Here is a 52,224-nt window from a genome sequence, read left to right on the forward strand (position 1 = left end):
ATTGGCTCCGTACACGACAGGAAGTCTGTGATTGGAAGCATCGCCCGTTACCCCTGCCTACATCCCGACGCTACTTAACGTGCAAAGCTGAGTATCTGGTTGGATCGGTCGTCGGCCCGGACCCGTTCCCCAGACTGGTGCGGGAGTTCCAGTCGGTCATCGGCCGCGAGGCACGTGACCAGTTCCGCGAGCGAACGGGCGAACTGCCGGATGCGGCGGTCGCCTGCGTCGGCGGCGGATCGAACGCGATGGGGCTGTTCGACGCCTTCCGCGACGATCCCGTGCAGTTCTACGGTGCGGAGGGCGGTGGCGAGGGCGGTGACTCGACCCGTCACGCCGCACCGCTGGCCGCGGGTACCGACGGTTCGCTCCACGGGATGCGTACGAGAATACTCGACGACGAGACCGAGGTCCACTCGATCTCTGCCGGACTCGACTACCCCGGCGTCGGCCCCGAACACGCGATGTTCCGCGCGGTCGGACGCTGCGAGTATCGCGCGATCCCCGACGAGGACGCGCTCGCTGCCTTTCGCGAGCTGAGCGAGACTGAAGGAATCATCCCGGCGCTCGAAACCGCTCACGCGCTCGCGCTGACGAGGGAGATCGCCGACGATCACGACTCGATCCTGGTGAACCTGAGCGGGCGCGGCGACAAGGACATGCGAACGGCGGCCGAGCAGTTCGACCTCGGCTGACGCCGGACGGCTGCGAAAGGTTTAGAAGCCGTATCGACCTACCGCGGCCAATGAAGATGGGTGGTGTCCGGTGGAGCTGTTGATAACCGAGAAGGAGACCGCCGCGAGCAACATCGCCGAGATCCTGAGCGAGGGCAGCGCCGACGTCGAGCGACGAAACGGCGTCAACGTCTACAAGTGGGGTGGACGACGCTGTGTCGGCCTCTCGGGCCACGTCGTCGAGAACGACTTCCCGCCCGAATACGCGAACTGGCGCGACGTCGAGCCGGTCGAACTGCTCGATGCCGATGTCGTGGTCGAACCCCACGAGAGCCGCGAGAACATCGTCCGCACGCTCAGGCTGCTCGCGAGGGATGCCAACGGCGTCATCATCGCCACCGACTACGACCGCGAGGGCGAACTGATCGGCAAGGAGGCCGCCGACATCGTTCGCGAGGTCTCCGACGCGCCGATCAAGCGTGCACGGTTTTCGTCCTTTGCCGAGCGCGAGGTGCGCGAGGCGTTCCACAATCTCGACGACCTGGATTACGACCTCGCGGCGGCGGGCGAAGCCCGCCAGGAGATCGACCTCGTGTGGGGCGCGGCGCTGACCCGATTCCTCTCGTTGACCGCCAAACAGCGCGGCAACGACTTCATCAGCGTCGGTCGCGTCCAGTCGCCGACCCTCAAACTCATCGTCGATCGCGAGCGGAAGATCCAGAAATTCGATCCCGAGACCTACTGGGAACTGTTCAGCGACCTTCTCAAGGACGAAACCACCTTCGAGGTCCAGTATTTCGACCGCGAGGACGGTCGCGGCACCGACCGCCTCTGGGACGAATCGGTCGCGGCGGAGGTTTACGACGCTCTCGGTGAGACGAGCGCGGCGACGGTCCAGGACGTCAGTCGTCGCACCCGCACCGACGACCCGCCCCATCCGTTCAACACTACCCAGTACATCCGCGCAGCGGGCTCGCTCGGCTACTCGGCCCAGCGCGCGATGAGCCTCGCCGAGGAGCTCTACACGGCGGGCTACATCACCTATCCACGAACCGACAACACTGTCTACCCCGACGATCTCGACATTGAGGAGCTCTTGGAGGGGTTCACGAACCACCGCGAGTTCGGCGACGATGCAGAGGCCCTGCTGGAAGCCGAGGAGCTTTCGGCCACCGAAGGCGACGAGGAGACGACCGACCACCCGCCGATCCATCCCACGGGGGAACTCCCGTCGGCGTCCGAACTCGGCGACGACGAACGCGAGATTTACGAACTGGTCGTCAGGCGCTTCTTCGCCACCGTCGCCGACCCCGCCAAGTGGGAGCATCTCCGCGTGACCGCCGCCATCGACGAGCACCACCTGAAGGCCAACGGCAAGCGACTCGTCGAACCGGGCTACCACGCCGTCTATCCGTATTTCAATACCTCGGAGAACCACGTGCCGGAGCTCGATGAGGGCGAGGAGCTCCCGATCGAGGACGTGCGCTCCGAGGAGAAGGAGACCCAGCCACCGCGTCGGCGCGGCCAGTCCAGACTCATCGAGCGCATGGAGACGATGGGCATCGGCACGAAAGCGACCCGCCACAACACGATCGAGAAGCTCTACGATCGGGGCTACATCGAGAGCGACCCGCCCCGCCCGACGAAGCTCGCCGAGGCGGTCGTCGAGGCGGCCGAGCAGTACGCCGACCGCGTGGTGAGCGAGGAGATGACGAGCCAGCTCGAAACCGACATGGCGGCCATCGCCGACGGCGAGACGGCTCTCGACGACGTCACCCAGGAATCGCGCGAGATGCTCGAAACCGTGTTCGACACGCTCCGCGACTCGCGCGAGGAGGTCGGCGAACATCTCCGCAAGTCGCTCAAAGCCGACAAAACGCTGGGGCCGTGTCCCGACTGTGGCGCGGACCTGCTCGTGCGAAAGAGCCGTCACGGATCGTCGTTCGTGGGCTGTGACGGCTATCCCGACTGTGAGTTCACGCTGCCGCTCCCCTCGGCTGGCGAGCCGCTTATCCTCGACGAAACCTGCGACGAGCACGACCTGCGGAAAGTGAAGATGCTCGACGGTCGGAGCACGTTCGTGCATGGATGTGCACTCTGTGCCGCCGAGGAGGCCGACGCCGAGGCTGACCGGATCATCGGGGACTGCCCCGAGTGCGGCTCGGAGCACGGTGGGGAACTCGCCATCAAAACCCTCCGAACCGGTTCGCGGCTCGTCGGCTGCACGCGCTACCCCGACTGCGAGTATTCGCTCCCGCTCCCGCGCCGGGGCGAGATCGAGGTCACCGACGAGTTCTGTGACGAGCACGACCTGCCCGAACTCGTCGTCCACAGCGGCGACGAGCCCTGGGAGCTCGGCTGTCCGATCTGCAATTACCACGAGTATCAGGCCCGGCAGTCGGTCGGCGACCTCGTGGATCTCGATGGGGTCGGCGAGAAGACCGTCGAGAAACTGGCGGCGGTCGGCGTCGAGAGCCTCGACGATCTGCGCGAAAGCGAGGCCGATTCGATCGCCGAATCGGTCCAGGGCGTGAGCGCCGAGAACGTGCGCAGCTGGCAAGCGAAGGCCGACTGACGGAAATCGACCGATTACGGAAGACGTTTAGGCGGCGCTCGGATTCCTGTTGCTATGAGCGCGCCGTGGACCGAGTGGGATCACATCGTGAAAATCGACCCGGACAAAAGCCTCGTCGACGGCGAGAGCTACGAGGACGTCTGCCGGACGGGCACGGACGCCATCGAGGTCGGCGGGACGACCGGGATGACCGAGGAGAAGATGCAAGCGGTCGTCGAGGCGTGCAGCGAGCACGACGTCCCCCTCTACATCGAGCCCGGTGTCGACGCGACCGTCGTCCATACGGACTCGCTCGACGGCTATCTCATCCCGATCGTGTTCAACGCTGGCGACGTCTCCTGGATGACCGGCGCACACAAGGAGTGGGTGCGCATCGACGACGGCATCGACTGGGCGCGCACCAACACCGAGGCGTACATCGTTCTCAATCCCGACTCGTCGGTGGCGACGTACACGCAGGCGAACTGCGATCTCGACGCCGAGGACGTCGCGGCCTACGCCACGATCGCCGAGCGGATGTTCGGCCAGGAGATCGTCTACGTCGAATACTCGGGCACGTTCGGCGATCCCGAGATCGTGGCCGCCGCCGGCGACGCGCTCGACGAGGCGACCCTCTTCTACGGTGGCGGCATCCACGACTACGACTCCGCCCACGAGATGGGTGAACGGGCAGACACGGTCGTCGTCGGCGATCTCGTCCACGACGAGGGCGTCGATGCAGTCCGGGAGACCGTTCGCGGCGCGACGGACGCGTCGTAAGGTCCGGACGAGGCGGCCGGTGGATGCGAACCCTTTCTATAACGCGGGATGCGATACTGACACATGCCCGAGGAGGTACTCTTCGAGACCGAACGGTCGATGGACCGCGGCGACGTCGCGGCCTACCTGCGGACGGTGGCGGACAGACTCGACGCCGGCGAGGAGATCGTGCTCGAGGCCGGCGACCAGCGCGTGACGCTCACCCCGCCCGATCGACCGACCTTCGAGGTCAAGGTCGAACGCGAAACGAACGGGAGCACCGAGACGAGCGTCGAGTTCGAACTCGAATGGGACGAGAGCGCGGACGGCGGCGGGGACGGACCGCTCACCATCGGCTGAGCAGGAGAAACGACGGCGTTTAAGACCGCCGCTCTGCATCGTCGTGTATGAACGACCGAACGACTACTGCGAGCGCCGAACCGGGAGACGACGTCACGGTCGCCGGCTGGGCACACGAGATCCGCGATCTGGGTGGAATCGCCTTCCTCATCGTCCGCGACAAGACTGGGAAGATCCAAGTCAAGTTCGAGAAGGACGCGATGGATGACGAACTCGTCGAAACCGGCACCGAAGTGGCTCGCGAGAGCGTCGTATCGGTCACCGGCGCGGTCGAGGAAGAGGAGCGCGCGCCAACCGGCGTCGAGATCGTTCCCGATAGTGTGGAAGTGATCGCACCCGCCGATCCCGAACTCCCACTCGATCCCTCCGGCAAGGTCGACGCCGAGCTTCCGACCCGGCTCGACAACCGCACGCTCGATCTCCGGCGCGAGGAGGCGAAGGCGATCTTCGAGATCCGTGCCGAGGTCCTCCGGAGCGCGCGCGAGGCGTTCCGCGAGCTCGGTTCGACGGAGATCACGACGCCGAAGATCGTCGCCACCGGTACCGAGGGTGGGACCGAGCTGTTCCCGATCACCTACTTCGGTCAGGAGGCGTTCATGAACCAGTCACCGCAGCTGTTCAAACAGTTGATGGTCGGCAGCGGGCTCGAACGCGTCTTCGAGATCGGGCCGATCTTCCGTGCCGAGGAGCACAACACGCCCCGCCACCTGAACGAGGCGACCTCGATCGACTTCGAGAGCGCGTTCATCGACCACGAGGAAGCGATGGACGCCTGCGAGCAGGTCGTCCGAGCGGCCTACGAGGGCGTCGCCGCAAACTGCGCCGACCAGCTCGACACTCTTGGCTACGACGACTTCGAGGTGCCCGACGAGGCGTTCCCGCGACTCACCTACGAGGAGGCGATCGAGCGCATCAACGCCACCGGCGAGCTAGACACCCAGCTCGTCTGGGGTGACGACCTGCCGACCGAGGGCGAGAAAGCGCTCGGGACCGACGTCGGCGGCCACTACTTCGTCACCGACTGGCCGAGCGAGATCAAGCCGTTCTACATCAAGGACTACGACGACGAGACGGAGCTCTCGACGGGCTTCGACCTGATGGCCCCCAACATGGAGCTCGTCTCGGGCGGCCAGCGTGAACACCGCTACGACCAGCTCGTCGAGGGGTTCGAAGCGCAGGGACTCGATCCCGAGGCGTTCGACTACTACACGAAGATGTTCAGATACGGGATGCCGCCCCACGCCGGCTGGGCGATCGGCGGCGAGCGCCTCGTGATGACGATGCTCGACCTGCCGAACATCCGTGAGGCCGTTCTGTTCCCGCGGGATCGCCAACGTCTGAGCCCGTAACACAACCGTCGTCGATTTCTCAATTCTCCGCGGCGTCTTCGACGAGTTCGATGGCGCGCTGACGGAGTTCGCCAGTCATGTGAAGGCCACGCTCATCGAGCCGCTCGACGAGTTGTTTTCCTTCCGTGCCCGTCAGTTCGTCATCGGAAACCGCTCGCACGACGACGCCGATGGTACCGGTGACGGTCGCGCCGAGTCCTTCTGCAACGCGTCGCACACGTCGGTCGTCGGAGAGCACCGCTACGGCACCGTCCTTTTGCTGCTGTCGGAGCACTTCGCCGATAATCGCCACGTCACCGTTCGTCGTCTCCTCGCCCAGCAGCTCCTTCGCAGTTGTGCTCGCCTCTGGTGCTTTGCCCGATGCGTTCGGGAGATCCGAACGCTCGATTGTTCCCGTATCGAGCGACGTACGCAGGCCACTCGCCGCCGGTTCGGTCGTCACCTCCGACTGGACGGGTTCGACGACCACGACGGACCCATTGAACACCGACAGGAGATCGAGCCTGCTGGCGTTCCCGAGTGCGATCAGCACGGTCGCATCGGCGAAAATCATCGTCACAGCTCGCGTGCGGCGTCGGCGTCGCGTTCGATATCCGCTGGCGAGAGCTGAGTCGTCAGGTTTCGCTCGTGGGCGATGTCGAGCCACTCGCCGAGCGGGACATCGGCGAGCCGTGCGGCCTGATTCACCGATATCTCACCGGTCTGATAGCGCTCGACGGCGATTCGGATCCGGAGATCGTGGAGTCCCTCCTGGAGCGCCTTTCGGATCGTCGTACTCCGATCCTCGTCCAGCAGCTCGGCGACCTCCTCAAGCGCTTCGCGTTCGTCGTCGGGAATCCGTGCGCTGATCGATGGCATGTATACATCGTACTACATCGTATTCATACATCAGTCTGTGGGTCACGCTTCGCTGCCGTCGAGCCAACAGCTGTTCGTGCGTCACGATCGAGAGCAGGCGTGTGCCGGACGCAACCGTTTATCCGATGGGGTCGTGGAGGGATGGTATGATCACCATGTACGCCGGCGGAAAACGGTTGCATCGACGGAAGACAGCGCCTCGCAGGCGGTGGGCGATCGACTGATGGTGGCGTTCGGAACGCTCGCGATCCTCATCGTCGCGACGCTCGCGAGCCTGTTCATGGCGTGGACCATCGGTGCCGGCTCGTCGGGCTCGACGCCGTTCGCGCCCGCAGTCGGTGCGCGCGCGATCTCGGTGATGCGTGCGGGCTTTCTCGTCGGCATTCTCGGGCTGCTCGGGGCGATCCTCCAGGGCGCGAACGTCGCCGACGCGGTGGGGACGGGACTCGTGGGCGGGCTCACGCTCTCGCCGACCGCGGCCACGGTACTGCTGCTGCTCGCGGCCGGACTGGTCGCGGTCGGCATCTTTACTGGCTATCCGATCGCCACGGCGTTCACGGTGACGGGCGCGGTCGTCGGCGTCGGACTCGGACTCGGCGGCAGCCCGGTCTGGCCGAAATACGCCGAAATCGGTACGCTGTGGCTGCTCGTCCCGTTCGTCGGCGGCGGCATCGCGTACACCACCGCGCGCGTGCTTCGCCACGAGTCGATCCCCGAGCGATACACGATCCCGGCGCTCGGGGCCATCATCGGCCTCATCGTCGCCAACATCCCGTTCACGCTGCTCGGGTCGGGTTCGAGTGGCGCGTCGGTCGCCGCGGCCGCGACGGCGGAGCTGCCCCTTCCGTCGGCGATCGGCCAGGCGCTCGTCTCGCTGCTCGTCGCCGTGGCGGCCGCGGGCGCGCTCGTCTGGGATCTCGATTCGGACGTCGAGAGGGCCGAGCGCCACTTTCTGCTCGCGCTCGGCGGTCTGGTGGCGTTCTCGGCCGGCGGGAGTCAGGTCGGGCTGGCCGTCGGACCGCTGCTCGCGGCGGTCAACGGGATCGCGCTTCCGATCTCGATATCGCTGTTCGCACTGCTCGTCTTCGGCGGGATCGGCCTGCTCGCGGGTTCTTGGATGGGCGCGCCGCGGATGATCAAGGCGATCGCCCAGGACTACTCCTCGCTCGGCCCGCGGCGATCGATCGCGGCGCTCATCCCCTCCTTCGCCATCGCCCAGACCGCCGTCGTCTTCGGCATTCCCGTCTCGTTCAACGAGATCATCGTCAGTGCAGTCGTCGGCAGCGGGTTCGCGGCCGGCGGGGCCGGCGTCAGCACGCGCAAGATGGCGAACACGGTGCTCGCGTGGATCGGCTCGCTCGCGCTGGCACTCGCGCTCGGCTACGGACTGATAACCGTCATTCAACTGTTCTGATCGATCGTTCGCCGGGGCAGCCGGACAGTCGGGCGAACACGCCGTTCTGGGGTGGGGATGGATGGTTCGGCACGACGGCGCTGGCGGTTTTTTCTCACCGACGCGGACTCCGAACGGCCGGGTTTATGTTGTCGGTCGCCGAGAAACCCGTATGGCGGCTCCTGAACGCCGACGGGGATCGAACGCCGAGCCGCAGGCATTCGTTCCGGGGCACGTCACGGGGCTGTTCAGCGTCCATCCAGCCGACGATCCCCGAAAGGCGGGATCGCGGGGTGCGGGTCTCGCACTGTCGGCCGGGGTGACGGTGACGGTCGTGCCGGCCGACGAGACGACCGTCGAACTCGACGGCGAGACAGTCGGAATGGAGGCCGTGACGGGCACGCTCGATCGGCTCGGCGTGAGTGCTGCGGTTCGCGTGGAGAGCGACCTCCCGGTGAGCGCCGGCTTCGGCGTCTCGGGCGGGGCGGCGCTCGGCACGGCACTCGTAGCGAACGAGCGGTTCGATCTCGGCCACACGGAAAACGAACTCGTCAGCGTCGCCCACGCCGCGGAGGTCGAAGCGGGGACCGGTCTCGGCGACGTGGTTGCCCAGGCCCGTGGCGGCGTGGCGCTCAGATACGAGCCGGGTGCACCCGGCTACGGGGAACTCGACGGGATTTCTACACCACCGACACGCATCGAGTACGTCTCTTTCGGCGGGCGCTCGACGGGCGAGATCATCGGCGGCGACGTCGAGACGCTCACGCAGGCCGGCGAGCGGGCACTCGCGGAGCTGTGCGACGCACCGACGTTCCCGCAGCTGTTCGTCTGCTCACGGGCGTTCGCCGCGGATGCCGATCTACTTACCCCTCCCGTCGAGCAGGCCATCGACGCCGTCCGAGAGGCAGGCGGTGAGGCGGCGATGGCGATGCTTGGCGAGACGGTGATCGCCCTCGGCGACGGGCTGACGCGGGCCGGCTATGAGCCCGCGATCTGCGAGATCGACCGCGCGGGCGCGAGACTGGTGTAAGGTTTTTCCCGGATGGCCGCACAGTGGTGGCCATGACGATCGAGGTGCCAGACGATCACCCTCGCAGCGAGTCCCTCCACACGCGCCACCGGATCGAGGACGGCGTCGATGCCGGCCTCACCCACAAGCAGGGACTCATCGCCGAGGGTCGCGGCGAGGCCTTCGACTATCTGCTGGGCGAACGGACGATCCCGAGCGCCGACCGTGCCGAACGCGCCGCCGCCGCCCACCTCCTCCGCGCCGACCACCCCGTGCTCTCGATCAACGGCAACGCCGCGGCGCTCGTTCCCGACGAGATCGTCGCGCTCGCCGACGCCACCGGGGCGGCGATCGAGGTCAACCTGTTCAATCGGACCGACGAGCGTATCGCCGCCATCGCCGATCATCTCCAGGACCACGGGGCCACGGACGTCAAGGGCCGGACGGCCGACGCCCGGATCCCGGGTCTCACGAGCGAGCGCGCGAAGGTCGCTGCCGACGGCATCCACGCCGCCGACGTCGTGCTCGTCCCGCTGGAGGACGGCGACCGTGCCGAGGCGCTCGGCGCAATGGGAAAGACGGAGATCGTCGTCGACCTCAACCCGCTCTCGCGCTCGCCGCAAGTCGCCGCCGTCCCGGTCGTCGACAACCTCGTCCGCGCGATCCCGAACATCGCCGCCCACGCCCACGATCTCGCCGACCGCTCCGACGACGAACGCGAGCGGGCCATCGATGCGTTCGATCGCGAGGCGGCGCTCGACGCGGCCGAAGCGGCGATCCGCTCCGGCGAACTCGACTGAGCGAGGACGGCGTTTCAGTTTTGATATCTTGCATACGAAAGCAACAGCTTCAGGGGCGGTCAACTGAATAATATCACATAGATAACTTACGAGGCGTGGTGGGTCGGTTCTTTCCCACTCGACACGAGCCGGCACGGATGCCGGCGACGGCGTATCGGGGCGCGAACGACGACGATGAATCATGAATCGGAACCAACAACGACGACGACCAGAGGCATCGACGACCAGCTCTCGGCGGCGGTTCCTCGGGACGGCGGCCATCGGTACCACCGGGCTGCTGGCCGGCTGTCTCGGTTCGGCCAGCGGCACCACGACGACGCTGACGATGGGCTATCAGCCGTTCTCGGCGCACGCCTGGGAGGCGCTGGTGATGAAACACAGCGACATCCCCGAGAACTACCTCCCGGACGGCTACTCGCTGGAGTGGCAGTCGGCGCTTCAGGGAGCGGTCATCGGCAACCGCATCAGCGTCGGCAAGAACCAGGCCGGCTGGATGGGCGACATGCCGGCGCTGACGACGATCGCCCAGACGGAGACCCCCGCGAGTCTCGTCGGACTGGCAAACTGGTCGCACGGCCAGCAGTGCAACCTCCTCATCGTGCCGAAGGATTCGGATATTCAGCAGATTTCCGACATCGCCGGCAAATCCGTCGGCGTCACCAAGGGGTCGTGCACACATCGCTATCTCCTCCGGCTGCTCGACGCCGAGGGGATCGACACGAACACGGTCGAGATGGTCGATACGGGGATCTCGACCATCCTCGCGAACCTCCGGGAAGGTCGCATCGCGGCGGGGCTCGGCTGGGAACCCTCGATCGCGAAGTCGGTCTTCGAGGACGATCTCACCAAGTACGTCTCGACCGGCGCGGAGTACGACATCATCGACGCCGGCGGCCTTCCGATGACCGATACCCTCATCGAGAACCACCGCGAGGCGGCGAAGGCGATCCTGAAGGCCGAGCTCGAAGCGACGCGCGTCTTCGAGCGCGACCGCGAGCGAACGCTCGATCTGGTCGAACAGGAACAGGACCTGCGCTACTTCGACCGCTCGACGCTGCGCTGGGGTGCCTACCGCGATCCGCCGATCGGCGAGGACGTCCAGCGACTCGAGTTCGCGACCGACTACGAGCGAGCCAAAGAGCCGGGCAAGCTGATGAAGGAGACCGGACCGAAGTTCCTCACGCGTCAGGGCGCGCTCGAATCGCCGCCGTCGGCGGATCGCTACAAACCCGAGATCCTCGACGAGGCGGCGGCCGAACTCGGTGACAGCGTCGGATGGGCACCGCGCTCGGCCGGCGGCTCCGGTAACGGCTCCGCGAACGGTTCCGGCGGAAACGCATCGGCTGCGAACGCCTCGACCGGAAATGGCTCGGCCGGCAACGGTTCGGGAGGCACACGATGAGCACCGGCTCGATGAGCGACCGGCTCGTCGAGGGGTTCACCGGGAGCCTGCCGTCGCCGACGCGCGGCGTTCGAAAGCTCGTCTCGCTGGTCGGCTTCGTCGCGGTCTGGTGGCTGTTCTACGAGTTCGGCGTGCTCAACTTCGAGCACTTCGTCAGCCCCGTGACGACGATCGTCGAGTTCGCCGGCGCGCTCGCCGGCCAGCCGCTGACCGAGGGTGGCGACACGATCTATCTCCATGCCATCTACTCTGGCGCGCGGGTCGCGGTCGGAGTCGTCGCGGCGGCGCTGCTGGCCATCCCGCTCGGGCTCGTCGTCGGGACGAGCGATCGCTGGGAGAACCTGCTCTATCCGGCGCTCGAAGCGCTGCGCCCGATTCCGCCGATCGCGTGGCTGCCGATCGCCATCATCGTCTTCCCGGCGCTCGCGCTCGGCTCGGTGTCGGTACCGCTGCCCGCGCTGTTCGTCGTGTTCATCGGGTCGTTCTTCCCGATCTTCACGAACACGATCGAGGGCGCACGCACCATCGAGACGGAGTACGGTCAGGCCGCCCGCTCGCTCGGGGCCGGTTCGGGCGACGTCTTCCGACACGTCGTGCTGCCGGCGACGCTCCCCTCGATCATCACCGGGCTGTCGCTCGGCGTCGGCCTCGGCTGGATCACGGTCGTCGCCGCCGAACTGCTCACCGGCGGCCCCGGACTCGGCTACATCATCATCCAGGGGTCGCGACTGCTACAGAACCAGGTCGTCGTCATCGGCATGCTCGCCGTCGGCGCGCTCGGCTACGCCACCTCGGCGCTCGTCGAGGCGCTCGGCAACTGGCTGATGCCCTGGTCCACGGAGTAATCCATGAGTGAACCCAACACAGACACCACGACGCGTTCCGACATCGACGAACAGTCCGACGAACAGTTCCGCTCGTGGACCGAATCGAGCGGCACCGGTACGGTCAACATCCAGGATCTGAGGAAGGTCTACGGCGACGACGGGGACGAACTGGTCGCCGTCGACGGGATGGATCTCCACATCGAGGCCGAGGAGTTCGTCACCGTGCTCGGCCCCTCGGGCTGTGGGAAGTCCACCGTGATGGAGTGCATCGCGGGCTATCTCGATCCCACCGAGGGCGAGGTGCTGGTCAACGACGAACCGGTCGAGGGGCCCGATCCCTCGCGCGGCGTCGTCTTCCAGGAGAACCGACTGTTCCCCTGGAAGACGATCAGCGAGAACGTCCGGTTCGGCCCGCAGATGCGCGACGACGTCGACGAGAGCCGCGTCGCGTCGCTGTTCGATCAGATGGGGCTCGAAGGGTTTGAAGACGCGTACCCGAACGAGCTCTCCGGCGGGATGCAACAGCGCGCCGAGCTCGCCAGGCTGCTCGCGAACGATCCGGACATCATGCTGATGGACGAACCGTTCAGCGGGCTCGATGCGATGACCAAGGAGCTGATGCAGGAGAAGCTGCTCGACGTCTGGGAGGACGACGACAGGACTGTGCTCTTCATCACCCACGACGTCGAGGAGGCCATCCTGCTCGCCGACCGCGTCGTCGTGATGACCGCCCGCCCGGGCCAGGTCAAGGACGTCATCGACGTCGACCTGGAGCGCCCGCGAAGCACCGACATGGTCACGACCGATCGGTTCAACGAGCTCCAGCGCCGCGCCAGCGAGAGCATCCACGACGAAGCCGAGCGAGCGATGGAGCAGGCGGAGGGTCGTGCCTGATGGCGTACGCACGGCGACTCGAACAGTCGGCGTCGCTGCTGGCGGTGCTCGCCATCTGGGCGGTCGCGACGATGTTCGTCGGGGCGGTCCCGAGTCTCCCCTCGCCGGTCGAAGTGGCGGTCGCGTTCGTCGACGCGGCCGCGAGCAGTTCCTTCTGGCAGGAGGTCGGCCGGAGCACGTTCCGGGTGTATCTCTCCTTCGCCATCGCGACGGTCGTCGCGATCCCGCTCGGGCTGCTCATCGGCCGGAGCGAGGTCTTCTCGGATCTGACCTTCCCGGCGCTCGAAGTGCTGCGCCCGATCCCGCCGATCGCGTGGTATCCCGCGCTGACGATCATCCTGCTGACGCCCGCGAACATCGTCCGGTTCATCATCTTCCTGGCGGCGTTCTTCCCAATCTTGCTCAACACCATCGAGGGCGTTCGCGGCGTCGAGGAGGAGTATCCGCAGGCGGCGCGCTCGCTCGGTGCCAGCCCATTCCAGACGATGCGACACGTGGTGTTGCCCGGCGCGCTACCGTCGATCTACACCGGGCTCGTCAACGCGATGGGGCTCGCGTGGGTGAGCCTCGTCGCCGCCGAACTGCTGTCGAGCAGCGGGCTCGGCTACTTCATCTGGAACGCCTTCACCGCTGGCGAGTACCCCAACATCGTCGTCGGGATGATCGCGGTCGGCGTGCTGGGTTACGGCTCCTCGGCACTGCTCCGCCGTCTCGGCGCGCGTGCCATCCCGTGGCTGTCGGCCGCCAACGCCTGAACCGACTCACGTCTCTTCCGGGGGCGCTTCCAACCGTTCCTGATCGACCGCGTAGATCGTCACGTTGTCGGCGGCGAACGCCACAGTAACGCCCTGCAGTTCGGAGAACGGGCGGATGTCGCCGTATCGATCGCGCTCTGTCGGCCCCACGTAGACGTACTTCGCATCGTATCGTTCGAGCAGCGCGGCGCGGCGCTCGGCCGAGCCGAGATAGATGGTGTTGACGGCGTACACCCGATCGAGATACGTCTGCCGGCCGCGATACTGCGCCTCGTGAGAGACGCCGACGACCGTCGGGACGCCCGTGAGGCTGGCGGCCGGGCTCGCGCTCCAGCGATAGACGTAGCGGCTGGGTGCCGAGACGATCGCCGGCCGGCCGGAGCGATTGTCGAGCCAGCGGATCGCTGCGACCTGGCCCGGAACGTTCTCCTCGGCGGCGGCCAGCCCATCGAGCGTTGGCTCCTCGACGTTCGGGTCAGCGAAATGGCGCTGGACGGCGACGCCGCCGAACGCGGCCGTCGAGAGCACGAGCACGGCGGCGAGAACGCTGGCGACCTGCTGGCGGCGCGTCCAGTTCCACGGGCCGCGACCGCGGACGAGTCGCGGGAGGACGACGCCGGTGGCGCTCGCCCAGAGGATCCACGTCGGCATGTACGTCTTCACGACGGTGTTGAACCGCCCGTCGCCGCCCTCGGCGAGAAAGCCGAGTTCGGGCAGCACGAGCAGTCCGAACCCGGCGACGACGAGGACACCCACGAAACCGATGCGGTCGGTCGCGAGGAGATACCAGCAGAGCACGAGTGGCACCGCGAACAGCGCGATCGGCGCGAGCGCGCTCGGGACGAGCGCGACGAGGGCGACGAGGGCGACGAACCCGAGCCCGCCGGCGACGGCGACGGTCGACGACCAGCGCCGGCGACTGCGGGCGAGCAGGAGAGTGAGGAAGATCGCGAGGAACGCGCCGTGGACGAGCAGCAACGAGTCGATCGAACTGCGCGCGGCCGCAGCGAGAACCATCAGCGACGTGCTCGGTCCGGCCTGCACCGGTCCGAGGAAGAAGGGGAGCGCGGCGAGAACGCCGATCACGCCCACGACCGCCGAGAGTCCGGCCGCGCCGGCCGTCCGCACGAGCGCACCCCGCGGCCTGTCGGTCGTTGGGTGGCCCACGATGCGATCGATGCGGGTGGCGAGACGGGTCGGGACGAGCGAGCGCAGGTCGGTGGGGGCGAACGTCAGCGTCAGCCACGTCACGCCGAGGACGATGGCCAGGCTCCAGGTGTTGACGAGCGCCATGAACCCGCCGACGACTGGCACGGCACCGAAGACGAGCGCGCGCCGGCGACGGACCGACGCGGCGGGCGTGCGGTAGTAGGCGTAACACAGCCCGACCACGCAGAGCAGGAACGGCGTGCTCGTGAAGTACGGGCGGATGTCGCCCCGGATCGCGCCGAACAGCGGGAACGGGTCGTACGTTTCGGGGATGATGCGCCCGGCGACCTTGTACTGGTAGTCCGTCGGGATCGGCCGGAGCACCTGATAGTCCGGAAGCTTGGAGTGTGCCGCCGCGAACGCGTCGGCGGCTCCCTCGCGGATCGATGCCGGCAGCCGCCTGATCAACAGTCGAACGGCCGTCGAGGGGTTGCTCGCAAAGATCGTGAAGAAGACCGCTGTCGCGCCGGCGATCCGGCGTGTTCGACTGCTGTACGAGAGGACCGTCCGGCGGGCCCGTCGCCCGACCGCGACCGCGCCGGCGAGTTCGTACGCACCGGCCGCGAGCGATCCGAACAATCCCGCCATCGCGAGGTTGAACGCCGTCCACGGAACCGTATCGGTCAGACGGGCCAGCAGCGTGACGACGAAGTGGCCACCGTAGTAGTAGATCATCGACTCGCCGGCGAACCAGAAGTCCTCGATCGGCAGGCTCCCGGCACGATGCAGCGATGCCACGAGGCCGAAATCGAGGAACTTCTCGCCGCCCGGCGTGATGCCCGGTTCGACCGATCGCAGCGCGATGACGAACAGGTAGACGAGCGTGAACACCGCCACCGCCTCGACGGTCGCCCGGCGATCGATCTCGACGCCCGACCGGGCCGCGAGCACCGCACAGATCGCGAGCGCGACGAGCCCCGCGAACAGGGCGACCCAGCCGAGCGAGAGGAAGCCCACCCAGAAGGCGACGAGGGTCATGATCGTCAGCGAGATGGCGAACGAAAAGCCCGCACCGCGGCCCGGCAGCGACGAGCACAGCCACGCGGCCACCGGCAGGCCGAACAGCGCGAGACCGACGAACGTCAGCCACCACAGCGCGACGAGACCGTACTCCATCCGTTGATTTTTCCGAGAACATCCGTTATACACCTTTGGATGTCCGATCGCACGACTCGACCGCCATCGCACCGCTTTTGCCGCCGGTCGCCGATCCCGTCCCATGAGATCGCCGTCCGTCCCGCTCGTCGATCGCCGGGTTCGCTACGCGCTCGTCGTACTGGTCACCGGGATCGTCCTCGTCGCCTCGGTCGTCGAGACGAGCGGGACGCCGACCGTCGGGCCGTTCGGACTCGTCGGGATGGATAAGTGGACGCACGCGCTCGCCTACGCAGGGGTGACGGCAACGCTCGCGTACGCCTCGATCGAGAACGGTCACGCCCGGCTGGCGCTCGCGGTCGGGCTGGCCATCGCCTTCGGCATCGGTATCGAGACCGTGCAGGAACCGATCGCCTACCGGACCGCGAGCGTCGCCGACGTGCTCGCCGACGCGATCGGGGCCTGCCTGCTCGCGCTCGGCTGGCGCACGTTCTCGCGCTACGTGCGATTCGTTCCGAGCGACGAGTCGAGAACTCTACGCTAAATCCGATCGAACCGGGACGAACCTGCACGCGAATTGGAGGGGTGTGGAATATCAGGGAACACGACCGCTCGCCAGACGGACGAAGCCGAGCGCGAACTCCGTACTGTGGTACTCGTCGGTGTGTTCTTCGAGCGGCCGGCGAGCAGCAGTGACGCGCTCGTCGAGCGGTTTCCACGGCGGGGTCGGGTAGCGCAACTGTCGGGTCGGCGGCGCGCTCGCGGCGACGAAAAACCGAAAGGCGGCGTCGAGCGGTTTCGCGCTCGTCCGGGTGCTGCGCGTGGCGTCGAGCAGCGCGACGCGTCCGTCCGAGCGCACGAGGGCGAGCCAGTCCTCGACGACCGCGGCCGGGTCGGCGAGCATGCCGACGACGAAGCTCGCGAGCACCGCGTCGGCGCGCTCGATCGGCGGTGCGGTGGCGTCACCGTGGACGAGATGCACGTTCGTCCAGCCGGCGGCCGCGACGTGTCGGCGAGCACGATCGAGCATCCCGCGCGTGAAGTCGACGCCGACGACCGTTCCCTCGGAGCCGACCGCTTCGCGCAGATACGGGAGGTTCGCGCCCGTGCCACAGCCCATCTCGATGACCGTATCCCCGGGCGAGAGATCCAAACTCTCGACGGCGCGTTCGCGCCACGATCCGACTCCTGGCAGGGTGGCAATGGTGTCGTAGAGGCGCGCCCAGCGGCCGTAGAAATTCTGTGCTTCGCTCGCGCCATCTCCTTCCTCCCCGCTTGCGCGCTCATCGGTCATCGTCAGAGGAGATCGCGGACGCGTGCGGCGGCGTCGGCGGCGCTCGGCGCGAGCAGGTAGACGTTGGCCTCGACACCGAACCCGCCGGTGTGATAGAGTGCGTCGGCATCCGCGGCGTCGACGGCGGCGATCGCCTCGTCGGTGTCGCGTTCGCCGTCGAACGCCACCGTCGAGAAATCGAGCGATTCGAGCCGATCGACGAGATCGGCGTCGTAGGCGAGGTTGAGTGCGGCGAGCGCGTCGTTGCCGTTGTCGCGCGCGGCGAGCAGGACGCCGGCGACGTGGCCCGAGACGCCGAATTCGGGGTCGCCCGGGACCGTCGTGCGTCCCTTGACGTCGAAGATGCGACCGGGGACGCCCGCCACGTCGTCGATATCGGTGGCGTCGGGAACGCACTCGACGAGGTTCGAGCCGACGTTCGGAATCAGTCCGGCGAAACCGCTCGTGGCTTCGAGCGTGCCGATCCCGCGGCGCACGGACGAGCGGGCGCGCTCGGCCGCCCGGAGGCTGCTGTCCGGATCGTGGACGTCGAAGCCGTCGTATTCGTTGAGGCCGGGCATCGCCGCGGCGTGGAGCTCCGAGAGCAGGTCGTCGCGTTCGAGCTGACGGATCAGGATCTCGCTCTCGACGAGCGCGCCGACGCTCGTCAGTTCGTCGTTGGCGAGCCCCTCGGCGAGATCCTCGGCGAGCCCGGCGACGCGCTCGTCGTCGAGCACGCGCTCGTTGCGCGCGACCTCGCCGTGGGCGTATTTCGACACCGCCGACTGGCTGATGCCGAGGATGTCGGCGACCTCGCTCTGGGTGAGATCGCGCTCGCGCAGGCGCTCGGCCAACAGCGAGCGGAACGTGGGCAGGAACTCGTCGACGACGATCTCCTCGATGAATCTCATCGCTCGTCCTCCTTCTCGTTTGCCTGATCCGCCCCGCTCGCTCGCCGATCAGGGTTCCCCCGTTCGGGCCGCTGGCTGCCGCCGAACTCGTCGTCGCTGCCGATCTTCGAGGCCTGCGGGCCGACCTGGCCCTGATATTTCGAGCCGCGCTCGTCGCCGTAGGGCACTTCGGCGGCGTTTTTGAGCTCCGTGAAGATGACCTGCGAGATGCGCATTCCCGGCGTGAGTGCGACGGGCGCGGTGCCGAGATTCGAGAGTTCGAGCGTGACCTGGCCCTGATAGCCGGGATCGACGATGCCCGCCGTCGCGTGGATGACGATCGCGAGCCGCCCGAGCGACGACCGGCCCTCGACGCGCGCGATGAGATCGTCGGGCACCCCGACGTGCTCGACGGTCGTCCCGAGCACGAAATCACCGGGATGTAGAATGAACTCCCCGCCCTCGTCGACGACCGTCTCGGTGACGTACTCGTCGACTTCGTTTTCCGAATTGGGATGGATGCAGGGGATGTTCGTCCGCTGGAACTCCAGGAACTCGCGGCCGAGCCGGAGATCGACGCTCGCTGGCTGGATCTGGAGCTCGGGGTCGGCGAGCGGCTCGATGACCAACTCGCCCGCATCGAGCCGCCGCCGGATGTCCCCATCGGCGAGTATCATACCCGTTCGTGCCGGCGATTCGCCTAAAACCCACGGTTCCACACCGACGGTGGTCAGCGACCGCCCGCGGGCACTTCCTCGTCGAGTTTGGTGTCGCCGCGACGATAGCGCTCCAGTCGCCGATAGCCGGTGATGTGTCCTGCGTCGTCGAGTTCGAGCGCGTAGCGCCCGAGGATGTCCTGAGTGTCGGGCACCGAGCGCCGCTCGATGATCTCGGTCAGCGCGCGCCAGCCGTCGTCGTTGCGCTCGATCTCGACGATGCCGTCGAGCGGGCGACCGATGAGATCGCTGGCGTTCTGCCGAACGTGATCGCGGATCTCGACGATACCGACCGTGTCGCCGTCCTGACTGCTTCCCGCACTCTCGTCGCCATCGCTCTCCTCGTCGTCACCGTTGCCGTCGTCGGTGACGGTATCGAGACGCTCGTCGATGGCTTCTTTCGCACCGGTGCGGTCCTCGCCGTCGGTTTCGGCCTCGCGAAGCGCTTCGAGCGTCTCGCGGTCGTCGATATCGTCGAGTTCGTCGCGCAGTTCGTCTATCGTGTGCTCGTTTGGGTCGAGATCGGCCATGATGTCCTACGTATTCGGCGTCGTGAATAAATTACCGCTCGGTGCCCCGGCCGCGGCTACTGCTCGGCATTCTCTTCGATGCGGACCTCCGGCTCGTCGGGCTCGGGCTGAGTCATCGGCGACGTGCCGAAATCGAGGTCCTGAAGCTCCTCCAGGTCGCCCGTCTCGGACGCCATCTCCAACTTCGATATCTCCTTTGCGTAGTGGAGGAACGTGTCGACGGACGCGACAACGATTCGTGCCTCGACGGTGAGGATCTCGATCCCGACGACGGACACCCGTGCCCAGATGTCGATGACGATCCCCTTGTCGAGGATGCGATCGAGCACTTCGGCCAAACTGTCGCTTGAGGGTCGTGCGCTCATCGTGTTTTCCCACACTCCGCCCGGTATAATATCCTTTGGGCCAGCAGAGGCAGGCAACCCAGGTGTGAGCCGAAGAGCGCGGTGGTCGGGGAGGGGTTGGCTGCGTGTGCCGGCGACACGCCTATTAGCGCGACCACCGAACCCGGGCCACGACGCGCAGTACGTCCATACTCAGATCATGAGCGATCATCTCTACGCCTACGGCGTCGTCAAGGACGCCGATATCGAACTCGCTGTCGAGGGTGTTGATGGAGCGACGCAAGCATACACGGTGAGTCACGGGCCGTTCGCGGCCGTCGTGACCGATATCGACACGCTCGAACCCGAACTCACCGACGAGAACGCCCGCGCGCACGACGACGTGCTCCAGGACGTGCTGCTCGATGCGGGCGGCCGAACCGTGGTCCCGATGCAGTTCGGGTCGGTGTTCAAGAACGCGCGCACGCTCAAGAACGTCCTCCGGGGCGGGCGGCGCGCGTTCACGAAATCGTTGCGCGAGATCGAAGGACTGGCCGAGTTCGGCGTCAAACTCGTCGTCGACGAGGACGCGACGGTCGACGCCGACGAGATCCGCGAAACGGCAGGCGAACGTCTCGCCGCTGCGAGCGTTCAGGAAGAAGAGAACGATCGCTTCAGCGACCGACTCGTGATGAACCGCTCGTATCTCATCGACCGCGACGAACGGGCCGCCTTCGACGAGGCGGTCGATGCCGTCACCGACGACTACGGCGATGTCCTCACGGTCCAGTATACGGGACCGTGGCCGCCGNCCGGCCGATCGTCGCGGTCGGCAACGTCATCCACTCGATGGCCGTCGAGGAGCTGTACGACGTCGGGGCGATCCGCGACGAGATCAAGGAGAACCGACTGCTGTTCGAGATCGGCGACCGCTCGGAAGAGGAGTACGAGCGTCGCCGCGAGGAACTGCGGACGCAACTGGACGTGGCGCGCGAGGCGCGCGAGACGCTGACGAACAAAGTGGAGGTCAAACAATGACAGACAAGAAGGACACCGGCGTCGTTCGGACGATCCTCTCGGGGCTGTTCGAGACCCTCGCCGAGATGGACGAGAACGACCGACGCCAGCGATCGAGAACCGGGAGCGCACGCAGCGGGCGGAAACGACTCGACTACGGTCTCAGCGTCGGCATCGGTCCGCAGTCCGGGATCGACGGGCGCGACGGAACCGAGGTCGGGAACGACGACAGCGTCGAGCCCATCACGGGAACCGATCACGCTGCGACCGTCAGCCCGACCGAGGAGGGGCAGGTCGTGACGATCGATCTGTCCGATGTCGATCCACGCGAGCTCTCGGCGGGCGTCGGCGGGGACGGACGAACGCTCCTGGTCGCCGACGACGAGGGCGTCGTCGAGCGCGTCCCGCTCCCGCAGACGGGGCTCGCCGTCGCCGACGCGTCGTTCAACAACGGAATTTTGGACGTGTGGCTGCAGGGAGAACGGGATGAGTGACGATAGCGAACCGATGGCCGAGGCCGCCGACAAGCTCGATTCGGCGCTCGAAAGCTCACAGTCCACGGATGAGGGCGAGAACGGTAGCGACGGCAGCAACGGGAACGACGGCGATGGCGGGGACGGTGGGGGTAGCGGACTCGTCGACTCCGCCGACGAGATGCCGGCGCTGCTCGACCGTGCCGAGGGCGACATCGACTCGCTGCTCGGCGTGTTGAGCGGTGAGGAGAGCTACGCGGATGCCAAGGAGGAGATCGACGACCTCGTCGACGTCATCGAGGAAACCGAGGAACTGCTCGACACCGTCGATCTCTCTGAGCTCCCCGAGGCGGTAGAGCTGAGCGAACTGCCGAGCGCCATCGAGGGCGAGGACGTACCCGAAGCGATCGCGAACGCCGAACCGAGACGGGCGATCGACCTCACACAGCTGGCGTCGCTCGTCGAGTTCAGCGAACTCTGGGACGCCGTCGCCGTCCGCTCGTTCATGCAGAACAAGGACGAGCTCGAAGCGGCGACCGACGACGTCACCGACGACGAGGGTGGTGACGGCGAGAACGGAAACGGCGAGAACGGCGACGATTCCGGTCTCGTAGACTCGTTCGACATGTCCGATTCGGGCGACGCGAACGGTGGCGAGGAGTCGATCCTCGACGACGGACAGGCCAAACAGCTCGCCATCCAGTCGAAGCTCCGCGATGCCGTCGAGGAGTTCCGCGAGAGCGCCCTCGACGCGCGCGATCAGCTGAAGGAAGCGCGCGACACGGCCCAGGAGAAAGTCGAGGAGAAGACCGGCGGCGGGACGGGCCAGCCCTCCTCGCGGAACCCGACGGCCTACTCGACGATGGTCGCCGGCTGGAAGGCGGGCGGCTGGTCGTCGGCGAGTTTCTCGACCGTGCCGAAGCAGACACAGCATTCGAGCGCGCCCGGCCACTATCGCATCTACGGTCGGCGGTTCGACGAACGGGAGGGCAACGATGAGTAACAGCGGCGGGCCGACGCGCCAGTCCGACAGCCTCGCCGACGTCGTCGAGATGCTGCTCGACAAGGGCGTCGTGATCAACGCCGATATCGTCGTCTCGATCGGCGACACCGAACTGCTCGGTGTGCAGCTCCGGGCGGCGATCGCCTCGTTCGAGACGGCCGCCGAGTACGGGCTCGAGTTCCCGGATGGCACCGACATGCGCCGCGTCGAGCAGGCATCGGATCGCAGCGAGCTCGAAGACGACGACACCGTCACCGTCGAGGGCTCGGAGGAGGACGACGCGGCGCTCGACGACGGCGAGGAATCCGATACTGAGCGCCAATCTGCACCGGAGCTCAGCACGCGGCCGAACGACGGCGCGCGTGCGGAACCAGCGGAGGGCGGTGGCGACGTGGCCGACGGCGACGAAGGCGGTAGCGAGGGCGGTGACGACGAGGATGCCAGCGGCGAGGACGCCGACGGGGAATCGGTGGCGGAGACGGAACAGGCCGAAGAAGACGACGCCGCGGCGGAGGAGGCAGATGACGACGATTGACGTCGACGGCGACGAGGCACGCGACGGGCTGATGACGCTCGTCGTCACGGTCGTCGAGCTGCTGGTCGACGCGATGGAGCGTGAGGCCATCCGCCGGATGGAGTCGGGCGAACTCACCGACGAGGAAATCGAGCGGCTCGGCTCGCAGCTCGCCGCGCTCGAAGACGAGATCGAGGGGATCAAGCAGGACGAAGACATCGAGAAACCGGTCGACGATCTCCGTGGCGATCTCGACGGACTGGTCCGCGATCTCGTCGAACGTGCCGATCAGCCGCAGCGCGACGACAGGGGAGTGATCGAATAATGGTCGACGATACCGAGGACGGGACCGAGTTCGCGGAGGGACGCTATCTCTACTGTGCGGTCGCCGTCGACGACGAGGTGGAGTTCGACGCCGAGGGCGTCGACGACGAGCCCGTCAGACTGCTCGCGGTCGACGACATCGGCGTCGTGCTCCACGACTGCGAGTCGTTGTACGACACCGCCGACATGGACGAGCTCCGCAAGTGGGTGCTCCAGCATCAGAACGTCGTCGACGCGGCGGGCGAGGCGTTCGGCACGCCGATCCCGTTCCAGTTCGACACCGTTCTCACGGGCGACGACGACCGCGTGCGCGAGTGGGTCGGCGAGGAGCGCGGGACGCTCGCCGACTACCTCGATCAGCTCGCGGGCCACTGGGAGTACCGCGTCGAACTCCGGCGCGAGGAGGAGGCACTGCGCGAGGATCTCGTCGCGAGCGACGACCGACTCGCCGAACTCGACGAGGAGATCGAGGCAGCGGGCTCGGGGACGGCGTTCATGCTCGAAAAGCAGTACGATCAGCGCCTCCGCGAACTGCGTCGCGAGCGCCGCACCGACCGCTCGGCGGCGCTGCGCGACCGCCTCGACGAGTTCGCCCGCGACGTGAACGAGCTCGGCGAACGGACGACGCTCGACGACGAGGAGGGCGACGACGACGGCATGGAGACCCAGGCGCGGTTCACCGTGCTCGCGACCGAGGACAACGAGGAAGGGATGGGTGAAATGCTCGACGAGGTGGCGGCCGAGACGGGCGTCGAGGTCCGGTTCACCGGGCCGTGGCCGCCGTACTCGTTCGTGCCGGCGATCGGGGGTGAGAATGGAACCGAAACGGGCGGATGACGACGTCATCGTCGATCTGATCGACGTCATCCTCCGGGACGGGGCGGTCATCGAGGCCGACGCCATCATCTCGGTCGCCGACATCCCGCTGGTCGGGCTGAAACTCCGGGCGGCGCTGGCCGGCATGGCGACGATGACCGAGTACGGCATCTTCGAGGAGTGGGATCGAGTGCAGCGCCAGCGCGCGCTCGACGACAGTAGCGACGGGGACGATAGCGACGACCTGGCGAGCAGTTCGACCGACCGCCGCATCCCGAAGGAGTAACCATGGCAGGCAGCCGCAAGCATCGGGATTATTATCGACGGCCGAGCGTCTGTTCAGCACGAGCGGCACGGAGGATCAGTTAGATGTACACCGAAACAACAGCACGAACGACGGCGCGACGAATCGGCGGAGGATACTGAGATGGGCATCGTCAGCACCATACTGCGCTTCGTCGGCGGGTTCGTCGGCCAGCGCCTCGGGAGTTCGCTCGGCAGCCGACTCGAAGGGGCGCTGCTCGCGGGCGGGAATGCGGACGAATCCGATGACGAGTCGGGCGACGAGGACCAAACCGAATCCGGAGACGGGGCGGACGACGGCGATGGCGACGAGGAAAGCGAGGAAGCGGAAGAGTCCGACGACGACTCCGAGAGCGCCGACGACGAATCGACTAGCCCGCCGGTCATCGAGCAGGTGACTGCCGCGCTCGACTCGATCGGCGACGATTCGGAGGAATCGAATAGCGGACTCGGCGATCTCGACGCCCTCTCGGACGAGGAACTCGAGGAGTTGGCCGGGACGCTCGTCGACGAACTCAACCAGCGGAGCGAGCAGTAGGGCGATCCGCGAACGGCTCCACCCCCGCCGTCACGGCGAGTAGTCAGTCATATACCGACACCGCCCCGCGGACAGGCATGAAACAGGCCATCGTCGCGCGGACCGACATCGGGATGGGGACGGGCAAACTCGCCGCACAGGTCGCTCACGCCTCGCTGTCGGCCTACGAAGACACCGGCTCGCGCGCGCGAACCGAGTGGAAGGGATCGGGCCAGAAGAAAGTCGTTCTCAAGGGCGATAGCGAGCGAACGCTGTTCGAACTCGCCGATCGCGCCGAACGCGACGGTCTCCCCCACGCCATCATCCGCGATGCGGGCCACACGCAGCTCGATCCAGGCACAGTGACGGCGCTCGCGGTCGGCCCCGGCTCCGAGGAAACCGTCGACCGAATTACCGGCGACCTCCCACTTTTTTAGACGGGGTCCTCGGCTCGCTCACTCCGTTCGCTCGCCTCGAACCCCGTCCAAAAACCTGGGCTAAAAAGAGCCGCTCGCTCGGCCGTTGGCCTCGCTCGCGGTATGACAACTATCCTTCCGCCACCGCCCCGCACAGCCCACACACCTCCCCAACCGATTCGCTCCGCTCGTTTCACTCGCTCCGCTCATCCCTCGCACGCTCTCCGGCCTCCGGCCGGATTCACCGCGCGCCACCGCCTCTGCTTCGGTTTTGCCTGGCGATTTCCACCGAGAGCTATCGATTCTCGGGCGACCACAACGCACTTACTGATACCCGTCGGAACGCGGCCATGAGGAGGATTCGCCGATGCGGGTAGTCATTGTCGGGGCGGGTGACGTCGGCACGTACATCGCCGAGGACCTCGCCGAGAGCCACGAGATCGCGGTCGTCGACACGGACGGCGAGCGCGTCGCCGAACTCGAATCCACGCTCGGCGTGACGGCCATCGAGGGCGACGGGCGCTCGCTCGACGCGCTGGAGGCGGCGGGCATCGACGAGGCCGAGATCGTCATCGCCAGCACGGACGACGACGCGGTCAACGTCATGGTCTGTGGCGCGGTCCGGAACAGTACGGACGCGTACACGATCGCGCGGGCGAAATCGGCCGATCTCTACGAAACTTGGCAGGAATTCGACGACGCGCTCGGCATCGACTTGTTGCTGCCGGTCGATCGACTGACCGCCGCGGCGCTCGTCCGGACGGTCGCGCTGCCCGGCGCGCTCGCGGTCAGCACGTTCGTCGATGGAGAGGTCGAGATGGCGGAGTTCGAACTCGCTGCCGACGCCGATCTCGTCGGCAAGAGCGTCGCCGAGGCCGACGAGTTCCCCTCGCTGACGTTCGCCGGCGTGATCCGCGACGGCACGGTCCACATCCCGAGCGGCGAGACGGTCTTCGCGGCCGACGATCGGGTCGTGGTCATCGGCAGTCCCTCCAGCGTCAGGCGGTTCGCGCGACGGCTCACACCGGGCGCATCGCTCGATCCGGACGACGACGTGGTGATCGTCGGCGGCGGGACGGTCGGTACACACATCGCCGGACTGCTCGAACAGGGTGGCTACACACCCCAACTGGTCGAGCACGATCCCGAGCGCGTCGCCGTGCTCGACGAGGAGCTTCCGGAGACGACGGTCATCGAGGGCGACGTGACGACCGCCGGCTTCCTTACCGAGGCGAGCATCGACGAGGCGGACCTGCTCGTCGGGACGCTCGACGACGAGACGAACTACGTGCTGGCGCTGCTCGCGAAGAACGTCGGCGCTGGCCACACCGCCGCCGTGGTGAACGACTCGGAGTACGTCGATCTGTTCGAGGCGGCCGGTGTCGACGTGACCGTCGAGCCACGGGCGGTCGTCGCCAACGAGACGACGCGTGCGACCCAAGACTACGCCGACGAGGCCGCGACGCTCGAACGCGACAGCGCCGAAGTGCTCGAGATCACCGTCGACGGCGACAGCGTTCTCGCCGGCGAGTCGATCGTCGACGTGGCACACGACCTGCCCGACGGATTCGTCGTCGGCGCGGTCGTCCGCGACGGCTCGCTCAAGACGCCCCGCGGCGGCACCGTCGTCCAGGTCGGCGACCACGTCGTGGCGTTCGTCGACACGGACGCGCTGGACGAGGTCGCGGCGGCGCTGTGAACAGCAACTCCGACCGCGAACCAACGGCTGACGAGGCCCACTGATGCGCGAGGCCCACCCGAGCGAACTGGCGGTCGGCATCGATCACTACGTCAGCGACGGCGACGGTACAGGTGGGAAATTCCGCACGCGCCCGGCGGACTTCCGCGTGCGCGAACTCGAAACGGGTGAATTCGAACCGCTCGACGCCGATCCGGACGCCTATCCCCATCTCGTCTTTCGAGCGACGCTCGAGAACTGGGACACGAACGACTTCGCGAGCGCGCTCTCCAGTCGGTTGGAAATGAGCCGCGAGCGTATCGACTGGGCGGGCACGAAGGACAAGCGCGCCGTCAGCACCCAACTGTTCTCCGTGCGTGCTGGAAGCGACGCGCTCGACGACATCGATCTCCGCGGAGCGACGATCGACCTGGTTGGGCGCGCCGGACGGGGGTTGCGCTTCGGCGATCTCGCGGGCAACGCCTTCGAGATCGTCGTCCGCGAGGCCGACACCGAATCGATCCAGCGAATAACGGAATCGCTCCGGTCGTTCGCCGGCAACGGAGACGAAAACGCGGACGGCGCAAGCGGCGAGAACGGCGCGACGGTGGGCGTGCCGAACTACTTCGGCCAGCAGCGGTTCGGTTCCTATCGCCCGGTGACACACGAGGTCGGGCTCGCGGTCGTCCGCGACGACTGGCGAGAAGCGGTGCTCGCCTACGTCGGCCGTCCACACGAGTCGGAGCCGGAAGCGACCCGCGAGGCGCGCGCGTTCGTCGATAGCGAGGCCACGGCAGCGGGGACGGCGGACTGGGCGGCGGCGCTCGACCGCTACCCGCGGCAGTTGGGCTTCGAGCGCTCGATGCTCCACCGGCTGGTCGAGAACGGTGGCGAGAGTTCGGACGATTTCCGTGCGGCGCTCGAAACCGTCCCGTCGAACCTCCAGCGGCTGTTCGTCAACGCCGCTCAGTCTTACTTGTACAATCGAATCCTCTCCGCACGCCTCGATCGGGGGCTGCCGTTCGATCGGGCGATCGCGGGCGACGTGGTCTGCTTCGCCGATAGCGAGGCTCCCGATGGACTCGCTCTGCCCGATCCCGACAGAAGCCAACGAGTGCCCGAAAATCGGGTCGAGACGGTCAATCGACACACTGCACGCGGACGGGCGTTCGTCACCGCGCCGCTGGTCGGCACCGAAACGGAACTCGCCGACGGCGAGCCGGGTGCCATCGAGCGCGCAATACTCGACGAGGAAGGGATCGAGCCCTCGCTGTTCGATCTGCCGGGGGAGTTTCACTCGACGGGCACCCGACGGGCGATACTGCTCACGACCGATCTGTCGATCGAGGACGATCCGCTCACGTTCGCCTTCCGGCTGCCAAAGGGATCGTATGCGACCGTGCTCCTTCGGGAATACCTGAAGAGTGAGCCGACCGCGATGCGCTGACGCCGTGTTGGTCGAAATGGATCTCCAGGCACACGACTGAGAAATCGACCGGCTTATCCGCCGGCACGCTCGAATCGTGGCATGGAGTGTCGGCGGTGTGGATCGCGTCTCGATCGGGCCGGCGATTTCTGTCTCGTCTGTCGCCATCCGAACGTCGACACCGTGGTCTGCGAACTAGGTCGCGAGCGAGCGAGCGTCACCGGTCTGTTCGAGGGCGAGCGCGTCGGAACCTGGACGGTGACGACGATCCAGGAGACGGGCGAAGCGGAGAAGCGCGAGCGCCGAAACTTCACGGGGAGGGTTGCCGACGAGATCCATCGCAAGCGACCAGAGGAGGTGTACGCCACCGGCGAGCGCGACGTGCTCGGGACGCTTCGTGGGCAGCTCCACTACGATCTCCGCCGCGTCGCGGACCCGGGTGAAGACGCCGTCGAGACGGTGCTCGCCAGAAGTGAGGAGTCACCGCTTGCGGTCGTCGAGACACCACCGCGGGAGAAACTCGGCGGGAGCCACTCGACGCTCGTCGGCGGGCGTGCGGGTCAAGCAATCGTGGCGATCGCGACCGATCACCCACACGTGAAGAAGGTGATTCCGGGCCCCATCGAGTCGGGCGGACGTGGTTCCCGGACGGGCGTACGGGCGAAGGCGACCCGTGCCGACGGACGAGGAAACGTCAGACTGTTGGTGCGCGACGGATCGAGCGTTCAGGAGGTGCGAGTCGTGACGACCGCCGCCGACCGCGAGCAGGGTGAGCGCGTCCGCGAGGACCTCAATCGTGCGCTCGATGAAGAGGGGTTCCGGGAGTAACAACACGAAGGGTTTTACTCGCCCGCTGGCATAGCAGGCGTACTATGGGTAATCAAGAGGTCGGTAGCGCCGGACGGTTCGGTGCACGCTACGGCCGTGTCGCCCGCCGACGCGTCGCCGAGATCGAGGCCGACATGCAGGACGACCACACCTGCCCCGAATGTGACGAGCCGGACGTCGACCGGACGGACACGGGCATCTGGGAGTGTGGCAACTGCGGGCACACCTTCGCTGGCGGTGCGTACCAGCCTGAGACGCCCGGCGGGCGCACCGTCGAGCGCTCGATTCGGGCGGCGCTCGCGGAGGACGGCGACGAACAGTGAGTTACAAATGCTCGCGGTGTAAGCGCGACGTCGAACTCGACGAGTACGGCGGCGTTCGCTGTCCGTACTGCGGCCACCGCGTGCTGCTCAAGGAGCGCAGCCGCGACGTCAAAGAGATCGACGTCGAGTAGTGCGCCACGAGAGTTCCTTCGTGCTCGAATACGAGACCGAGAGCGCCGCGGCCGCCGTCGAGCGCAGCCTCCGACCCGAGATCGGCGATATCGAAGGCGATCGCACGACGGCGACGCTGTCGCGCGACGGAGCCACGGTCGGGATCGACGTCGCGGCGGCCGATCTCATCGCGCTGCGCGCGGGCCAGAACACTTGGCTCTCGCTGACCGGCGTAGCCGAGCGAACGCTGACTGCCGGAGCAGAGGCGGTTGACGGAGCGAATACGACAGATAGATCGGATACTGTCGACGGATAGCGCGTCGCGCGGGTTTCGAATGGCGGGCGTTTATCAGTCAGTACGCTGAGGTGCGTGTATGCGATTCGTCGAACTATCAGTCCCCGCGGCGAAGCGCCAGGCGATCCTCGGGATCCTCGACGACGAGGGGATCGACTACGCGATCACCGACGCCTCCGACGGCGAGCGCTACGCAGCGGTGGCGTCGTTCCCGCTCGCCCAGGACGACGTCGAGGGGCTGCTCGATCGTCTCCGCGACCAGAATCTCAGCGAGGACGCCTGGACGGTCGTACTCGACGCCCGGACGGTCGTCTCCGACCGGTTCGATGCCGAGGAGGACGCGGACGAGGACGGATCCGAGCGCCGGGGGCGGATCGCGCGCGACGAGCTTCGGACGGCGGCCGCCGATCTCGCACCCGATCGCAGCGAGCGCTGGTCGTACGTGGCGATGACGGTCGTTAGCGCCGCCGTCGCCGTCGTCGGCCTGCTTCAAGATTCGGCGGCCGTCGTCGTCGGGTCGATGGTCATCGCACCCCTGATCGGGCCGGCGATGGCTGCCGCCACGGGCACGGTCGTCGACGACCGCGACCTGACGGCCCGTGGCGTCGCGCTACAGGTGCTCGGACTCGGGCTTGCGGTGGCGAGTGCGGCTGTCTTCGCCGCGGCCATGCGGTTCGTCGGGCTGGTTCCCCCGGGGACCGACATTGCCACGATACCGGAGGTACAGAGCCGTCTCGCACCGGATTTCCTCTCGCTGATGGTGGCGCTCGGGGCGGGCATCGCCGGGGCAATCAGCCTCGCGACGGGAGCCGGGGCGGCGCTCGTCGGCGTGATGATCGCGGTCGCGCTCATCCCGCCGGCCGCGACGGTCGGGCTCGGTATCGCGTGGGGGCAGCCGTTCTTGAGCCTCGGTGCCGGGGTGTTGGTGCTCGTTAACGTGCTCTCGATCAATCTCGCCGCGCTGATCGTCCTCTGGGTCGTCGGCTATCGCCCACAGGACGCGCTCGAACTCGATCTGGTGCGCGAACGGATCCGCAAGCGCATCGGCGTGCTCGTGCTCGCGCTCGTCGTGCTCTCGGTCTTTCTCGGCGGCGTCACCTATCTCAGTTACCAGTCGGCGCAGTTCGATCAGCAGGTCGAAACCGAGGTCGAGGGGATGATCGACGGGCAGCCCTACGCGGATCTCGAACTGCTCGACACGTCGGCCGGGCCGAGCGAGACGGCGATCGCGTTCGACGAGGCCGGACTCGCCGCCGGTGGGCCGATCAACGTCTCGGTGACGCTCGATCGACCGGCGGGCACCACCCAGCCTCGGTTCGCCGCGGCGCTCGATCGCCGCCTCAGCCGGACCACCGGGCGCAACGTGACCGTTGAAGCACGGTTCGTCGATGCCGCCCGCACCGATGCGATCCGATCACCGGCGAACGCGATGGGAAGAACCCCGATCGTGCCGGCCTGATGCGGGTTCGGTGATCGGCGGACTCGGGAGAGAAACGGGGGTTTTTCCCTGCGGACACCAAGAACGCGGGTATGCAGGGAAACCTTCCGCCGGAAGCCCAAGAGAAAATCGAGGAGCTACAGGATCTCCAGGACAGCGCCCAGCAGGTCGCTGCCCAGAAGCAGCAGGCCGAAAGTCAGCTCACTGACTCGCAGACTGCGCTCGACGAGCTCGACGAGATCGACACCGAGACGACGATGTACCGCGAGGTCGGCGAGCTCCTGATCGAGACCGAGTACGACGAGGCCCAAGACGACCTCGAGGACAAGGTGTCGAGCCTCGAAGTGCGCGTCGAGACGCTCGAAAAACAGGAGAGTCGCGTTCAGGAGCAGTTCGAGGAGCTCCAGAGCGAGCTGCAGGAGATGCTGAGCGGCGGCGGTGGCGGTGCCGGCGGCCCGGGCGGTATGGGACCGGGCGGCCCGAGCGCTGGCGGGTAGATGCCGACCGACGAGGAAGTCGTCGAAACGGCAAGCGAAGCAGCCGAAGGCCTCGTTTTCTCGCGCTACAAGAGTTCCGAGATCGAGGATCTCGATGTCACCGTGCACTTCGAGGATGGCGTGCTCGATCTCGATGTCTATCTGAACGCGCCGGATGATCCCGACCCGGAGATCGTCGCCGACGAGGCCGTACTGGCGGCCGAATCGGCCGTCGACGATCTGTTTGCCGACGAATAGTGGCTGCGGTGGCGGCCGCTGTGCGGCGATGCGGTCGGTTCCTGGCGGATGAAGGGCGAAGTCGCGAGTGGAACGAGCGGCTGAGGGCTTCGGCGGTGCTGTGCGGTTGCGGTGCGGTAGCTGTCGATGTCCGCGCGAGTGAAACGAGCGCGGTTCACTGCTCGCGCGGTTTGCGAGCAGGAGTTTTTAGTCCAGGTTTTTGGTCGGGGGTTGAGCGCGAGCGACCGAAGGGAGCGAGCGCGATGTCGTTCGAAAGACGCTTCGCGTCTTTCGTGATGACGAGAGAGCTTCGCTCTCTCGAACCACCCCGTCTAAAAAAGTGGGTTTAGAAGAATTTGAACAGGTCGTCGCGGTGCTGGTCGTGGAGATGGCTGCGGATGGCGTCGGTCAGCGGGCCGATCGAGCCGCGTTTGGCGCTGACGGGGGCGATGGTGTCCTGCCATTGCTGCCACGGTGAGGGGAGGCCGAGGCGGTCGCAGAGTGCGTCGAGACGCTCGTCGCGATCGTCGACCTTGTCCATCTTGTTGACCGCGACCACGGTGGGGATGTCGATATCGGCGAGGAAGCCGAACAGTTCGACGTCGTGGGGAATTTCGTCGCGTTCGGTGTGGCGGTCGATGATGTCGACGGCGCTGTTGGCGTCGATGACGAGCACGCCGACGAGGATCTGCTCGCTGTTCGTTTCGAGATAGCGGACGATGTCGGTCTTGATCGCCTCGCGGTGTTCCTCCTCGACGCCGGACATGAAGCCGAAGCCCGGCAGGTCGGTGAGAACGAAGTCCTCGGCCACCCAGTCGTAGTGGCCCGGCGAGCGGGTCACGCCGGGTTTCTTGCCGGTCTCGAAATCGTGGCCGGTGAGCTCCCGGAGGATGGTGGATTTCCCCACGTTCGAGCGGCCACAGAAGACGACTTCCGCGTCCCGGTCGGGACGTCCATCGAACATGGTTGCCCTCTCGGGCGCACGGGTTTATACTGCCCGACGGGAGCCTCGGCCCGATAGTGGATGGTGCCGTTCGATGGCCGACCACGGGGTATTTGGCCGCCGGCCGAGACCGTCGGATGTGCGACTCGTTCAGGTGACGATCCCGGCGGGCAAGCGCGAGACGGTGCTCTCGGAGCTCGACGACGAGGGGATCGACTACGTGCTGACCGAGGAGACGAGCGGCCGGGAGTTCACGGGCGTCGTTTCGTTCCCGCTGCCGACGACTGCCGTCGAGCCGGTGCTCGACCGCCTGCGCGAGGCCGGGATCGACGAGGACGCTTACACGATCGTCGTCGACGCCGAGACCGTCGTTTCGCGCCGCTTCGAGCAGTTGGAAGAGCGGTACGAGGAAGACGAGGAGACCGACAAACGCATCGCCCGCGAGGAGATCCACGCCCGTGCTCGGGAGCTCGCGCCGGATTTCTGGCCGTATCTCGTCATGACGGTCGTGAGCGCGGTCGTCGCCACCGCCGGACTCCTCCTCGATGACGCGGCCGTCGTCGTCGGCTCGATGGTCATCGCTCCGTTGATCGGGCCAGCGATGGCGACCTCCGTGGGAACGGTCGTCGACGATCAGGGGATGTTCCGTCGCGGGGTGAAGCTTCAGGCGCTCGGTCTCGCCGTCGCGGTCGTCGCCGCGACGCTGTTCGCCGCCCTCATGCGCGTGACGAACACGGTGCCGCCGGGCACCGACGTATTCATGATCGGACAGATCAACATCCGACTCGCGCCCGACTTCTTGGCCTTAGTGGTGGCGCTTGGGGCCGGCGTCGCCGGCGGGGTGAGCCTCGCGACCGGCGTCTCGGCGACGCTGGTCGGTGTGATGATCGCGGCCGCGCTCGTCCCGCCGTTGGGGGTCATCGGTATCGCCATCGCGTGGGGGCGACCGGCTCCGGTGTTCAGCGCGTCGGTGCTCGTGCTCGTGAACACGCTCTCGATCAACCTCACGGCGCTCATTGTTCTGTGGTATATGGGCTATCGGCCCGATCACTGGTTTCGCGAGGACGACGCCCGGCTGGCGACGCGACAGCGCGTCGTCGCGCTCGCCGCCGCCATCCTCGTGCTGTCGGCGTTTCTCGGCGTCGTCACCTACGACTCCTACCGGACAGCGTCGTTCGAGCAGGAGGTCCGCGGCGACATCGACGCACTACTCGACCAGCCCAAGTACGGCCAACTCACGCTGCTCGACGTGCGCTTTCGTTACGACGACCCCGTCCCGCCGCGCCAGCCGACCCGTGTCACCATCGTCGCCGGCGGGACGGGGGACGGTAGCAATCCGAACCTCGCTCGCCCGCTCGAACGCCGCATCGACGAGGCGCTCGGCGATCTCGCGCTGCCCGAACCGCTCGGCTCACCGAACGACGTTCAGGTACGCGTGCGCTACGTCGAGATGGAGACCGCGTGACTGTGACTCACCGCTCGATCGTGTGACTACCGGACTAGTCGTCCGCGACGGCGCTGGCGTGATTCGTTCCGTCTGAATCAGCCGTCATCGTCGACGCATTCTCATTGGATCGCTCGTCCGCTCGTTCCTCGTCGTCGGTCGGCGGTGCTGTGTACAGCAGTCCGCGCGTCGTGCTGCGTGCCATGCCGTGACAGTCGTTCGTGGGGACGTATCAAGCTATGCCTAACCCTGGTAATGGTGTATAATTACATATCAATCCCGGTCGTCAGGCGAGGGGACAACGGTTAGGTCCCGGCGGTCGAGAGTCGGGTATGGCGCGCAGTCAGGACCCGATTCAGTCCCGCGACGACGGGTCCCGCGACCGCTACGACGTCACGACGTGGGAGGTGCGGACGCCGCTCGACAGGGTGGCGACCTGGCTCTACTGGGTGCTGGACGTGATCGCGCGATGGGTGCTGGTGCTACTCGCGGGCGCGATCCTCGTGGCGATCGTCGTGACCAGCGACCTGCCACGTATCCTGAACCCCGTCGTGAGCGCGTTCACGGTGCTGTCGCTCGTGCCGGCGCTCGCGCTCGTCGCCTACGTCTGGTGGACCGACAGCACGACCGCCGAACCGCTCTCCTTGCTCGCGGTGACGTTCGCCCTCGGCGTGCTCTTCGCGAGCTTCGCCGCGATCATCAACGGGCTCGGCAGCGTTCTCCAGCTCGTCCCGATCGTCGGCCCGGTCTGGTTTTTCTACCTCGTCGTCGGCCCGATCGAGGAGACGATGAAGTGGCTCGCCGTCCGGATCTACGCCTACCGCAGCCCACGGTTCGACGCCGTCATCGACGGTGCGGTCTACGGCGCGGTCGCGGGACTCGGCTTCGCCACCATCGAGAACGCCATCTACATCACCGACGCGGTGGCCAACCCCGTCATCGGCAACGTGTTGGGCGCTGGTGGCGGCGTCACGCCCGCGCGGGCGATCGCCGGCCCCGGCCACGTCATCTACTCGGCCTTCGCGGGCTACTATCTCGGCTTGGCGAAGTTCAACCGCGATCGTGCCGGCCCGATCATCGTCAAGGGGCTCCTGATCGCGGCGCTCATTCACGCGACCTACAACACGCTCACGATCATTCCCACCGCTGCAGCCTTCGTGCTCGGCATCCCGAACTTCGTCACTCTCCTGGCGTTCGTCATCATCTACGATAGCTTCTTCGGCTACTTCCTCTACCGAAAACTCGCGCGCTACCGGCGGCAGTACCGCGCTACTCGTCAGGACGGGGCGCTCGTCCCCGTCGAGCGCACCGAGTTCGAGGAATGACAGCCGGAGGTCACGCGTCCCCGTATTCCGCCATCGGAAGATGATGCATGTGAACATTCTTCACTCCGACCGATAAGGTGCGGTATATGAGCGACGGGACCGGCGTCGAGACGGAGCTCGACCGCGACATCGGCTTCGTGGGTGCGGTCGCCCTCGGCGTCGGGACGATGATCGCCGCGGGAATCTTCGTGCTCTCGGGGCTCGCGGTCTCGAACGTCGGCGTGGTCGCCATCGGTTCGTTCCTGATCGCAGCAATCGTCGCCGCATTCACCGCCTTCGCCTACGCCGAGTTCGCCTCGCTCTACCCCGAAAGCGGGGGTGGCTACGCCTACGTCGCCAACACCTTCGACCGCGACTGGACGTATATCGTCGGCTGGTCGATGATCCTCGGCTATCCCGCGAGCGCCGCCTTCTACCTCGCGAGTTTCGGCGACTGGTTCTACCGGTTCATCTATCCGCTGTTGTCGATTCCCGCGGCCGTCCCCTACTGGCTCTCGTCGGTCGGAATCCTGGTGCTACTTATCGGGATCAACCTCAAGGGCACCGAGGAAACTGGACTCTTCCAGATCGTCGTTACCACGCTCAAGATCGCGCTCATTTTCCTTTTTCTCTACGGCGGTCTGCAGGCGTTCGACACCGAGGTCATCATGAGCTCGATCGCCGAGAACACGCAGGGCTTCGCCGATCTCCGCGATATCGGCGTGACGAGTGCGCTCGTGTTCATCACCTTCTTCGGGTTCGAGGCGATCGCGACCAACGCCGAGGAAATCGAGGATCCAGGCCGAACGATCCCGCGGGCGATCTTCGTCAGCATGGGCTTCGTCACCGTCGTCTACGCGTTCGTCGTGCTCGTCATCGTCTTCGCCGTCAACGACGCCCGGTTCCTCCAGTTCCTCGCGGCGAACGTCGATCTCGGCGGCGTGCCCGCACGACAGTTCATCGCCAACAGCGGCGAAGTGTCGATGGCCTACGCCGCCCAATACTACCTCGGCCCCGTGGGGTTTTACGTCATCATCGTCGGCGCGCTTCTCTCGATGGTTGCGGCGGCCAATGCCACCATTCTCGCCGGATCGCGCGTCAAACTCGCGATGAGCCGCCGCGACCATCTGCCCGCGCGCTTCGAGAAACTCCACTCCTCGTTCAACACGCCCTATCTGTCGGTGTTCCTCACGGGCGGGCTCATCTTGCTCTACGTCTTCCTCTTTACCGTCGTCTTCGGTGGCGGTCCCGAGAGTGAGGCAGTTCTCCAACTCCCGTTCGCCCTGCCACTCGTGGGCGCGGAGCTTCACCTCGGTATCGAGGCGATCACCCACTTCGCGGATTTCATGCTGCTCACCGGGCTGATCGTCGTCAACGTCGCGGTCGTCCGCTCGCGCCGGAAGTTCCCCGATCTCGATCGGGGGTTCACCGTACCGGCGGTGCCGTGGGTGCCGGCGCTCGCGGTGATCGCGAACTTCGTCCTGCTCGCGAACGTCGAACCGTCGAGCCTCGTGCTCGGTCTGCTCGCCGAGGTCGTCGGCGTCGGCTTCTGGTTCGCGTGGAAGGCGCGTGCACCTTCGACGGCGGCCATCGAGCGCGAGACGCCCACGGCGGTGGCCGAGCGCAACCCGTCGGGCCGCGAGCGCGACTACCGCATCGTGGTCCCGATCGCCAACCCCGATCACGTCGAACAGCTGCTGACGACCGCGGTCGACATGGCTCGGGAGAGAAACGGCGAGATACTCGCGCTCTCGGTCGTTGACCTGCCCGACCAGACGCCGCTCTCGGAGGGTCGCCAGTACGTCGACGAGCGCCGCGACGTGCTCGATCGCGCGATGGCGTTCGCCGGGACGGGCGGCCAACTCTCGTCCGATGGAAGCGGGACCGTCGAGGAAAGCAACGATCCGGAGACGGGGAAGACCGACATTCCCGTCAGCGGGACGGTCCGCATCGCGCACGACGTCGACGACGCCATTCTACACACCATCGAGCAGTACGACGCCGACGCGGTCCTGCTCGGCTGGGGCGGCTGGCGGGCGCGCCGCCGCGACGTCGTCCTCGGCAGCACGGTCGATACGGTCGTCACGGATGCCGACTGTGACGTGCTCGTCGAGCGGATCGATCCCGACACGCCGGTCGCGGTGGGATCGGTACTGCTCCCCACCGCCGGCGGCCCACACACTGAACTGGCCGGCGAGGTCGCCCGCTCGATCGCACGTGTGACCGGCGCACGAATCGAGCTGCTCCGCGTGATCGAACGCGACGACGAGCGCGAGGACGCTCGCGCGGCGCTCGACGACATACTCGAAGACTTCCCTGACACCGATGCCGAGGTGACGATCGTCGCCAACGACGATGTCGTCGACGCCATCACCGCACGCTCGGCCGACCACGACGTCACCGTGATCGGCGCGACGCGCGAGGGACTGCTCCAGCGCGTGGTCTTCGGCACGATCCCCGAGCGAGTCGGTGAAGAAGCGGAAAGCACGGTCGTCCTCGCCAGGCGAAACCTGGGCATCCCGTCACGCCTGCGATGGCTGTTCGGCCGCTGACGACTCGGTCGGGGCGCGCCGCGTCAGTCGTCGTCGGCGGCGACGCGCCGGTCGGTCCGCGGTCCTTCCAGTTCGATCTTCGGGAGGAGGTCACGGAGATAGCGACCCGTGTGTGACTCCTCGATGCCGGCGACCGCTTCGGGCGTGTCGGCCGCGACGATCTCGCCGCCGTTCTCGCCGCCCTCTGGACCGAGATCGACGACGTGGTCGGCGTTCTTCACGAGATCGAGCTCGTGTTCGACGACCACGACGGTGTTGCCGTTGTCGACGAGACGCTGGAGCACCGAGATCAATTTGCGCTCGTCGGCCGAGTGGAGCCCCGTGGTCGGCTCGTCGAGCAGGTAGAGCGTCTCGCCGGTCTGTTTCTTGCCCAGCTCCTCGGCGAGCTTGACGCGCTGGGCCTCCCCGCCCGAAAGGGTGGTCGAGGGCTGGCCGAGTCGCATGTAGTCGAGCCCGACGTCGCGGAGGAGTTGGAGACGGCGCTTCAGTCGGGTGTCGGCCTCGAAGAACTCGTAGGCCTCCTCGATGCTCATGTCGAGCACGTCGGCGATCGTCTCGCCCTTGTAGGTCACGTCGAGCGTCTCGTCGTTGTAGCGCGCGCCACCACATTCCTCACAGGGGACGTGGACGTCCGAGAGGAAGTTCATCTCGATCTTCACCGTGCCCTGCCCGCCACAGGCCTCGCAGCGCCCGCCCTTGACGTTAAAGGAAAATCGACCCTTCTCGTAGCCGCGCTGTTTGGCGAGTTTCGTCTCGGCAAAGAGCTCCCGAACGTGATCGAAGACGCCCGTGTAGGTCGCGGGGTTCGAGCGCGGCGTGCGGCCGATGGGCGACTGGTCGATCAGCCGCACGGTCTCGATCCCCTCGTGTTCGATGGCGTCGTGCTCGCCGGGGTCCACAGTCCGGTTGTCGTTCATCTCGCGGACGAGACCCTTGTAGAGCACGTCGTGCATCAGTGTGGATTTACCCGACCCCGACACACCTGTTATGGCGGTGAAACAGCCCAGCGGGATCGACACGTCGAGATCGGCGAGGTTGTGCTGGCGCGCACCTCGAATCGTGAGTTCGCCGTCCGGTTCGCGTCGCGTCTCGGGGACGGGGATTTCCTTCCGGCCGCTGAGATACGCACCGGTGATCGATCCCTCCGTCGCCTCGATCTCGTCGATCGATCCCTGCGCGACGACCTCGCCGCCGCGCTTGCCGGGACCGGGCCCCATGTCGATGACCTCGTCGGCGCGGCGCATCGTCGCCTCGTCGTGTTCGACGACGAGGAGCGTGTTGCCGAGATCGCGCAGCTCTTCGAGCGTGTTCAGCAGTCGGTCGTTGTCGCGCTGGTGGAGCCCGATCGAGGGCTCGTCGAGCACGTAGAGCACGCCGACGAGGCCGGAGCCGATCTGGGTGGCGAGCCGGATGCGCTGGCTCTCCCCGCCCGAAAGCGTCGCGGCCTGGCGGTCGAGCGTCAGATATTCGAGACCGACCTCACACATGAAGCCGAGCCGAGCGCGGATCTCTTTCAGGATCTCTTCGGCGATCGTCAGATCGCGTTCGCTCATCCCCGCCTCCATCCCCTCGAAGTGTGCGAGCGCGTCGCCGATCGACATCCGGTTGACGGCGGTGATCGCGGTGTCGTCGACGAGCACCGCACGGCTCTCGGGCTTCAGGCGCGTCCCGTCACAGGCCGGGCAGGTGGTGACGGCCATGAACTTCTCGATGTGATCGCGCGTGCTCGAACTCTCGGTCTCGACGTGGCGGCGTTCGAGATTCGGAATCACACCTTCGAAGCGCTTCTCCTTGCGCCGCGTGCCGTTTTTCGTCCGGCGCTCGAAGACGACCTGCTCGCTCGTCCCGTAGAGAAACGCCTCCCGGACATCGTCGTCGAGCTCCTCGAACGGCGTATCGAGCGAGACGTCGAAGTGGGCCGCCACGGCGTCGAGCCGGGTCTGATAGTACGATCGCGAGTAGCTCCACGGCTCGAACACCTCGCGGAGCGGCTTTCCGGGGTCCTGGACAACGAGCTCCTCGTCGACCTCCTTCGTCTCGCCGATCCCCTCACACTCTGGACAGGCCCCGTGCGGGCTGTTGAACGAGAAGGAGCGGGTCTCGATTTCGGAGATGTCGATGCCGCAGTGGGTGCACGCGAGCGCCTCGGAGAACTCGACGACCGCCCGATCGCTCTCCTCGCCGGCCAAATCGCCCGTCGCGCGCGCGGTCGCGCCGCCGAGGTCGGCGTCCGCGGGCGGATCGGGGAGGATCAGTTTGAGCACGCCGTCGGCCTCCTCCAGAGCGGTCTCGACGCTGTCGGTGATGCGCGAGCGAGTGTCGTCGGCGATCTTCACGCGATCGACCACCACGTCGACGGTGTGGTCGTAGTTCTCGTCGAGATCGGGGCGGTCGGTCGCCAGATCGAACTCCTCGCCGTCGACCTCGACGCGCGAGTAGCCCTCGCTCACGAGATTATCGAACAGCTCCTCGAAGGCCCCCTTCTGGTCGCGCACCACGGGTGCGGCGATCTTCGCTCTCGTCCCCTCGGGCAGCTCCAGAATCCGGCGGACCATCTGCTGGGCGGACTGCTCGCCGACCTCGCGCCCGCATTCGGGGCAGTGAGGCGTGCCGACGCGCGCATACAGCAGTCTGAGGTAGTCGTGAAGCTCCGTGACCGTTCCCACAGTGGAACGGGGGTTGTTGGCGGCATTTTTCTGATCGATCGAGATCGCCGGCGAGAGCCCCTCGACGGTCTCGACCTGTGGCTTGTCCATCTGGCCGAGGAAGTTCCTGGCGTAGGCCGACAGGCTCTCGATGTAGCGGCGCTGGCCCTCGGCGTAGATCGTTTCGAAGGCCAGCGAGGATTTCCCCGATCCCGACAACCCTGTGACGACGGTGAACGCTTCGCGCGGAACGGTGACGTCGAGGTCCTTCAAATTGTGTTCTTCGGCTCCACGGACCTCGATCTCGTCCTTACTCATTGATGCCTAGTCGGGAGCGCAGGCCGTGAAACCCTGTCGATTCCCCACTTTTTTACTCCTCGGGTGCGCGCTCCGCGCGCACCACTCGTCGCAAAAACCTGGACTAAAAACACCTGCTCACTCGCGCTCCGCGCTCGTTCGCAGTGAACCGCGCTCACTACTCACGGCTCACTGCGTTCGCCGTTCGCTTCCGAGGTTCTCCCTTCGGTCGAACCTCGCTACGTTCGCGCGGACATCGACGCTTTCCGCACAGCATCGCGACCACTACTGCCTCCGCACAGCACCGCCTCCGCCGAAGCCCTCGCATCCTTTCGGGATGCTCGCCCTTCATCCACCAGGATCGTGTGCTCGGCCATCTGGTTACAGCAGCTGCCATCCTCCAACGATACTATGATCGCGACACGGCTCCCGATTGCGGCGACCAGTATTGATAAAAGCCGGCGACGGCAAGCCGGGGACACACCCCACTCAAGCCCATGAATTATAAGAGATGCGACTGAATGGGGAGACACGGCTGATAGCCACAGCGAGCACTCTCTATGGGAGTTGACAACAGCGCAACGGACGACGGAATCGTGCCGGCAGTCGACGACGGCGAACTGATCGTCGTCTCGAACCGCCAGCCGTATACGCATAGCTACGACCACGGCGACGGCGGGCGCTCGATAACCGTCAACCGGCCGGCTGGCGGGCTGACGGCGGGACTCGACCCGGTGATGCAGGAAACCGATGGGACGTGGATCGCGTGGGGTGACGGCGAGGCCGATGCCGACGTGACCGACGACAACGGGAAGGTGCGGATGCCGCCCGAATCGGAGGCCTACACGCTCAAACGGCTCTGGCTCACCGACGAGGAGGTCGAGGGCTACTACTACGGCTACTCCAATCGCGTTCTCTGGCCGCTCTGTCACGGCGGGACGATGAAGACCGACTACGTCGAGCGCTACTGGCAGCGCTACCAGCAGGTCAACGAGACCTTCGCCGATGCGGTCGTCGAGACTGCCGGCGCGGACTCGCTGATCTGGTTTCAGGACTACCACTTCACGCTCGCGCCGCGCTGGGTGCGCGATTCGCTGCCCGACAGCGCATTCCTCACACATTTCTGGCATATCACCTGGCCCGGCTGGGACACCTTTCGGGCCTGTCCCCAGCACGAGCAACTGCTCGAAGGGCTGCTCGGCAACGACCTCCTCGGCTTTCACGTCGAGCGCTACTGTCGGAACTTCCTCGACTGCGTCGACGAGGCGCTCGACGATGCCTTCATCGACCCCGAGGGAGGGCGGGTCAACTACGAGGGGCACACGACGGTCGTGAAGGCCTTTCCGATGGGGATCGACCCCGATTCGATCCGCGAGCACGCCGAGGCCGTCGACGACGACTTCTGGCGTGAGTTCCAGTCGTCCCACGGCATCGACGCGGAGACGAGCGTCATCGTCGGCGTCGACCGCCTCGACTACACGAAGGGGATCGTCGAGCGTCTCGACGCGCTCGAACGTCTCTTGGAGACTCGCCCCGAGTACCGTGGCGAGGTCTGTTACGTTCAGAAGGCCAACGAGAGCCGCTCGCTCATCCCTGACTATCAGGACCTCCAGACCGAGGTTCAGGAGTCGATCGACCGCATCAACGACCGGTTCGGCACCGACGACTGGCAGCCGGTCATCTACATCAACGAATTCATTCCCCAGCGCGAGCTCTGTGGGCTCTATCGCTACGCCGACGTCATGCTCGTGAGCGCCGTCCGCGACGGGATGAACCTCGTTTCCAAGGAATACGTCGCCGCGCAGGTCGACGACGACGGCGTACTCGTGCTCTCGGATCAGGCCGGTGCCCACGAGGAGCTCGGTGACCGAGCACTCACGATCAACCCCTACGACACCGACGCCTTCGCCGACACGATCGAGCGCGCGCTGACGATGGACGGCGAGGAGCGCGCCGAGCGGATGGTCGCCCTGCGCGAACGGGTCGAATCGAACGATCTCTACGCGTGGATGGAGAGCATCTTCGATACGGTCGACGAACTCCGGGCGAAAGACGCCGATGACTGACACCCCACCAGCGCTGTGGGACTCTCTGCCGGCGCTCCGCGATCGCCTGGCGGACGCGAACGGACTCCTGTTCTGTACGGATTTCGACGGCACGCTCGCGGGTATCGAGATCGATCCGGACGCACCCGCACTCGGCGAGAACAACCGGGCCGCGCTCGAACGCCTCCGCGATCACGACCGGGTGGACGTGGCCGTCATCAGCGGGCGCGAACTCGCCGATCTCCGCGAGCGCGTCGGTATCGACGGGATCGACTACGCCGGCAATCACGGGCTCGAACTCCACAGAGATGGCGAGAGCACGACCCATCCGATCGCCAGACGTCGACGGCGCGATCTCGACACGATCGTCGCCGACATCGAGGAGCGCCTCGACGACACGGACTGTTTCGTCGAGGACAAATCCGTGAGCGCGACCGTCCACTACCGGACGGCCCCCGAGCGCGAGAGTGAGGTCCACGACGCCGTCGAGACGGCCGTCGAGCGGGTCGCGGAGGGTGGCTTCGAACTCTCGACGGGCAAGGAGATCGTCGAGCTCACGCCGACGGTCGCCTGGGACAAGGGCGACGCCGTCTCGCTGCTCGTGGCCGATCACGACGGCTGGCTGCCGATCTACGTCGGTGACGACACGACCGACGAGGCGGCCTTTCGCGAACTCTCGGAAACCGGGATCGGGGTTCACGTCGGCGCGGACCCGGAGACGGCGGCGGACTACCGCACCGACGACCCCGACTCAGTCACGCGATTTCTCGACTGGCTCGCCGACGAGGGGCTCGCCGCGCTCGATTCTCGGGGAGCGGCGTAGCTCCCGGCGCTCGCTGCCCGCGTGCTTATCCGTCCCGCTCCCCTCGCGCGGGCATGGGACTCGCGAACGCGTTCAAATCGAAACAGGCGGGACAGATCAGCGCCGTCTCGATGCTCGTCGAGGCCGGGCTCGCGCTCTATCGCGGCGAGAAGAAGATCGCTGCGCTTCTCCTGGGTGCGGCCGCCCTCTCCTATCGCTGGAGCATCGTCGGCATCGTCGCCGAGGCGCTCATCCGGATCTATCAGCGCGTTCGCTAGGCCGTTCCGACCGGCTCTCGTGGCGATGGTTTCGCGCAGTCAGCGCTCCCGGTCGTGATCATGATCGTGAAATAACTGCTGCGTGATGAAAACGTGGGCCGACGACTGCCGATCTCGAAACAGGCTTGTCCTGAGTTACGCGCCGGCCTGTTCGAGCGCGCTCTCGATCTCCTCGCGCTGGGTGACGCCGATGAATCGCTCGACGACGCCGTCGTCGTTCTCGACGACGAGCGTGGGGATCGACCGCACCTGGTACTCGTTGGCGATCTCCTGCTCCTCGTCGACGTCGATCTTCTCGAACTCGACGCTGCCGTCCATGTCCTCTTCCAGCTCCTCGAGAATGGGGTCTTGGGTCTTACAGGGACCGCACCAATCCGCGTAGAAGTCTTTCAGTCGAACACTCATGTTCCGGCCAGAGGTAGGCGCGTGGCGCTGATAAGGGTTTCCCACCCCGCAGGCCACGACGAAAGGTTTAGGCCCGCAGCAGCCACACAGGAGCCATGAGCAGCGATAACTCCGGCGGGCTGATGTCGAGCGCCGGACTGGTGCGCTATTTCGACGCCGAGGATCAGAACGCCATCCGACTCGACCCGAAGACGATCGTGGCCTTCGGCGTCGCGTTCGGCATCATGATCATCGTCCTCCGAATCGCGCTGTAACACCGCGCTTTTTTCGCCGGGCGGCGTAGCCACGACATGAGTCTCACGGCCGGCGTCGTCGCTGTCCAGGGTGATTTCAGGGAGCACGCGGCAGCGATCGAGCGGGCGGCCCGTGCCCACGGCGAGCGTGCCGACCCGATCGAGATCCGCTCGTCGGGAACGATCCCCGACTGCGATCTCCTCCTGTTGCCCGGCGGCGAATCGACGGCGATCTCGACGCATCTCCAGCGCGAGGGGCTCGCCGACGAAATCGTCGCTCACGTTGACGCGGGCAAGCCGCTGCTCGCGACCTGTGCCGGCCTCATCGTCGCCTGTGCGGACGCCGGCGACGAGCGCGTCGAGAATTTGGGGCTGATCGACGCGACCGTTGAGCGCAACGCCTTCGGCCGCCAGCGCGACAGTTTCGAGACCGATCTCGACGTCGAGGGGCTCGACGAGCCGTTCCCGGCGGTGTTCATCCGCGCGCCGCGCATCGACGATGCGGGCGATTGCGAGGTGCTCGCGACGTTCGACGGGCAGCCGGTCGCGGTGCGCGACGGCCCCGTCGTCGGGACCGCCTTCCATCCGGAGCTCACTGACGACGCGCAGGTCCACAGACTGGCCTTCTTCGAGCGAATCGACGGGTAGTGACAGGGCTTTTGATCGCTCGCACCCTCCAGCGGATATGAACGCCCACATCGACGCCGTCCGCATCGCGGGCACGCCCTCCGGCCCCGTGCCGGTGGTTCTCCTCGCTGTGGACGGCGAGGCCGACTACCTCCCGATCTTCATCGGCTTCGACGAGGCGTCGGCCATCGCCCGTGGGATGGACGCCGTCGACATCGGCCGGCCGCTCACCCACGATCTCCTGCTCGATATCGTCGAGGAGCTCGGTGGCCGGGTCGACAGCGTGGTCGTCGACGCAATCGAGGAGAGTGAGGGCGGCGGAACGTACACCGCCGACCTCCACGTCGAGACGCCCCGCGGCGAGCGCGTCATCGACGCGCGCCCGAGCGACTCGCTCGCGCTCGCAGCCCGCACGAACGCCCCGATCGACGTCGACCCCGCCGTCTACGAGGAAGGTCGCCGCGAGCGCGAGGCGTTCGACGAACTCGACGACATCCGCGAGGTGGCCGACCTGTGAGCGAAGAGCATGCCGAACAGCGATCGGAGAACGTCCTCGACGAGCTCGCGGCGGTCATCGCCGACCGACAGGCGGAGCTGCCCGAAGATTCCTACACCGCGTCGCTGTTCACTCACGAGAAGGGCGAGAACGCCGTGCTCGAAAAGATCGGCGAGGAGAGCACGGAGGTCGTGCTCGCGGCCAAGGACGATGACGACGCACTCGTCGCCGAGAGCGCCGATCTGGTCTACCATCTGCTCGTCCTGCTGGCGATGGAAGACGTCAGTCTCGACGAACTGCGTGCAGAACTGCGCGAACGGCGCTGAGCCTTTAGAATGCGCCGCCAAGTGCCCCTGCGAGCGCGCTCGGGAGGGCGAGGACGAGTGCGAGGGTGATGCCGATGACGAGCACGCTGCCGCCAAGCAGGCCGGCGAAGCCGAGCGTGGCGTCGAACACGCCGACGAGCGCCGTCACGAGTACCGCGACGATGATCCCGCCGAGCGCGCCCGCGAGCAGACCGTGCCAGAACCCGCGACCGAACCCGCCGCCGGCGATGTAGCCTGCAGTGAATCCACCGACGACGGCGGCGAACAGCTGGCCGATGATCGGGACGATCCCGCCGATGATGCTGAGCACGAGTTCGATGAGGAAGCCGATTCCCACGGCGCGCCAGTTGGTCATACCCGTGCGTACTCCGGGCGATGATAAATCCGTGTCGACGGCGACCTCGGCGACCGACTGACGCGCTTTTACGTCCGTGCGCAGTACAGCCCTCATGATTTTCGAAGACATCCCGACCACGCCCACCGACGAGGAGCTGGTCGACCGGGCGTTCTCGCGGGCGACCCGCGCCGGGCGGGCCCAGTCCGGGATCGACGCCCAGGTGTCGATGCTCCAGACCGCGGGCAACATCCTCTCGGACAACCTCGAAAACGTCGTGACGAGCTGGCCGGATTTCGACACGCTCGATCCGTTCTACTACGAACTCGCCGACGCCATCGTCGACGTCGACGCGGTGCGACAGAGCCTCTCGAACGTCGGCTGGGCGAGCAACCAGACCGACGCGATCAAGCGCGAATATCAGGGCCGACTGCACGGTGACGTCGAGACGGCGCGCAAACTCAGAAAACAGGCGTTCGCCCGGCTCGCGGACATCGTCGACGATGTAGAGGAGGACCTCGAACGACTCGGCGCGGCCCGTGACGAGCTCAAAGTCCTGCCCGACATCAGACCCGACGAGCCGACGATCGTCGTCGCGGGCTTTCCGAACGTCGGGAAGTCGACGTTCGTCAACCACGTCACGAACGCGCGCCATGAGACCGCTTCCTATCCGTTCACCACGACGCGGATCGGCGTCGGTCACTTCACGCGTGAGCACATCCGGTATCAACTGGTCGACACACCTGGATTGCTCGATCGCGAGCACGAGGAGCGCAACGGGATCGAGCTCCAGGCCGAGAGCGCGCTGGCTCACGCCGCCGACGCCGTGCTCGTCTTCGTCGACGCGAGCGCGGCCTGTGGCTACCCGCTCGACGACCAGCTCGCGCTCCGGGACGCCGTCTACGAACGCTTCGACACGCCGATCGCGACTGTCTGTACGAAGGCCGATCGCTCGCGCGATCTCGACGCCGATCACTACCTGAGCGTCGAAGACGACGAAGGGATCGAGGAACTCCTTGACGCGGCGGTCGAGATGGTGGGCTACGAGCCCGAACTGCCGTAGACCGCGACGCTTTCACCAGTCGGACTCGAACTCGGCGCATGCACTTCGACCAACGAACGCAGCGCGCGCTTTCGGAGGCGGGGCTCTCGACCGACGAGATCGCGGCGGTTTCGGACACCGTGGTCGAAGCGACCGAACGCGACGCCGACCGCCTGGACGACTTTTTTGCCGGGCTCGACGTCGTGTACTCCGACATGGATCGAGCCCATAGCGCGAACGAGTTTCCCGAACACGCCGTCGAATATCTCGATCTGTTCACTCATGCCGACGACATCCGGGGCTACCTCCGCTTCGACACGTGGGGTGTCCCGGTCGAGGGCGGGCGCGTTCTCTCCGAGGAGGTCGTCGAACTCTCGCTCGGTCCCACGGTCGACGGCCGCGTGCGCTTCGCCACCGATCGCGAGGCGCTCCGGTGAGCGGTTCGGCATCGAAGATGGACGAGGGGCGTCGAAGGAAGAGACTCATTCGTGACGGTCGATGTCGCCGGTGCCGCCGGTGAGCGCGCTCGCGAGCGCCCCCTGGACGACCACGTCGTCGCCGAACTCGGTGAGGCGGATCTCGGGAACGTTCGTCATCACCAGTCCGTCGAGTCTCTCGCGGATCGGATCGACGACGAGTGCTTCGTTGTTGAGCGCGACCGCACCGCCGATCGAGATCACCAGCGGCGCGTAGGTATGGACGAGGTTCGCCACTCCGAGTGAGTTCCAGTCGGCGAGACGTTCGACGACGTGCTCGGCGAACGAGTCTCCCTCGGCGTGGGCGAACACGTCGGCGGCGGTGAAATCGTCGCTCTCGATCGGGACGGCGGTTGCGGGGCGATCGGCTTTCGTCCAGAGTCGGCAGGCGTAGGCGGGGATGTTCGCGCCCGAGCAGTAGCCCTCCCAGTGGCCGTCGTGGCCGCAGCCACAGGTCATCTCGCCCGTGGCGTCGATCGTCAGATGGCCGACTTCGCCGGCATTGCCGTCCCAGCCCGAGAGGATCGAGCCGTCGACGGCGATGCCCGCGCCGATGCCCGACGAGATGGTGAGATAGGCCATGTCGTCGGGGTTGCGCTCGGCGTGATAGCGCTCGCCGATGACGCCGGCGGCGACGTCCTTGTGGAGACGGATCTCGTCGGTTTCGAGGAGGTTCGAGACGGGCCCGCGCAGCGGGACCTCGCCCACGGGGATGTTCGTCGGTTCGACTAGTCCTTCAGTGAGATCGAGCCGTCCGGCGGCGGCGATGGCGGCCGCAGTTGTCCCGGAGGGCTCGACGCCCGCCGCCGCCGACGCCTCGCGGAGGCAGTCCAGGATCGCCTCGGTGACGGCCAGCCCGTTCGGGCCGCGCGGTGCCGCCTGCCTGTGGCTGCCGAGGATCGTCCCATCGGCGTCGGCGACGACCGCCCGGACGTTCGTCCCGCCGAGGTCGACGCCGGCGTAGGTCGCCATACACGCACAACTGGGGCCGTCGGCTTAGTCGCCCTGATTTCCTCGTTGCGGGCGGCGATGCTAAATCCCCCGGACGCGAAGCGAGCGCGTGATAACACCGGATCTCTCGGAGCGGACGGCGCTGGTGACGGGCAGCGCGAAGGGCGTCGGTCGCGAACTCCTGCTCTCGCTGGCCGACTGTGGCGCGTCGGTCGCCGTCCACTACAACACGAGCGACGAGGAAGCGCAGTCGGTCGCCGAGCAGGCCGCCGAACTGGGCGTCGAGGTCACGACCGTTCAGGGCGATGTGACCGATCCCGACGCAGTCGACGAGCTGTTCGACGCGGTGGAAAACGAACTGGGTGATGTCGACGTCCTCGTGAACAACGTCGGCGCGTTCGCGCCGCGCCACTGGGAAGAAATCTCGTTCGAGACGTGGAATCGTGTGCTCGAAACGAACCTCAACGGGACCTATCTCTGTGCGAAGCGCGCGCTGCCGAGCATGCGAGAACGTGAGTGGGGTCGCATCGTCAACATCGGCTACGCGAGCGCCGATCGCCTGCTCGTCAGTCCGAAGAACTTCCCCTATTTCGTCGCCAAGGCGGGCGTCGTGATGTTCACGCGGATGCTCGCGGCCGACACGCAGGACGACGGGATCACCGTGAACGCGGTCTCGCCGTACGTCGTCGAGAACTCCGACGAGTTCCCTGACGAACTCCCGCGCGGGCGGCCGGCGAACTTCGACGACATGGCGCAGGCGCTTCGATTCTTCCTCGACGAGGACAGCGACTACCTGAGCGGCCAGAACGTCGCTGTCGACGGTGGCTGGCGACCCGAGCGAGTCTGATCTACTGGTCGCTTTCCTCGTCGAAGTGCGTGCTCGCGCCGTCGTCGGTTCGGCGGCGCATTCCGATCCAGAGGCCGACGGCGAAGGTGGCGATCGCGGCGACGACGAGCACGATCGGCTGTGCGTGACTGAACCCCAGATGGAGCAGTGCGTCCATGTCGCGCACGTCGACGCAGTGTGCAAAAAGTCGTCCGGTCGGTTGGCCGGCGGCCGCCGGCCGCGGTGCGGCGCGGTCTGCGGTTGCGGTACGGTCGCGGGACGAGCGCAGACTCAGGAGTGGGCGCTTGCCTGGTGGATGAAGGGCGAACGAGCGACCGGCGGGAGCGAGTGAGGGCTTCTGCGGTGCTGTGAGGAGGGGATATGTCCGCGCGAACGGAGTGAGCGCGGTTCACCGTGAGTGACCGAGCGTAGCGAGGGAGCGAGCGGACGTTTTTAGTCCAGGTTTTTGCGACGAGTGGTCGGCGAACGGAGTGAGCCGACCCGAGTCGTAAAAAAGTGGAGGTTCTTCCGCCCTACCAAGTAGAGTGTTGGTGAGGATGAGCGCCGCTATGCCCGAATAGTGAGAGGTCGTCTCGAATTACCGTGGCGTCGCTGCGCCGCAGCGACGCAACACGTCATGCCCTTAGAAGGTTGGTGCGGTAGTGACTGTAGTGTCACTCAGTCCCACCACACCAACTGGATCGTTCGAGACCACGCCTCATGAACCTTCACTCGTCGAGGACCCGACGCTGGTCTGTGAGTGCGGGTCAGAGCGTGCGAACAAGCACGGAACCTACGGCAGGCACCCGCACGGGCACGCGCCCGTGCGAGTGCAACGGTATCGATGTCGTATCTGTGGAGGGACGTTCTCGCCAAGTTTGGCCTACATCGAGGACGAACACCAGTACCCCGACGAGGTCAGACGCCTGGTACGCGTCGTGAACGCGTTCACCAAAGCGTCCCTCGAACGGCTTCAGGACATCTGTACCATTCATTTCGGTGTTCGACCATCCAACGAGCAGATTCGCAACTGGATCACCGAAGATACGGGGGAGATNCGGCTTCAGGACATCTGTACCATTCATTTCGGTGTTCGACCATCCAACGAGCAGATTCGCAACTGGATCACCGAAGATACGGGGGAGATCGTCCGCAACGATCTCCCCACGTATTCGGGCATCTACACGTATGACGAGCAGTATCTCCGCATCGATGGGAAGCGCGCATACCGGTTGTTGCTCTACGATGACCTCATGGGAGCACCCGTCGCCGAGCAAGTCGTCGACGGGTGCACAAAGGCCACCGTCCGTGNCGCATACCGGTTGTTGCTCTACGATGACCTCATGGGAGCACCCGTCGCCGAGCAAGTCGTCGACGGGTGCACAAAGGCCACCGTCCGTGAATTCCTCACCACTGCTCTCGAAGACAAACCCATCTTCGTCGTGACCACGGATGGACGCTCGGATTATGCCGAGATCGTGGAAGACGATCTCGGCGCGTTCCACCACCGGTGTCACTACCATTTCCTGAAGAACGGCGAGAAGAAGCTCCGAGAGAAGGTGTTCCAGAGCGTTCGGTACTCCAACGCGGAGAAGCTTCACGCCGCGATTGTCTGGAGCGAGTTCAAGAGCGTGTTCGCTGCTCCGTCGTATCCAGCGGCTCTCCAGCGGTTTGAGGCAGTGCTCGATAAAATCGAGCACCTGCCGCCAGCGGTCCGGACGTACGTCGAGGAGGNGTCGTATCCAGCGGCTCTCCAGCGGTTTGAGGCAGTGCTCGATAAAATCGAGCACCTGCCGCCAGCGGTCCGGACGTACGTCGAGGAGGTGATGGAGAACGTCGAGAAGTTCGTGGTCCATCTCCGGGATGAGTGGGTCCCGAGCACATCGAACAACGCCGAACGCTACTTCAGCCACACGAAATCGACGCAGGTAAAGCGTCGATTTCGGACGCATNAAGACCCAAATGACCGTGCGGACTGTCAAACACGGCTACATCTCGCGGGAGGCATCGCTCGCGCGAATGCGCGAGCTCTTTCCAGACATCGAGATGGAGACAGTGATCCCGCTCCTCACCGAGACAAAGAAGCGGTATCTGTGGAGCCGTGATCTTGAGGCAGGCTAATCGATAGGAAGAGGTACGCGAGCCGCTCCATGCGGAGCGGCTGCGCTATCGTGACGCGAATATACCCTCGCGAAAATAATAGAAATGAACACAAACCACTTTATTCATCTATTGGATCGGTCAATAGTATCGTTCCCGGCCGCAACACGTATCAGCTAACTAGCTGTAACGGCCTTGTCTTCCCTCTCAACAACACCAGACTTGGTAGGGTC

59 protein-coding genes and 1 pseudogene are annotated in these 52,224 nt (G+C 66.2%); 45 read left to right on the forward strand and 15 right to left on the reverse strand.

The annotated features are described in order from the left end of the window. From C448_RS01495 to aspS, 5 genes are all read left to right on the forward strand, one after another. A partial coding sequence (locus tag C448_RS01495; RefSeq protein WP_152415496.1) for a pyridoxal-phosphate dependent enzyme occupies positions 1-695 on the forward strand: 695 nt, incomplete at its 5' end. A 70-nt stretch (positions 696-765) separates the two neighbouring features. Next, entirely contained in the window at positions 766-3,249 is a 2,484-nt protein-coding gene (locus tag C448_RS01500; protein ID WP_004051361.1) for a DNA topoisomerase I, read from the forward strand. Positions 3,250-3,303: 54 nt separating this feature from the next. Further along, entirely contained in the window at positions 3,304-4,008 is a 705-nt protein-coding gene (locus C448_RS01505; protein ID WP_004051362.1) for a phosphoglycerol geranylgeranyltransferase, read from the forward strand. Positions 4,009-4,071: 63 nt separating this feature from the next. Next, positions 4,072-4,347: an amphi-Trp domain-containing protein gene (locus C448_RS01510; protein WP_004051363.1), complete on the forward strand. Its 276-nt coding sequence runs from the start codon at positions 4,072-4,074 to the stop codon at positions 4,345-4,347. 47 nt (positions 4,348-4,394) lie between these two features. Next, on the forward strand, positions 4,395-5,696 hold the full coding sequence (gene aspS / locus C448_RS01515; protein ID WP_004051364.1) for an aspartate--tRNA(Asn) ligase: 1,302 nt from the start codon (positions 4,395-4,397) through the stop codon (positions 5,694-5,696). A 19-nt stretch (positions 5,697-5,715) separates the two neighbouring features. Here aspS and C448_RS01520 read toward each other — a convergent pair whose 3' ends face one another. Together C448_RS01520 and C448_RS01525 are read right to left on the reverse strand one after the other, a co-directional pair. Then, entirely contained in the window at positions 5,716-6,249 is a 534-nt protein-coding gene (locus C448_RS01520; protein ID WP_049916016.1) for a hypothetical protein, read from the reverse strand. A gap of 2 nt (positions 6,250-6,251) precedes the next feature. After that, positions 6,252-6,554: a UPF0175 family protein gene (locus C448_RS01525; protein WP_004051366.1), complete on the reverse strand. Its 303-nt coding sequence runs from the start codon at positions 6,552-6,554 to the stop codon at positions 6,252-6,254. Between the two features lie 223 nt (positions 6,555-6,777). Here C448_RS01525 and C448_RS01530 point away from each other — a divergent pair, with 223 nt between their 5' ends. From C448_RS01530 to C448_RS01560, 7 genes are all read left to right on the forward strand, one after another. Then, the gene (locus C448_RS01530; protein ID WP_004051367.1) at positions 6,778-7,968 is read left to right on the forward strand and encodes an inorganic phosphate transporter; all 1,191 of its coding nucleotides are present in this window, start codon (positions 6,778-6,780) and stop codon (positions 7,966-7,968) included. 151 nt (positions 7,969-8,119) lie between these two features. Then, the gene (locus tag C448_RS01535; protein WP_004051368.1) at positions 8,120-8,977 is read left to right on the forward strand and encodes a pantoate kinase; all 858 of its coding nucleotides are present in this window, start codon (positions 8,120-8,122) and stop codon (positions 8,975-8,977) included. A gap of 32 nt (positions 8,978-9,009) precedes the next feature. Beyond that, the gene (locus C448_RS01540) at positions 9,010-9,756 is read left to right on the forward strand and encodes a 4-phosphopantoate--beta-alanine ligase (protein WP_004051369.1); all 747 of its coding nucleotides are present in this window, start codon (positions 9,010-9,012) and stop codon (positions 9,754-9,756) included. A 181-nt stretch (positions 9,757-9,937) separates the two neighbouring features. Then, the gene (locus tag C448_RS01545; protein WP_004051370.1) at positions 9,938-11,158 is read left to right on the forward strand and encodes an ABC transporter substrate-binding protein; all 1,221 of its coding nucleotides are present in this window, start codon (positions 9,938-9,940) and stop codon (positions 11,156-11,158) included. Then, a complete protein-coding gene (locus C448_RS01550) occupies positions 11,155-12,003 on the forward strand; it encodes an ABC transporter permease (protein WP_004051371.1) in 849 nt (282 codons plus the stop codon). The genes C448_RS01545 and C448_RS01550 overlap by 4 nt, the downstream gene beginning before the upstream one ends. Positions 12,004-12,006: 3 nt before the next feature. Further along, positions 12,007-12,879 (forward strand): ABC transporter ATP-binding protein, encoded by an 873-nt coding sequence (locus C448_RS01555; protein ID WP_004051372.1) that lies wholly within the window; start codon positions 12,007-12,009, stop codon positions 12,877-12,879. After that, positions 12,879-13,634, forward strand: a complete 756-nt coding sequence (locus tag C448_RS01560; RefSeq protein WP_004051373.1) for an ABC transporter permease — start codon at positions 12,879-12,881, stop codon at positions 13,632-13,634. Before C448_RS01555 ends, C448_RS01560 begins: the two co-directional genes overlap by 1 nt. Positions 13,635-13,640: 6 nt before the next feature. Here C448_RS01560 and C448_RS01565 read toward each other — a convergent pair whose 3' ends face one another. Then, complete coding sequence (locus C448_RS01565) at positions 13,641-15,959, reverse strand: DUF2298 domain-containing protein (protein WP_004051374.1); 2,319 nt, start codon at positions 15,957-15,959, stop codon at positions 13,641-13,643. A 103-nt stretch (positions 15,960-16,062) separates the two neighbouring features. On the opposite strand from C448_RS01565, the gene C448_RS01570 reads away from it, so the two are divergent. After that, positions 16,063-16,482, forward strand: a complete 420-nt coding sequence (locus C448_RS01570; RefSeq protein ID WP_004051375.1) for a VanZ family protein — start codon at positions 16,063-16,065, stop codon at positions 16,480-16,482. Between the two features lie 51 nt (positions 16,483-16,533). Here C448_RS01570 and C448_RS01575 read toward each other — a convergent pair whose 3' ends face one another. From C448_RS01575 to gvpA, 5 genes are read right to left on the reverse strand one after another with little or no spacing between them, the layout of a single operon-like run. After that, positions 16,534-17,232, reverse strand: coding sequence for a class I SAM-dependent methyltransferase (locus C448_RS01575; protein ID WP_004051377.1), 699 nt, complete (start codon positions 17,230-17,232; stop codon positions 16,534-16,536). A gap of 2 nt (positions 17,233-17,234) precedes the next feature. Next, positions 17,235-18,122, reverse strand: a complete 888-nt coding sequence (locus C448_RS01580) for a thiamine-phosphate synthase family protein (RefSeq protein WP_004051379.1) — start codon at positions 18,120-18,122, stop codon at positions 17,235-17,237. Next, positions 18,119-18,778: a dCTP deaminase gene (gene dcd / locus C448_RS01585; RefSeq protein ID WP_004051380.1), complete on the reverse strand. Its 660-nt coding sequence runs from the start codon at positions 18,776-18,778 to the stop codon at positions 18,119-18,121. Before dcd ends, C448_RS01580 begins: the two co-directional genes overlap by 4 nt. A gap of 53 nt (positions 18,779-18,831) precedes the next feature. Next, positions 18,832-19,347: a gas vesicle protein GvpO gene (gene gvpO / locus C448_RS01590; RefSeq protein WP_004051382.1), complete on the reverse strand. Its 516-nt coding sequence runs from the start codon at positions 19,345-19,347 to the stop codon at positions 18,832-18,834. A gap of 56 nt (positions 19,348-19,403) precedes the next feature. Then, complete coding sequence (gene gvpA / locus C448_RS01595) at positions 19,404-19,712, reverse strand: gas vesicle protein GvpA (protein WP_049916017.1); 309 nt, start codon at positions 19,710-19,712, stop codon at positions 19,404-19,406. Between the two features lie 178 nt (positions 19,713-19,890). Here gvpA and C448_RS01600 point away from each other — a divergent pair. The 19 genes and pseudogenes from C448_RS01600 to C448_RS01685 all read left to right on the forward strand — a co-directional run. After that, positions 19,891-20,481, forward strand: a pseudogene (locus tag C448_RS01600) (GvpL/GvpF family gas vesicle protein); the annotation flags it as partial. Next, positions 20,472-20,708, forward strand: a complete 237-nt coding sequence (gene gvpG, locus C448_RS16965; RefSeq protein WP_338034744.1) for a gas vesicle protein GvpG — start codon at positions 20,472-20,474, stop codon at positions 20,706-20,708. The pseudogene C448_RS01600 and the gene gvpG, both read left to right, overlap by 10 nt. Continuing rightward, on the forward strand, positions 20,705-21,181 hold the full coding sequence (gvpH, locus tag C448_RS01605; protein ID WP_004051389.1) for a gas vesicle protein GvpH: 477 nt from the start codon (positions 20,705-20,707) through the stop codon (positions 21,179-21,181). The genes gvpG and gvpH overlap by 4 nt, the downstream gene beginning before the upstream one ends. Continuing rightward, positions 21,174-22,163, forward strand: coding sequence for a hypothetical protein (locus C448_RS01610; protein WP_080503138.1), 990 nt, complete (start codon positions 21,174-21,176; stop codon positions 22,161-22,163). Before gvpH ends, C448_RS01610 begins: the two co-directional genes overlap by 8 nt. Then, positions 22,156-22,698, forward strand: a complete 543-nt coding sequence (gene gvpJ, locus C448_RS16870; RefSeq protein WP_004051394.1) for a gas vesicle protein GvpJ — start codon at positions 22,156-22,158, stop codon at positions 22,696-22,698. Before C448_RS01610 ends, gvpJ begins: the two co-directional genes overlap by 8 nt. Beyond that, on the forward strand, positions 22,685-23,002 hold the full coding sequence (gvpK, locus tag C448_RS01620; protein ID WP_004051396.1) for a gas vesicle protein GvpK: 318 nt from the start codon (positions 22,685-22,687) through the stop codon (positions 23,000-23,002). Before gvpJ ends, gvpK begins: the two co-directional genes overlap by 14 nt. Continuing rightward, positions 23,002-23,838 carry a gas vesicle protein GvpL gene (gvpL, locus tag C448_RS01625; RefSeq protein WP_004051398.1) on the forward strand — a complete coding sequence of 279 codons (837 nt, stop codon included), beginning with the start codon at positions 23,002-23,004 and terminating at the stop codon, positions 23,836-23,838. Before gvpK ends, gvpL begins: the two co-directional genes overlap by 1 nt. After that, positions 23,816-24,103: a gas vesicle protein GvpM gene (gene gvpM / locus C448_RS01630; protein ID WP_004051399.1), complete on the forward strand. Its 288-nt coding sequence runs from the start codon at positions 23,816-23,818 to the stop codon at positions 24,101-24,103. The genes gvpL and gvpM overlap by 23 nt, the downstream gene beginning before the upstream one ends. Positions 24,104-24,244: 141 nt before the next feature. Further along, a complete protein-coding gene (locus C448_RS01635) occupies positions 24,245-24,658 on the forward strand; it encodes a hypothetical protein (RefSeq protein WP_004051401.1) in 414 nt (137 codons plus the stop codon). 77 nt (positions 24,659-24,735) lie between these two features. Then, positions 24,736-25,074 (forward strand): peptidyl-tRNA hydrolase Pth2, encoded by a 339-nt coding sequence (gene pth2, locus C448_RS01640; RefSeq protein ID WP_004051403.1) that lies wholly within the window; start codon positions 24,736-24,738, stop codon positions 25,072-25,074. Between the two features lie 346 nt (positions 25,075-25,420). After that, complete coding sequence (gene trkA / locus C448_RS01645; RefSeq protein ID WP_004051405.1) at positions 25,421-26,752, forward strand: Trk system potassium transporter TrkA; 1,332 nt, start codon at positions 25,421-25,423, stop codon at positions 26,750-26,752. A gap of 43 nt (positions 26,753-26,795) precedes the next feature. After that, positions 26,796-28,178: a tRNA pseudouridine(13) synthase TruD gene (gene truD, locus C448_RS01650; protein WP_004051408.1), complete on the forward strand. Its 1,383-nt coding sequence runs from the start codon at positions 26,796-26,798 to the stop codon at positions 28,176-28,178. Between the two features lie 81 nt (positions 28,179-28,259). After that, positions 28,260-28,985, forward strand: a complete 726-nt coding sequence (locus tag C448_RS01655; RefSeq protein WP_004051411.1) for a DUF2103 domain-containing protein — start codon at positions 28,260-28,262, stop codon at positions 28,983-28,985. A 44-nt stretch (positions 28,986-29,029) separates the two neighbouring features. Beyond that, complete coding sequence (locus C448_RS01660) at positions 29,030-29,308, forward strand: 50S ribosomal protein L37ae (protein ID WP_004051413.1); 279 nt, start codon at positions 29,030-29,032, stop codon at positions 29,306-29,308. Beyond that, the gene (locus tag C448_RS01665) at positions 29,305-29,439 is read left to right on the forward strand and encodes a DNA-directed RNA polymerase subunit P (protein WP_004051415.1); all 135 of its coding nucleotides are present in this window, start codon (positions 29,305-29,307) and stop codon (positions 29,437-29,439) included. The genes C448_RS01660 and C448_RS01665 overlap by 4 nt, the downstream gene beginning before the upstream one ends. After that, on the forward strand, positions 29,439-29,735 hold the full coding sequence (locus C448_RS01670) for a KEOPS complex subunit Pcc1 (RefSeq protein WP_004051417.1): 297 nt from the start codon (positions 29,439-29,441) through the stop codon (positions 29,733-29,735). The genes C448_RS01665 and C448_RS01670 overlap by 1 nt, the downstream gene beginning before the upstream one ends. A gap of 58 nt (positions 29,736-29,793) precedes the next feature. Then, on the forward strand, positions 29,794-31,173 hold the full coding sequence (locus C448_RS01675; RefSeq protein WP_004051419.1) for a TIGR00341 family protein: 1,380 nt from the start codon (positions 29,794-29,796) through the stop codon (positions 31,171-31,173). A 71-nt stretch (positions 31,174-31,244) separates the two neighbouring features. Next, positions 31,245-31,649 carry a prefoldin subunit beta gene (locus C448_RS01680; RefSeq protein WP_004051422.1) on the forward strand — a complete coding sequence of 135 codons (405 nt, stop codon included), beginning with the start codon at positions 31,245-31,247 and terminating at the stop codon, positions 31,647-31,649. Beyond that, entirely contained in the window at positions 31,650-31,886 is a 237-nt protein-coding gene (locus C448_RS01685; RefSeq protein WP_004051423.1) for a DUF3194 domain-containing protein, read from the forward strand. Positions 31,887-32,211: 325 nt separating this feature from the next. Here C448_RS01685 and engB read toward each other — a convergent pair whose 3' ends face one another. Further along, positions 32,212-32,829, reverse strand: coding sequence for a GTP-binding protein EngB (gene engB / locus C448_RS01690; protein ID WP_004051424.1), 618 nt, complete (start codon positions 32,827-32,829; stop codon positions 32,212-32,214). 118 nt (positions 32,830-32,947) lie between these two features. On the opposite strand from engB, the gene C448_RS01695 reads away from it, so the two are divergent. Next, positions 32,948-34,273 carry a TIGR00341 family protein gene (locus C448_RS01695; RefSeq protein WP_004051426.1) on the forward strand — a complete coding sequence of 442 codons (1,326 nt, stop codon included), beginning with the start codon at positions 32,948-32,950 and terminating at the stop codon, positions 34,271-34,273. Positions 34,274-34,307: 34 nt separating this feature from the next. Here C448_RS01695 and C448_RS16070 read toward each other — a convergent pair whose 3' ends face one another. Then, the gene (locus C448_RS16070) at positions 34,308-34,457 is read right to left on the reverse strand and encodes a hypothetical protein (RefSeq protein WP_160162768.1); all 150 of its coding nucleotides are present in this window, start codon (positions 34,455-34,457) and stop codon (positions 34,308-34,310) included. 127 nt (positions 34,458-34,584) lie between these two features. On the opposite strand from C448_RS16070, the gene C448_RS01700 reads away from it, so the two are divergent. Both C448_RS01700 and C448_RS01705 read left to right on the forward strand, forming a co-directional pair. Then, positions 34,585-35,577 carry a PrsW family intramembrane metalloprotease gene (locus tag C448_RS01700; RefSeq protein ID WP_004051427.1) on the forward strand — a complete coding sequence of 331 codons (993 nt, stop codon included), beginning with the start codon at positions 34,585-34,587 and terminating at the stop codon, positions 35,575-35,577. A gap of 86 nt (positions 35,578-35,663) precedes the next feature. Then, the gene (locus C448_RS01705) at positions 35,664-38,108 is read left to right on the forward strand and encodes an amino acid permease (protein WP_004051429.1); all 2,445 of its coding nucleotides are present in this window, start codon (positions 35,664-35,666) and stop codon (positions 38,106-38,108) included. 23 nt (positions 38,109-38,131) lie between these two features. On the opposite strand, the gene uvrA is transcribed toward C448_RS01705, so the two are convergent. Beyond that, positions 38,132-41,071: an excinuclease ABC subunit UvrA gene (uvrA, locus tag C448_RS01710; protein WP_004051431.1), complete on the reverse strand. Its 2,940-nt coding sequence runs from the start codon at positions 41,069-41,071 to the stop codon at positions 38,132-38,134. A 539-nt stretch (positions 41,072-41,610) separates the two neighbouring features. Between uvrA and C448_RS01715 the strand changes: the two genes are divergently transcribed. The 3 genes from C448_RS01715 to C448_RS01725 are packed head-to-tail and all read left to right on the forward strand — an operon-like array spanning position 41,611 to position 44,175. Continuing rightward, positions 41,611-43,116, forward strand: coding sequence for an alpha,alpha-trehalose-phosphate synthase (UDP-forming) (locus C448_RS01715; protein WP_004051433.1), 1,506 nt, complete (start codon positions 41,611-41,613; stop codon positions 43,114-43,116). Beyond that, positions 43,109-43,918, forward strand: coding sequence for a trehalose-phosphatase (gene otsB, locus C448_RS01720; RefSeq protein WP_004051434.1), 810 nt, complete (start codon positions 43,109-43,111; stop codon positions 43,916-43,918). Before C448_RS01715 ends, otsB begins: the two co-directional genes overlap by 8 nt. 53 nt (positions 43,919-43,971) lie before the next feature. After that, a complete protein-coding gene (locus C448_RS01725) occupies positions 43,972-44,175 on the forward strand; it encodes a hypothetical protein (RefSeq protein WP_004051436.1) in 204 nt (67 codons plus the stop codon). Between the two features lie 135 nt (positions 44,176-44,310). Here C448_RS01725 and trxA read toward each other — a convergent pair whose 3' ends face one another. Next, entirely contained in the window at positions 44,311-44,580 is a 270-nt protein-coding gene (gene trxA, locus C448_RS01730; protein ID WP_049913029.1) for a thioredoxin, read from the reverse strand. A gap of 95 nt (positions 44,581-44,675) precedes the next feature. On the opposite strand from trxA, the gene C448_RS01735 reads away from it, so the two are divergent. The 4 genes from C448_RS01735 to hisE are packed head-to-tail and all read left to right on the forward strand — an operon-like array spanning position 44,676 to position 46,262. Further along, on the forward strand, positions 44,676-44,834 hold the full coding sequence (locus C448_RS01735) for a preprotein translocase subunit Sec61beta (protein WP_049916018.1): 159 nt from the start codon (positions 44,676-44,678) through the stop codon (positions 44,832-44,834). 36 nt (positions 44,835-44,870) lie between these two features. Beyond that, positions 44,871-45,461 carry a pyridoxal 5'-phosphate synthase glutaminase subunit PdxT gene (pdxT, locus tag C448_RS01740; RefSeq protein ID WP_004051441.1) on the forward strand — a complete coding sequence of 197 codons (591 nt, stop codon included), beginning with the start codon at positions 44,871-44,873 and terminating at the stop codon, positions 45,459-45,461. Between the two features lie 37 nt (positions 45,462-45,498). Continuing rightward, a complete protein-coding gene (locus C448_RS01745) occupies positions 45,499-45,957 on the forward strand; it encodes a bifunctional nuclease family protein (RefSeq protein ID WP_004051444.1) in 459 nt (152 codons plus the stop codon). Next, positions 45,954-46,262, forward strand: a complete 309-nt coding sequence (gene hisE / locus C448_RS01750; protein ID WP_004051445.1) for a phosphoribosyl-ATP diphosphatase — start codon at positions 45,954-45,956, stop codon at positions 46,260-46,262. Before C448_RS01745 ends, hisE begins: the two co-directional genes overlap by 4 nt. Before the next feature lie 4 nt (positions 46,263-46,266). Here hisE and C448_RS01755 read toward each other — a convergent pair whose 3' ends face one another. Beyond that, positions 46,267-46,617: a DUF5518 domain-containing protein gene (locus C448_RS01755; protein ID WP_004051452.1), complete on the reverse strand. Its 351-nt coding sequence runs from the start codon at positions 46,615-46,617 to the stop codon at positions 46,267-46,269. A gap of 94 nt (positions 46,618-46,711) precedes the next feature. Between C448_RS01755 and C448_RS01760 the strand changes: the two genes are divergently transcribed. Further along, a complete protein-coding gene (locus C448_RS01760) occupies positions 46,712-47,659 on the forward strand; it encodes an NOG1 family protein (RefSeq protein ID WP_004051455.1) in 948 nt (315 codons plus the stop codon). Between the two features lie 38 nt (positions 47,660-47,697). Next, positions 47,698-48,075 (forward strand): DUF7532 family protein, encoded by a 378-nt coding sequence (locus C448_RS01765; RefSeq protein WP_004051456.1) that lies wholly within the window; start codon positions 47,698-47,700, stop codon positions 48,073-48,075. A gap of 45 nt (positions 48,076-48,120) precedes the next feature. On the opposite strand, the gene C448_RS01770 is transcribed toward C448_RS01765, so the two are convergent. After that, complete coding sequence (locus C448_RS01770; RefSeq protein ID WP_004051457.1) at positions 48,121-49,086, reverse strand: ROK family protein; 966 nt, start codon at positions 49,084-49,086, stop codon at positions 48,121-48,123. Positions 49,087-49,174: 88 nt separating this feature from the next. On the opposite strand from C448_RS01770, the gene C448_RS01775 reads away from it, so the two are divergent. Further along, positions 49,175-49,912 (forward strand): SDR family NAD(P)-dependent oxidoreductase, encoded by a 738-nt coding sequence (locus C448_RS01775; RefSeq protein WP_004051459.1) that lies wholly within the window; start codon positions 49,175-49,177, stop codon positions 49,910-49,912. Between the two features lies 1 nt (position 49,913). Here the strand turns inward: C448_RS01775 and C448_RS16075 are convergent, their stop codons facing one another. Next, positions 49,914-50,069, reverse strand: coding sequence for a hypothetical protein (locus C448_RS16075; protein WP_160162769.1), 156 nt, complete (start codon positions 50,067-50,069; stop codon positions 49,914-49,916). Between the last annotated feature and the right edge of the window lie 2,155 nt (positions 50,070-52,224).

Source organism: Halococcus morrhuae DSM 1307 (assembly GCF_000336695.1).
GTDB lineage: Archaea > Halobacteriota > Halobacteria > Halobacteriales > Halococcaceae > Halococcus > Halococcus morrhuae.

Excerpts from the sequence above, each read along its gene's own strand:
- C448_RS01680 (WP_004051422.1), top strand. The coding sequence starts at position 31,245 with ATGCAGGGAAACCTTCCGCCGGAAGCCCAAGAGAAAATCGAGGAGCTA.
- C448_RS01700 (WP_004051427.1), top strand. The coding sequence starts at position 34,585 with ATGGCGCGCAGTCAGGACCCGATTCAGTCCCGCGACGACGGGTCCCGC.
- C448_RS01530 (WP_004051367.1), top strand. The coding sequence starts at position 6,778 with ATGGTGGCGTTCGGAACGCTCGCGATCCTCATCGTCGCGACGCTCGCG.
- C448_RS01560 (WP_004051373.1), top strand. The coding sequence starts at position 12,879 with ATGGCGTACGCACGGCGACTCGAACAGTCGGCGTCGCTGCTGGCGGTG.
- C448_RS01565 (WP_004051374.1), bottom strand. The coding sequence starts at position 15,959 with ATGGAGTACGGTCTCGTCGCGCTGTGGTGGCTGACGTTCGTCGGTCTC.
- C448_RS01760 (WP_004051455.1), top strand. The coding sequence starts at position 46,712 with ATGATTTTCGAAGACATCCCGACCACGCCCACCGACGAGGAGCTGGTC.
- gvpJ (WP_004051394.1), top strand. The coding sequence starts at position 22,156 with ATGAGTAACAGCGGCGGGCCGACGCGCCAGTCCGACAGCCTCGCCGAC.
- C448_RS01675 (WP_004051419.1), top strand. The coding sequence starts at position 29,794 with ATGCGATTCGTCGAACTATCAGTCCCCGCGGCGAAGCGCCAGGCGATC.
- aspS (WP_004051364.1), top strand. The coding sequence starts at position 4,395 with ATGAACGACCGAACGACTACTGCGAGCGCCGAACCGGGAGACGACGTC.
- C448_RS01540 (WP_004051369.1), top strand. The coding sequence starts at position 9,010 with ATGACGATCGAGGTGCCAGACGATCACCCTCGCAGCGAGTCCCTCCAC.
- C448_RS01660 (WP_004051413.1), top strand. The coding sequence starts at position 29,030 with ATGGGTAATCAAGAGGTCGGTAGCGCCGGACGGTTCGGTGCACGCTAC.
- C448_RS01525 (WP_004051366.1), bottom strand. The coding sequence starts at position 6,554 with ATGCCATCGATCAGCGCACGGATTCCCGACGACGAACGCGAAGCGCTT.
- C448_RS01535 (WP_004051368.1), top strand. The coding sequence starts at position 8,120 with ATGGCGGCTCCTGAACGCCGACGGGGATCGAACGCCGAGCCGCAGGCA.
- C448_RS01755 (WP_004051452.1), bottom strand. The coding sequence starts at position 46,617 with ATGACCAACTGGCGCGCCGTGGGAATCGGCTTCCTCATCGAACTCGTG.
- C448_RS01705 (WP_004051429.1), top strand. The coding sequence starts at position 35,664 with ATGAGCGACGGGACCGGCGTCGAGACGGAGCTCGACCGCGACATCGGC.
- otsB (WP_004051434.1), top strand. The coding sequence starts at position 43,109 with ATGACTGACACCCCACCAGCGCTGTGGGACTCTCTGCCGGCGCTCCGC.
- C448_RS01570 (WP_004051375.1), top strand. The coding sequence starts at position 16,063 with ATGAGATCGCCGTCCGTCCCGCTCGTCGATCGCCGGGTTCGCTACGCG.
- C448_RS01635 (WP_004051401.1), top strand. The coding sequence starts at position 24,245 with ATGGGCATCGTCAGCACCATACTGCGCTTCGTCGGCGGGTTCGTCGGC.
- C448_RS01735 (WP_049916018.1), top strand. The coding sequence starts at position 44,676 with ATGAGCAGCGATAACTCCGGCGGGCTGATGTCGAGCGCCGGACTGGTG.
- C448_RS01770 (WP_004051457.1), bottom strand. The coding sequence starts at position 49,086 with ATGGCGACCTACGCCGGCGTCGACCTCGGCGGGACGAACGTCCGGGCG.
- C448_RS01610 (WP_080503138.1), top strand. The coding sequence starts at position 21,174 with ATGAGTGACGATAGCGAACCGATGGCCGAGGCCGCCGACAAGCTCGAT.
- gvpM (WP_004051399.1), top strand. The coding sequence starts at position 23,816 with ATGGAACCGAAACGGGCGGATGACGACGTCATCGTCGATCTGATCGAC.
- C448_RS16075 (WP_160162769.1), bottom strand. The coding sequence starts at position 50,069 with ATGGACGCACTGCTCCATCTGGGGTTCAGTCACGCACAGCCGATCGTG.
- C448_RS01765 (WP_004051456.1), top strand. The coding sequence starts at position 47,698 with ATGCACTTCGACCAACGAACGCAGCGCGCGCTTTCGGAGGCGGGGCTC.
- C448_RS01555 (WP_004051372.1), top strand. The coding sequence starts at position 12,007 with ATGAGTGAACCCAACACAGACACCACGACGCGTTCCGACATCGACGAA.
- C448_RS01520 (WP_049916016.1), bottom strand. The coding sequence starts at position 6,249 with ATGATTTTCGCCGATGCGACCGTGCTGATCGCACTCGGGAACGCCAGC.
- uvrA (WP_004051431.1), bottom strand. The coding sequence starts at position 41,071 with ATGAGTAAGGACGAGATCGAGGTCCGTGGAGCCGAAGAACACAATTTG.
- trxA (WP_049913029.1), bottom strand. The coding sequence starts at position 44,580 with ATGAGTGTTCGACTGAAAGACTTCTACGCGGATTGGTGCGGTCCCTGT.
- C448_RS01580 (WP_004051379.1), bottom strand. The coding sequence starts at position 18,122 with ATGAGATTCATCGAGGAGATCGTCGTCGACGAGTTCCTGCCCACGTTC.
- C448_RS01715 (WP_004051433.1), top strand. The coding sequence starts at position 41,611 with ATGGGAGTTGACAACAGCGCAACGGACGACGGAATCGTGCCGGCAGTC.
- C448_RS01685 (WP_004051423.1), top strand. The coding sequence starts at position 31,650 with ATGCCGACCGACGAGGAAGTCGTCGAAACGGCAAGCGAAGCAGCCGAA.
- gvpK (WP_004051396.1), top strand. The coding sequence starts at position 22,685 with ATGACGACGATTGACGTCGACGGCGACGAGGCACGCGACGGGCTGATG.
- C448_RS01550 (WP_004051371.1), top strand. The coding sequence starts at position 11,155 with ATGAGCACCGGCTCGATGAGCGACCGGCTCGTCGAGGGGTTCACCGGG.
- truD (WP_004051408.1), top strand. The coding sequence starts at position 26,796 with ATGCGCGAGGCCCACCCGAGCGAACTGGCGGTCGGCATCGATCACTAC.
- C448_RS01745 (WP_004051444.1), top strand. The coding sequence starts at position 45,499 with ATGAACGCCCACATCGACGCCGTCCGCATCGCGGGCACGCCCTCCGGC.
- C448_RS01725 (WP_004051436.1), top strand. The coding sequence starts at position 43,972 with ATGGGACTCGCGAACGCGTTCAAATCGAAACAGGCGGGACAGATCAGC.
- C448_RS16070 (WP_160162768.1), bottom strand. The coding sequence starts at position 34,457 with ATGGCACGCAGCACGACGCGCGGACTGCTGTACACAGCACCGCCGACC.
- pdxT (WP_004051441.1), top strand. The coding sequence starts at position 44,871 with ATGAGTCTCACGGCCGGCGTCGTCGCTGTCCAGGGTGATTTCAGGGAG.
- gvpA (WP_049916017.1), bottom strand. The coding sequence starts at position 19,712 with ATGAGCGCACGACCCTCAAGCGACAGTTTGGCCGAAGTGCTCGATCGC.
- C448_RS01505 (WP_004051362.1), top strand. The coding sequence starts at position 3,304 with ATGAGCGCGCCGTGGACCGAGTGGGATCACATCGTGAAAATCGACCCG.
- gvpL (WP_004051398.1), top strand. The coding sequence starts at position 23,002 with ATGGTCGACGATACCGAGGACGGGACCGAGTTCGCGGAGGGACGCTAT.
- gvpO (WP_004051382.1), bottom strand. The coding sequence starts at position 19,347 with ATGGCCGATCTCGACCCAAACGAGCACACGATAGACGAACTGCGCGAC.
- pth2 (WP_004051403.1), top strand. The coding sequence starts at position 24,736 with ATGAAACAGGCCATCGTCGCGCGGACCGACATCGGGATGGGGACGGGC.
- dcd (WP_004051380.1), bottom strand. The coding sequence starts at position 18,778 with ATGATACTCGCCGATGGGGACATCCGGCGGCGGCTCGATGCGGGCGAG.
- C448_RS01575 (WP_004051377.1), bottom strand. The coding sequence starts at position 17,232 with ATGACCGATGAGCGCGCAAGCGGGGAGGAAGGAGATGGCGCGAGCGAA.
- trkA (WP_004051405.1), top strand. The coding sequence starts at position 25,421 with ATGCGGGTAGTCATTGTCGGGGCGGGTGACGTCGGCACGTACATCGCC.
- C448_RS01510 (WP_004051363.1), top strand. The coding sequence starts at position 4,072 with ATGCCCGAGGAGGTACTCTTCGAGACCGAACGGTCGATGGACCGCGGC.
- C448_RS01655 (WP_004051411.1), top strand. The coding sequence starts at position 28,260 with ATGGAGTGTCGGCGGTGTGGATCGCGTCTCGATCGGGCCGGCGATTTC.
- engB (WP_004051424.1), bottom strand. The coding sequence starts at position 32,829 with ATGTTCGATGGACGTCCCGACCGGGACGCGGAAGTCGTCTTCTGTGGC.
- gvpH (WP_004051389.1), top strand. The coding sequence starts at position 20,705 with ATGACAGACAAGAAGGACACCGGCGTCGTTCGGACGATCCTCTCGGGG.
- C448_RS01545 (WP_004051370.1), top strand. The coding sequence starts at position 9,938 with ATGAATCGGAACCAACAACGACGACGACCAGAGGCATCGACGACCAGC.